Source organism: Nocardia takedensis NBRC 100417, from assembly GCF_000308695.1.
Lineage (GTDB): Bacteria > Actinomycetota > Actinomycetes > Mycobacteriales > Mycobacteriaceae > Nocardia > Nocardia takedensis.
Map to the genome: position 1 here is coordinate 1 of NZ_BAGG01000257.1, position 51,643 is coordinate 51,643.

At 67.7% G+C, this 51,643-nt stretch carries 49 protein-coding genes; 19 read left to right on the forward strand and 30 right to left on the reverse strand.

Annotated elements, in window-relative coordinates; translation table 11 throughout:
* The 3 genes from ON30_RS31550 to ON30_RS31560 form a co-directional block, all read right to left on the reverse strand.
* Nucleotides 1-1,809, reverse strand: a 1,809-nt coding sequence (locus ON30_RS31550) for a P-loop domain-containing protein (RefSeq protein ID WP_040713533.1), incomplete at its 3' end; no start/stop codon positions are given.
* A complete protein-coding gene (locus ON30_RS31555; protein ID WP_157184000.1) occupies nucleotides 1,806-2,201 on the reverse strand; it encodes a hypothetical protein in 396 nt (131 codons plus the stop codon). The genes ON30_RS31550 and ON30_RS31555, both read right to left, overlap by 4 nt.
* Before the next feature lie 103 nt (nucleotides 2,202-2,304).
* Nucleotides 2,305-4,470 carry a KAP family P-loop NTPase fold protein gene (locus tag ON30_RS31560; RefSeq protein ID WP_083911840.1) on the reverse strand — a complete coding sequence of 722 codons (2,166 nt, stop codon included), beginning with the start codon at nucleotides 4,468-4,470 and terminating at the stop codon, nucleotides 2,305-2,307.
* Between the two features lie 302 nt (nucleotides 4,471-4,772).
* Here ON30_RS31560 and ON30_RS31565 point away from each other — a divergent pair, with 302 nt between their 5' ends.
* Nucleotides 4,773-5,741, forward strand: coding sequence for a hypothetical protein (locus tag ON30_RS31565; protein WP_157184001.1), 969 nt, complete (start codon nucleotides 4,773-4,775; stop codon nucleotides 5,739-5,741).
* A 192-nt stretch (nucleotides 5,742-5,933) separates the two neighbouring features.
* On the opposite strand, the gene ON30_RS39820 is transcribed toward ON30_RS31565, so the two are convergent.
* From ON30_RS39820 to ON30_RS39830, 4 genes are all read right to left on the reverse strand, one after another.
* Nucleotides 5,934-6,797: a hypothetical protein gene (locus tag ON30_RS39820; RefSeq protein ID WP_157184002.1), complete on the reverse strand. Its 864-nt coding sequence runs from the start codon at nucleotides 6,795-6,797 to the stop codon at nucleotides 5,934-5,936.
* A gap of 138 nt (nucleotides 6,798-6,935) precedes the next feature.
* On the reverse strand, nucleotides 6,936-7,595 hold the full coding sequence (locus ON30_RS39825) for a HEPN domain-containing protein (protein WP_157184003.1): 660 nt from the start codon (nucleotides 7,593-7,595) through the stop codon (nucleotides 6,936-6,938).
* Between the two features lie 301 nt (nucleotides 7,596-7,896).
* Entirely contained in the window at nucleotides 7,897-8,181 is a 285-nt protein-coding gene (locus ON30_RS42450; protein ID WP_373282665.1) for a recombinase family protein, read from the reverse strand.
* Nucleotides 8,178-8,432, reverse strand: coding sequence for a hypothetical protein (locus tag ON30_RS39830; protein ID WP_157184004.1), 255 nt, complete (start codon nucleotides 8,430-8,432; stop codon nucleotides 8,178-8,180). Before ON30_RS39830 ends, ON30_RS42450 begins: the two co-directional genes overlap by 4 nt.
* A gap of 429 nt (nucleotides 8,433-8,861) precedes the next feature.
* On the opposite strand from ON30_RS39830, the gene ON30_RS31580 reads away from it, so the two are divergent.
* Entirely contained in the window at nucleotides 8,862-9,119 is a 258-nt protein-coding gene (locus tag ON30_RS31580; RefSeq protein ID WP_040713545.1) for a hypothetical protein, read from the forward strand.
* Between the two features lie 357 nt (nucleotides 9,120-9,476).
* Here ON30_RS31580 and ON30_RS31585 read toward each other — a convergent pair whose 3' ends face one another.
* The 10 genes from ON30_RS31585 to ON30_RS39835 all read right to left on the reverse strand — a co-directional run bounded on the left by ON30_RS31585 (nucleotide 9,477) and on the right by ON30_RS39835 (nucleotide 14,521).
* Complete coding sequence (locus ON30_RS31585; protein ID WP_040713546.1) at nucleotides 9,477-9,746, reverse strand: hypothetical protein; 270 nt, start codon at nucleotides 9,744-9,746, stop codon at nucleotides 9,477-9,479.
* 55 nt (nucleotides 9,747-9,801) lie between these two features.
* A complete protein-coding gene (locus tag ON30_RS31590; protein ID WP_040713549.1) occupies nucleotides 9,802-10,122 on the reverse strand; it encodes a hypothetical protein in 321 nt (106 codons plus the stop codon).
* Between the two features lie 228 nt (nucleotides 10,123-10,350).
* Nucleotides 10,351-10,596 (reverse strand): hypothetical protein, encoded by a 246-nt coding sequence (locus tag ON30_RS31595; protein WP_040713551.1) that lies wholly within the window; start codon nucleotides 10,594-10,596, stop codon nucleotides 10,351-10,353.
* Nucleotides 10,597-10,750: 154 nt separating this feature from the next.
* Complete coding sequence (locus ON30_RS31600; RefSeq protein ID WP_051030256.1) at nucleotides 10,751-11,299, reverse strand: hypothetical protein; 549 nt, start codon at nucleotides 11,297-11,299, stop codon at nucleotides 10,751-10,753.
* Nucleotides 11,293-12,225 (reverse strand): nucleoside hydrolase, encoded by a 933-nt coding sequence (locus ON30_RS31605; protein ID WP_051030257.1) that lies wholly within the window; start codon nucleotides 12,223-12,225, stop codon nucleotides 11,293-11,295. The genes ON30_RS31600 and ON30_RS31605 overlap by 7 nt, the downstream gene beginning before the upstream one ends.
* Before the next feature lie 60 nt (nucleotides 12,226-12,285).
* Complete coding sequence (locus ON30_RS31610; RefSeq protein WP_040713552.1) at nucleotides 12,286-12,807, reverse strand: hypothetical protein; 522 nt, start codon at nucleotides 12,805-12,807, stop codon at nucleotides 12,286-12,288.
* 181 nt (nucleotides 12,808-12,988) lie between these two features.
* Nucleotides 12,989-13,435: a hypothetical protein gene (locus tag ON30_RS31615; protein WP_040713554.1), complete on the reverse strand. Its 447-nt coding sequence runs from the start codon at nucleotides 13,433-13,435 to the stop codon at nucleotides 12,989-12,991.
* Nucleotides 13,435-13,893, reverse strand: coding sequence for a DUF4254 domain-containing protein (locus tag ON30_RS36715; protein WP_157184005.1), 459 nt, complete (start codon nucleotides 13,891-13,893; stop codon nucleotides 13,435-13,437). Before ON30_RS36715 ends, ON30_RS31615 begins: the two co-directional genes overlap by 1 nt.
* A 2-nt stretch (nucleotides 13,894-13,895) precedes the next feature.
* Nucleotides 13,896-14,372: a hypothetical protein gene (locus ON30_RS31625; protein ID WP_157184006.1), complete on the reverse strand. Its 477-nt coding sequence runs from the start codon at nucleotides 14,370-14,372 to the stop codon at nucleotides 13,896-13,898.
* Nucleotides 14,372-14,521, reverse strand: a complete 150-nt coding sequence (locus ON30_RS39835; RefSeq protein ID WP_157184007.1) for a hypothetical protein — start codon at nucleotides 14,519-14,521, stop codon at nucleotides 14,372-14,374. The genes ON30_RS31625 and ON30_RS39835 overlap by 1 nt, the downstream gene beginning before the upstream one ends.
* A gap of 484 nt (nucleotides 14,522-15,005) precedes the next feature.
* Here ON30_RS39835 and ON30_RS38220 point away from each other — a divergent pair, with 484 nt between their 5' ends.
* The gene (locus ON30_RS38220) at nucleotides 15,006-16,280 is read left to right on the forward strand and encodes a helix-turn-helix domain-containing protein (protein ID WP_083911842.1); all 1,275 of its coding nucleotides are present in this window, start codon (nucleotides 15,006-15,008) and stop codon (nucleotides 16,278-16,280) included.
* An 11-nt stretch (nucleotides 16,281-16,291) separates the two neighbouring features.
* The gene (locus tag ON30_RS31630; protein WP_040713556.1) at nucleotides 16,292-16,762 is read left to right on the forward strand and encodes an SAM-dependent methyltransferase; all 471 of its coding nucleotides are present in this window, start codon (nucleotides 16,292-16,294) and stop codon (nucleotides 16,760-16,762) included.
* A 76-nt stretch (nucleotides 16,763-16,838) separates the two neighbouring features.
* On the opposite strand, the gene ON30_RS31635 is transcribed toward ON30_RS31630, so the two are convergent.
* From ON30_RS31635 to ON30_RS31660, 6 genes are all read right to left on the reverse strand, one after another.
* Nucleotides 16,839-18,398: a class I tRNA ligase family protein gene (locus tag ON30_RS31635; RefSeq protein ID WP_051030259.1), complete on the reverse strand. Its 1,560-nt coding sequence runs from the start codon at nucleotides 18,396-18,398 to the stop codon at nucleotides 16,839-16,841.
* Nucleotides 18,399-18,422: 24 nt separating this feature from the next.
* The gene (glmS, locus tag ON30_RS36720) at nucleotides 18,423-20,255 is read right to left on the reverse strand and encodes a glutamine--fructose-6-phosphate transaminase (isomerizing) (RefSeq protein ID WP_051030260.1); all 1,833 of its coding nucleotides are present in this window, start codon (nucleotides 20,253-20,255) and stop codon (nucleotides 18,423-18,425) included.
* A 23-nt stretch (nucleotides 20,256-20,278) separates the two neighbouring features.
* On the reverse strand, nucleotides 20,279-22,195 hold the full coding sequence (locus ON30_RS31645; protein ID WP_083911843.1) for an aminotransferase class III-fold pyridoxal phosphate-dependent enzyme: 1,917 nt from the start codon (nucleotides 22,193-22,195) through the stop codon (nucleotides 20,279-20,281).
* The gene (locus ON30_RS31650; RefSeq protein ID WP_040713559.1) at nucleotides 22,192-23,352 is read right to left on the reverse strand and encodes an acyl-CoA dehydrogenase family protein; all 1,161 of its coding nucleotides are present in this window, start codon (nucleotides 23,350-23,352) and stop codon (nucleotides 22,192-22,194) included. The genes ON30_RS31645 and ON30_RS31650 overlap by 4 nt, the downstream gene beginning before the upstream one ends.
* Nucleotides 23,353-23,647: 295 nt before the next feature.
* The gene (locus ON30_RS31655) at nucleotides 23,648-24,406 is read right to left on the reverse strand and encodes an MmyB family transcriptional regulator (RefSeq protein ID WP_040713560.1); all 759 of its coding nucleotides are present in this window, start codon (nucleotides 24,404-24,406) and stop codon (nucleotides 23,648-23,650) included.
* A gap of 66 nt (nucleotides 24,407-24,472) precedes the next feature.
* Nucleotides 24,473-25,495 carry an MmyB family transcriptional regulator gene (locus ON30_RS31660; protein ID WP_083911844.1) on the reverse strand — a complete coding sequence of 341 codons (1,023 nt, stop codon included), beginning with the start codon at nucleotides 25,493-25,495 and terminating at the stop codon, nucleotides 24,473-24,475.
* A 728-nt stretch (nucleotides 25,496-26,223) separates the two neighbouring features.
* On the opposite strand from ON30_RS31660, the gene ON30_RS31665 reads away from it, so the two are divergent.
* The 12 genes from ON30_RS31665 to ON30_RS31720 all read left to right on the forward strand — a co-directional run bounded on the left by ON30_RS31665 (nucleotide 26,224) and on the right by ON30_RS31720 (nucleotide 38,426).
* Nucleotides 26,224-27,054: a hypothetical protein gene (locus ON30_RS31665; protein WP_157184009.1), complete on the forward strand. Its 831-nt coding sequence runs from the start codon at nucleotides 26,224-26,226 to the stop codon at nucleotides 27,052-27,054.
* Between the two features lie 101 nt (nucleotides 27,055-27,155).
* Nucleotides 27,156-28,280 carry a cutinase family protein gene (locus ON30_RS31670; RefSeq protein ID WP_245554311.1) on the forward strand — a complete coding sequence of 375 codons (1,125 nt, stop codon included), beginning with the start codon at nucleotides 27,156-27,158 and terminating at the stop codon, nucleotides 28,278-28,280.
* Nucleotides 28,280-29,425 carry a lipase family protein gene (locus ON30_RS31675; protein WP_051030262.1) on the forward strand — a complete coding sequence of 382 codons (1,146 nt, stop codon included), beginning with the start codon at nucleotides 28,280-28,282 and terminating at the stop codon, nucleotides 29,423-29,425. Before ON30_RS31670 ends, ON30_RS31675 begins: the two co-directional genes overlap by 1 nt.
* 144 nt (nucleotides 29,426-29,569) lie before the next feature.
* The gene (locus ON30_RS31680) at nucleotides 29,570-30,337 is read left to right on the forward strand and encodes a DUF8176 domain-containing protein (RefSeq protein ID WP_040713564.1); all 768 of its coding nucleotides are present in this window, start codon (nucleotides 29,570-29,572) and stop codon (nucleotides 30,335-30,337) included.
* Entirely contained in the window at nucleotides 30,334-31,575 is a 1,242-nt protein-coding gene (locus tag ON30_RS39840; RefSeq protein ID WP_157184010.1) for a P-loop NTPase family protein, read from the forward strand. Before ON30_RS31680 ends, ON30_RS39840 begins: the two co-directional genes overlap by 4 nt.
* The gene (locus ON30_RS39845; protein ID WP_040713566.1) at nucleotides 31,497-32,207 is read left to right on the forward strand and encodes an AfsR/SARP family transcriptional regulator; all 711 of its coding nucleotides are present in this window, start codon (nucleotides 31,497-31,499) and stop codon (nucleotides 32,205-32,207) included. Before ON30_RS39840 ends, ON30_RS39845 begins: the two co-directional genes overlap by 79 nt.
* A 772-nt stretch (nucleotides 32,208-32,979) precedes the next feature.
* Nucleotides 32,980-34,254, forward strand: coding sequence for an ATP-binding protein (locus ON30_RS31695; protein ID WP_040713567.1), 1,275 nt, complete (start codon nucleotides 32,980-32,982; stop codon nucleotides 34,252-34,254).
* A 78-nt stretch (nucleotides 34,255-34,332) separates the two neighbouring features.
* Complete coding sequence (locus ON30_RS31700; RefSeq protein ID WP_040713570.1) at nucleotides 34,333-35,913, forward strand: VWA domain-containing protein; 1,581 nt, start codon at nucleotides 34,333-34,335, stop codon at nucleotides 35,911-35,913.
* A gap of 94 nt (nucleotides 35,914-36,007) precedes the next feature.
* Nucleotides 36,008-36,268, forward strand: a complete 261-nt coding sequence (locus tag ON30_RS31705; RefSeq protein WP_040713573.1) for a hypothetical protein — start codon at nucleotides 36,008-36,010, stop codon at nucleotides 36,266-36,268.
* A gap of 357 nt (nucleotides 36,269-36,625) precedes the next feature.
* Nucleotides 36,626-37,375 (forward strand): hypothetical protein, encoded by a 750-nt coding sequence (locus ON30_RS40470; RefSeq protein ID WP_040713576.1) that lies wholly within the window; start codon nucleotides 36,626-36,628, stop codon nucleotides 37,373-37,375.
* Between the two features lie 129 nt (nucleotides 37,376-37,504).
* Complete coding sequence (locus tag ON30_RS31715; RefSeq protein ID WP_040713578.1) at nucleotides 37,505-37,948, forward strand: hypothetical protein; 444 nt, start codon at nucleotides 37,505-37,507, stop codon at nucleotides 37,946-37,948.
* A 142-nt stretch (nucleotides 37,949-38,090) separates the two neighbouring features.
* The gene (locus ON30_RS31720; RefSeq protein WP_157184011.1) at nucleotides 38,091-38,426 is read left to right on the forward strand and encodes a hypothetical protein; all 336 of its coding nucleotides are present in this window, start codon (nucleotides 38,091-38,093) and stop codon (nucleotides 38,424-38,426) included.
* Between the two features lie 799 nt (nucleotides 38,427-39,225).
* On the opposite strand, the gene ON30_RS31725 is transcribed toward ON30_RS31720, so the two are convergent.
* On the reverse strand, nucleotides 39,226-39,510 hold the full coding sequence (locus ON30_RS31725) for a hypothetical protein (protein WP_157184012.1): 285 nt from the start codon (nucleotides 39,508-39,510) through the stop codon (nucleotides 39,226-39,228).
* Between the two features lie 745 nt (nucleotides 39,511-40,255).
* Here ON30_RS31725 and ON30_RS31730 point away from each other — a divergent pair.
* Nucleotides 40,256-42,007: an ATP-dependent nuclease gene (locus ON30_RS31730; protein WP_157184013.1), complete on the forward strand. Its 1,752-nt coding sequence runs from the start codon at nucleotides 40,256-40,258 to the stop codon at nucleotides 42,005-42,007.
* A gap of 87 nt (nucleotides 42,008-42,094) precedes the next feature.
* Here the strand turns inward: ON30_RS31730 and ON30_RS31735 are convergent, their stop codons facing one another.
* The 6 genes from ON30_RS31735 to ON30_RS36725 form a co-directional block, all read right to left on the reverse strand.
* Entirely contained in the window at nucleotides 42,095-43,531 is a 1,437-nt protein-coding gene (locus tag ON30_RS31735) for a cutinase family protein (protein ID WP_040713586.1), read from the reverse strand.
* Between the two features lie 47 nt (nucleotides 43,532-43,578).
* Nucleotides 43,579-44,598 (reverse strand): C40 family peptidase, encoded by a 1,020-nt coding sequence (locus ON30_RS31740; RefSeq protein WP_051030265.1) that lies wholly within the window; start codon nucleotides 44,596-44,598, stop codon nucleotides 43,579-43,581.
* Between the two features lie 6 nt (nucleotides 44,599-44,604).
* Nucleotides 44,605-45,609 (reverse strand): replication-relaxation family protein, encoded by a 1,005-nt coding sequence (locus ON30_RS31745; protein ID WP_063719984.1) that lies wholly within the window; start codon nucleotides 45,607-45,609, stop codon nucleotides 44,605-44,607.
* Between the two features lie 43 nt (nucleotides 45,610-45,652).
* The gene (locus ON30_RS31750; RefSeq protein ID WP_040713587.1) at nucleotides 45,653-48,190 is read right to left on the reverse strand and encodes a type IV secretory system conjugative DNA transfer family protein; all 2,538 of its coding nucleotides are present in this window, start codon (nucleotides 48,188-48,190) and stop codon (nucleotides 45,653-45,655) included.
* Complete coding sequence (locus ON30_RS31755; RefSeq protein ID WP_083911850.1) at nucleotides 48,187-49,194, reverse strand: TRM11 family SAM-dependent methyltransferase; 1,008 nt, start codon at nucleotides 49,192-49,194, stop codon at nucleotides 48,187-48,189. The genes ON30_RS31750 and ON30_RS31755 overlap by 4 nt, the downstream gene beginning before the upstream one ends.
* 62 nt (nucleotides 49,195-49,256) lie before the next feature.
* Complete coding sequence (locus ON30_RS36725; protein WP_157184014.1) at nucleotides 49,257-49,922, reverse strand: hypothetical protein; 666 nt, start codon at nucleotides 49,920-49,922, stop codon at nucleotides 49,257-49,259.
* Between the two features lie 698 nt (nucleotides 49,923-50,620).
* Between ON30_RS36725 and ON30_RS31765 the strand changes: the two genes are divergently transcribed.
* Both ON30_RS31765 and ON30_RS31770 read left to right on the forward strand, forming a co-directional pair.
* The gene (locus ON30_RS31765; RefSeq protein ID WP_051030267.1) at nucleotides 50,621-51,310 is read left to right on the forward strand and encodes a hypothetical protein; all 690 of its coding nucleotides are present in this window, start codon (nucleotides 50,621-50,623) and stop codon (nucleotides 51,308-51,310) included.
* The coding region (locus ON30_RS31770; protein WP_063719985.1) for a pilin at nucleotides 51,301-51,643 on the forward strand (343 nt) is incomplete at its 3' end. The genes ON30_RS31765 and ON30_RS31770, both read left to right, overlap by 10 nt.

Here is a 51,643-nt window from a genome sequence, read left to right on the forward strand (position 1 = left end):
GAGGTTGTTGGTGATGGCTTCGGCCTGGTCAGTGAGTTGACCGGCGCGGACGGGGTCGCTGGTTGCGATAGCCCTCGCGATCCAGGCAAAGGCTTGGACTCGCCGCGACAGGTCGGTGATGCTGTGGGCGATGTTTTCGGCGCGGTCGGGGTCGGTGGCTGCGATAGCCCTGGCGATCCGGGCATGGGCCTGGGCTTGTTGCCAACGATCCTCAATGCTCCGGGCGATGTTTTCGCCGCGGTCGGGGTGGGTGGTTGCGATCGCGCCCGCGATCCGGGCGAGGGCCTGGGCTTGTTGCTGAGGTTCGGTGATGCTTCGGGCGATGTTTTCGGCGCGGTCGGGGTGGGTGGTTGCGATCGCGGTCGCGATCCGGGCAAGGGCGTCAGCTCGATGCCAGAAGCTGCTGATGCTGCGGGCGATAGTTGCTGCTCGGTCAGGTTGGCCGAGGCGTGCCCAAGTGGCTGGTAGTGCTGTTGAGATCCCTTCGTAGCGAGAGTGGAGTTCGTCGCGGTGGCGGGCCAGGCGGGCGGCGGTAAGCAAGTCAGGGTCGGATTGATCGCAGATGTGCTGTTGCACGACTCGGATCTCGGCGAGTGCATTCACGTCGCCGCCGGTGTGCGTGCGCATCCTGTCGTGGCGGGCGGCGTCGAGTGCCGCCTCTGTCATCCGTGGATAGTTGTTGTGTTTATCCAGGATCGGGAAGTAGCGCCGTAGCAGGAAGTCGGGAGTATCGTCCGGCCATGCGAGGTCGCGGTAGCGGTCGGCCCAGGCGTGTAACCGTTCGAGGCATCGGTTGATGTAGGTGGTGCCGAGTGCGGTTTCTGCGGTGCGTTGCAGGGTTTCGTGGGCCAGTACGTAGACCGGGTCTCCGGTGCCATCGGGACCGGAGTAGTGCGAGCGGGTGCGCAGGCTTCGTCCCGCGACGGCGTGCAGCAGTCCATCGATCTCGAACGGCGCCATGCCCGTGAGGTCGGTGAGTTCGGAAGCGGTGAGGCCGTTGGCGGTAGTTATCAGCGCGAGCAAGTCACGGTGGTTGTCAGAACCGTGCAAGAGGGCACCGAGTTCGGCGAGAGCCTGTTCACGGACGTCGGCGGCGAAAGGGGAGGAGCGCAGTGGTCGAGTCTCGGCTGTGATGAGGGGGTGCTTGCGGGAGATGGGCAGCGTGGGGCCGTGACGGCTGGCGACCACGATCCGCAGGTTTGGGTCCGGCCGTGTCGGCAACAGGGTCACGATCGGTGGTTTGCCGGTGTCCTCATCCAGTCCGTCCACCACCAACACCAAGCGGCGACCCCTGTCGGCTTCGTGGCGAGCGGCCAGGGTGAGCAGTTCATTGCGGAGTCCGTCGCGGTTGATGGTCGCGGAGGCGATCAATGCTCGTTGGTCCGGTAGCAGGACCGCGAGTTGGTCGAAGATGGCGGCGGTGAAGGCGGTGTGGGTGTTCTGGTCGGCGAGCCGGTCGGTGATGAAGAAGCCGATCACCGTCACCCCCTGTGGCGGGTAGAGGGTGAACCATGACAGCAAAGCGGTTTTCCCCGCCCACGGCTTGGCCTTGATCCACAGGTAGGGGTCCTCACCGCGGCAGAACGCCGCCAACTCCTCGAGTTCGTGGTCGCGGCCTCTCAGTCCGTCGACCGGTGCAAGGAACTCACGCACCTGTGACACATACAGTGACCTGCCGGTAAGCAGCGCCGCGTTCGACACCGCACCGGCCGGGTAGTGGTGCTCGGTGTGATTGATCGTCAGATCACGCCCGGCTTTGACCCGGTCGAGGTCGTAGTGCGGCGCTGACTTACGGGCGTCGTCGGTCACGGGTGCGTCGTGTCGTCGCGGCCGGTGTGGATGTCCTCGAAGGTCATGTCACTGCCAGAGCGCACCTTCCGTGCTCTGACACCGGTACCGGCGGCGCGTATTCCATTGACCCGCAATGCCCTTCCGGCTTTCACGTTGCGGAGATCGACACCGGCGGCGGGCTCCCGAGAGGGTGCCGACTGCCCTCGCTGGACCCACAGGGAGGCCGCGAACACGCCCACGGTCAGCACGCCGACGGCCACCCACATCCAGACCGAATGATCCCCACCGGTCGCATAGTTCACCGCCACCGCCAACCCCGTGGTCATCACCGCAGTAGCTGCTGTCGGCAGCACTATCCGCGACCACGTCTGTCCTGCCACCACGTCATCCTCCCGCCCGAAATCGTTCACAGCCTCACGACCGAAAATCAGCCGACACCACGATGCTGGCACACAAGCAGTGGGCCACCGTGACAGTTTCGACGGTTGCTGTCATAGTCGCGGGTCGGTTGTCTCAGTTCATTTCCGGGCTGCCGTTTCTCGCCGCGCGTGGCGGTGAGACACGGTGTAGCGCCTGAGCTGCGAATGCTCGCCGACCGTCCATCGAGAGGTCGGTGCTGACGATGGTGGTAGGGGCCTCGAACTGACTCAGATCAAGCTCGTCTTCGGGAACGACTTTCAGGAACCACTCCTCGTAGAATTCATTCAAGATCGGTGCGTTCGTGGGGCCTGTTTGTGAGGTGCCGACGAAACGTGCGGCGATGTCCAGTTGAGAGATCCCACTGCCGCGCATTGCTGCTCGGATCTGTTCCCACATGGTGTCATCGAGGGCGTGCACGTAGGACAGGAGTCCATCGCCGATTGCTACGGTTGGCGTCCGCAGGTCGAGCACGCAGGCTTGTACGACCTGTTCACGGATGTCGTGTGAGGCGGCCGACAGTCGGTCACTCCAAATCGGTTCTCGATCACGGTAGTGGATCAGTATGCACATGGCGTGGTGGAGGCCGAACTCTTCGCAGTAGGCGTTGAGGATGCGACGGCCGTCTTCGTCGGAGTCGGCATTAGCCACCGAATGGAAGAGAAGCGCGAAGATGACTGTGCCCCAGTCGGTATGCAGGTCGCCCTTTCGTGGCGCTACTCGATGTGTGAGCCAGCCCGCAGCGGCGGCGCTGGCGGCGGATGTGGCCGGTTCGAGGAGGGTCAGGGCGCGAAACATCTTGTTCAACAAGATGCGTCGTTGCGGTCGGTTGGCGAGGCAATCGCTGATGATCGAAGTGTCATCGAGAGTCCCGCGATCGAGGAGTTCCTGGAACTCTATACGTATCTGCGCGTCGCTCAGATCGCCTTCGGGGATCGCGAACTGGAAATAACGGTCGAAGTAGTCGCGGTCGTTGATTCGGCAGTCCGCCGAGCGTTGTGTCCACATTGCACCCTGCTGGTGCGGCAGGGCGGGGAACAGAGCGACCAGCATCCGGTAGATCGCGACCACAGTGTCGTCGTCTGTGCCATCCGGGGCGGCAGCGCGAATACGCTCAGTCCATTGCTCGGGTGGGGTCGAAGTGTGGTCCCGGGGGGCGAGCAGCGCGCGGCGCCACGTTTGGAGTCGGTCGTAGAGGTCGGGGTAGTTCAGGCGGATGTAGGTGATGACCGCAGCGTCGAACAGGTCGACCTCGCCGGGGCCGACCAGCGAGCACAGCACATCGGTCTGGAGGCACAGTTGTTTGATGCTGCGCAAGGTCAGACTCTCCGGGTTGGGTAGAACCTCAATCAACTCATCGAAGAGGTATCGAGCAGCCGGGTCCTCGATCGAAAGCCCGAGATTGCCGACGACGGTTTCGAGTTCGCGGCGGAGCTCGTTCTCGATGTGAGGTCGCTGGATCGGGGGGATGAGGAACGGATACTGGACGATCTTCTCGAGGTAGCGGTGGGCGCGGTCTCGATTGTCGCGGGCGAGGTCGGAGCCGGTCAACAGGTCGAGTATCGAGGTCTTGTCGTAGGCGAGCAGGTAGTGCACGTTCGGGAAACGCCCGAGCAGTCGGACCGCCTTCATGACGGCGAGAAGTTCGTCGGTGTGCAGACGGTCGAGATCATCCACAACGACGAGCACCCTGGTTCCTGTGTGCTCGATCGCGTTGGCGATCTTGTCGAATCGTTGCTGGAAGGGATCATCGGCAGCGCTCGCCGTGCCGCGTTGTTCGTCCAGCGCGTCGACACCGGCTTGCCATGCTGCGTCGACACCGCCGGGTGCGTATTTTTCGATGACGGCCGTCGCCAGCTTCTTGGCGACGTTGGTTGCTATCGGTGTGGCGGCCTTGAGCAGATCTCGCGCTGCGCGTGCTTGGGTGGGGAGGGCGGATGCGATGGCGGTGTAGAACTCGGTGATGAGGGAATCGATGTCGGATGCGGCCCAAGGGGTGAAATGAGCGATCGACCATAGACCGGTCGCGGAGTCGGGCTGGGCGGAGAAGTCCTCCAGTGCTTCGGTGATCATGTTGAGCATCGAGGTCTTGCCGCTTCCCCAGGGGCCTGCTAGGCCGAACACGACACTGGGGCCGGTGCCTGATCTCGCGATGCGTTGTGCGATCCGAGTCGCGAAGACGGCCCTGGAAAGGTTGTCCTGGCTCTGGGTTGTGATCGCCGCGTCGCTGCCGTTCTCAAGCGAAACTCGCTCGTTGCTCATAGGTCGAAGAGCCTACTCGTGCATGTGGTCCGGTCCCGGGATGATCGTGCACAGAGTCGATGGGGGATCGCTGGGGCCAGCATGTCCGCGACCAAGCACCCGAGGCGGGTTCATGTGTTCAACCCCTCTCGCGGCGAACGGTGAACGTCGCCAATGCAGAGCCCGGATTCGGTTTCCGCTAACACTTTTCAGTTCAATGCCTGGTGCCGGTTCGTTTCGGTCCTACTCTGGAGTGAGCAGGCACGAACCGGGGCGGGTGGGCTGTGATGGTAGAGGAACAGAAGCATCCATCGAAGGTCGCGATGTCACGCGCTCGCCACCCGGAAACAGGCGCGATTCTCCCAGCCTCCCAGATCGCCGAACACGGGCAGTCGTGGCCGAAGCCGTTGGCCTGCTACACCATCGGCTGCGGGGCGCGGGTGCACCCGGTGGCCGAGATCGCGCGGACAGAGAAAACCCACGGGCGCGCAGCACATTTCGCCCGCAACCCTTCCAGTGGCGGCCGTCCCAACGATCACAGCACCCACTGTGTCTACAACCTCGCCCAGATCATCACCGTCCTCACCGCGGAAAGCGACGGCCAGTTACGCCGCGACCGGCCCGTCACCCACCCCGAGACCGGGGCGCTGGTACCGCTGTATCGGCTCCCGTGGCCCCAGACCTTCTCCCCGACCGTGCGCACAGCTGTCGCCGAACCGACGAACCCCGAGGGCGCGGTGTTCGCCGAGCAAGGAATGAAACTGCTCAACACCGCCGCCAAGATCGCCGAACTGCTTAGCAGGTATCAGGTGATGAACGAGCACCCCGAGGTCGAGTTCCGGGCCACCTGCCACGGCCACGACGTCGAGTGGATGAACTTCCTCTACACCCCGCAACGCACACACACGCTGGTGCGACATCTGCGCCGGACGGTGCCGGTCCACCCGGTGGTGGTGATCTTCCGGCCCCGCACCTACGGTGTGGTCGCGCGACGCGACTGGGCATGGGTACGCGCCGATGTCGCCACCCCGGACGGCGAGGATCAGCATGAAGTGTTGTTCGTCTGCGGGGCCAGGGACTTGGTCGACAAGGCGTTCGGCCGAGGTGCTCGCGCGCTCAGTGCGCGCATGTACATCGGGTTCGGCATGTGGAGCATGGCGACCCGCGACTCGCGTCAGCCCCCGCGATTGACTCTGGACCTCATCGACGGATCCTTGCTGGCCGAGTTGCCTCCTGGCATCGACCGCGAGGTGCTGCACCGGTGGAGCGTCTTCCGCGCCGACCCGGATTGAAAATTCAGAACGTCGAAGCAGGATCGCCGGTTCCCGGCGAGGGTCTACCGCAGCGGATGACAGTCACCCGTATACAGAGAGTCCGGGGCCATTCATGGTCTCGCTATCGGGGACCGGCCAGGTGCAGGAGCTCGCTCCGAGCCATCGGTTAGCGGTGGTGGTAGTTCCCGTGCAGGTCACGGGTGCGAAAACCTACAGGAGGCCGCGACGACCGTTGAGCAAGACGACGAACAGTGGCACCGTCAGATGGCGGGGCCAGTCGATTTCGGTCATCTCTGGATCGGCGGTGAGCAGCAAAATCGAGTCGAGTTCGCCGGTTTCCGCGTATCGGACGAGCTGATCTTGGACGATATCGTAGGTCCACTGGCTGACGGCCTTGATCTCCACCCCTACTCGGTGTCCGTCGTCGTAGTAGGCACGGAAGTCGATGCGGCTGCCACGTGCACTTGAGCCGCCTGTTGAGAGCTCGTCCTCGTGCTCGAGGGTGACGTCGTTGTCGACACCGGCGTCCGACCATACCTTCCAGATCAGCTCGTGGAATTCCTCTTCGTTGGCGTACCGGTACGCACTGTCGTCATCGACGAACGGTTCCACCAGAGGCCGGATGTAGGCATTCCACACCGGCGAATCGTTGGAATCGCCTGGGCGTAGGCACACATGATGAACGAAGAAGCCGTCATCCGTGCGCTCAGACCTGCGTGATTCCCGTTGCATGAAGACCCCCTGAATTCGAAGACGTTGAGGACCAGCATGGCTCAGGGCACTGACATGTTTTCGTGCGCACGGCTGGCCTGTCTCGTAGCTGCCGACGGTGCGACGCTGGTTGGTCGCTACTCGGGAGTGGACCGTGTGGCTATGAGCGCGGAAACTGACACCACTTCGGCGCGAATTTCGCCACCACTTCGGGCGCGGCACCGGCAAGTTCTGAGCGCGAATTTCGACACCGCTCCGGTTGGTCCGGTGGGCCGTCTCGACGTAGACCGCGCGGGCGGCGCGACGGGTCGACAGGGAGCCAAGGCCCAGATCAGCGCCGATCCGCTGCCCGCCGAACCGCATCGCCGAGACGAGACCGATTCCTGGTCGGCCGGAGTGGTGTCGAGATTCGCGGTTACGAGCATCGGAGGCCGCGGTGGTGGTGTCGAGATTCGCGCTCGGGTGGTGTCGAATTTCGCGCTCAAAACCAACCGTGTGTCGTCAGTGCACGGAGTCCAGGTGTTTGAGGACCTTCGAATCGAGCTGTGACACGAGACGATCGAAGAACTTGATCCAACCTTCGACTTCACCCTTGTGGAGGCGTCCGGGAGTTGTGCCCTTGTGAACGATCTCCCCTCGCAGCTTGGTAACGAATTCGTCCAGGCTGGCTCGCACCTTCTGGTTGCTTGTGCCTTGCCACGAAACAGTGTGGAGAGCAGTCGGGAGGCCGATCGCCAGGTTGAGCAGGTTCTCTGTCTTCTCGACGGTCGGAGTGTTGAGTTGATCTGCCTCACGAGCAACTGCGTTCTTGGCTGCGGCTTTCCATCCATCGCCCGCGAGCGCCCACGGGTTTTTCGTTTTGCCGAGTTCGGACCGCAGCTCACGTGGCAGCTTGGTGTGGTCAGAACCGATTCTCCTCAATAGATCATCGAGTCCTTGGATCGCGGTCTGCTCGACATAGTTCTCCCAGGCTGTGTGCATCAGCACGATCGCGGACCGGAGCAGAGGACCCGTGTCACCTGCCGGCCGACCGGGTGATCCGCTCTGAGAAGGGTGTGCGACAAGCAAGTTCTGGACGTCCTGCCTCAGCGTCAAGTACGTCATAACGTATGCGTTCGAGAAGAATTCGATCGACGTCAGATCCGGTTCATTGTCCACCACGGCTCTATCCTGCCTCGGCCGCATACTGGGGTAGCGGTGGCGATCTACCTTCCTTCCGTCGGGCCTGGAGAGGCGTGCCGAACCTGGGAATGAGAACGACTCGGGTTTCCGTGCGGACATGGTCAACCGATCGATCGACCGTAGGGCGGGGATATCACGGCCGATACGACAGGGCCGCCGGGTGCCCCGGCGGCCCTGTCGTATCGGTAGCAGTCAACAGATCCGGGACCTCTACCTCACGAACCCAGCGGTGAAGGCTGCCGACATGTCCCGAACCGTCCAGCGGTGCACCACGACGGTCTTACAGTGCGGTCCGCCGCTTGCGTTGCGCCCCGGCGCTCATCCCCGTCGTGGCGGCTGGTTCGGGGGGTGGTCCGAAGCGGTCGGCGACGTTGCGGGTGTACAGCAGCCGGGAGATGTGAGACGGGTACCAGTGTCGGCTACCTGCGGGGGTGGGCACTCCTTCCTGATTCAAGACCGCACAGATTCCCCGGTATCCGACGCCGTCGTGCCTCATCGTCATGATGCGGTGGACTACCGAGTCGTGGACACTGGGCGGCCTTCCTCGGCCGCGTCTGGTGCTCACTTGCGCCGCCTGCGAGGACGACGGTGATCACGAGGGAGACGAGTTACGCGGAGAAGGGCGGCTAGCAGCGACAGCAGTGCGTCGAGGGTCGCGTCGAACAGGCAGTGTGCGCGTTCGTTGTAAGGCGGTTGGCCGAAGAGAGCGACGAGTGCCGTCAGCAGCGTCAGCACGGTCAGCACTACCAAGGGCAGCGAGAGGAGATAGGCGATGGTCGGTGCGGTTTCTAACGACAGATCGGGCAGATTCGACAAAGTGCACTCCAGTGGTGAGCACGGGGAGTGCGCTGTATGTCAATGTTCGTTGCGCAAACCCCACAGAGGATTTTGGATTTCGGAACCAGCTGGAGTGCTGTTCGGGCCACGGCACACACTCGCCGACGAGGTCACCGCATGCCCAGGAGGGGCGATGCGAACGTACCCGTGCACTATGCACCCGCGGAGAGGGTCGCAATCGGCCCCGGTGGTGGTGTGCCGTCGGTGGTGAGGTGAATGTCGGAGAGCTCTGGATAGGCCGATGACTTCGCGGGCGGTGTGGGTGAGGCGCCAGAGGCGATCGTAGGTAGAAACGACTGCGTGGTGCAGGGTACTGGTGACACTGTTCAACAGTGCGGCGAGTTTCGTGCCCGCTACCGCACTTGATGAAGGCCCCGACTCGGCAGGCCAGCGAGTCCCGGACTCCCCGTGCAGGCGCGGACCAGCTTCCGCGATGTCGCGCCAGAGCGACGCGACGACTTCTGCTACAGGGGGGCGATCGAAGTCATAGAAACTTTTGACCTGCGTCACAAAGCCTCTGGTGAAAAAGACGTCGCGGGTGTTGCCAGCGGCTTCCTTCGGCTTGCCGAATACCCGCTGCTCGATGTCGGCACTGCCGAGTCTAAGTTCAGTAACGGGAAGCGATTTGAGACCGGCAGGCCGGTGTGGCTGCTGCGCCCCGTGTAAGAGGTATACCGCTGGCAGGCGAGACCGGTCCTGGCCGGACCGGGGCTGGATGAGTTCTGCCCACAGCATTTCGAGACTCGTGCGCAGGGAACTATTGTCTCGAACGACGTAGTCCTTGGCAGTAGACAAGAACGCACTGGTATCGATCGAGTTCGCTCGGCGGCTGCGCAAGTTCGAGCAGTCGATTGTGACCGGAGCTAACTTTGTCCACACGATGTCGACGTCGAGGACGTCTGACGATGCGTATGGTGTCGGGCTCATACCAGCAGAGTAACCGTGGGCGCGAGGTGTTCCGCTAATTCGATCCTGAGACGCCTATCCAGTGCTCTCGGGTCCGCCGTACGTGCCACCTCATAGTCAGCCAGTCGGATCGGGCAGTGGTGTATCGGGGTCGGGGTTGTCGGTGTGTTGGGTTCTGTCGCGGAGTCGTCTCGCCGCGGTGAGTAGGCGTTGTCGTTCGTGGTCGAGTCGGCGTTCGATTTCGTCGGGGTCGAGCGTGCGGTGGAGGGCGTCGGTGAGAAGCTCTCGGGTCAGTTCGGGCACTGCCTGGTTGCGGATCGCGGCCTGCGTGGTGAGCAGGTCGTAGTCGCGTGGGCTGAGGGGTATCTCGAAGGTGGTTCGGCGCATTCGTTCGGCTCCTGTGCTCTGGGGCGACGGTCGGGTCGGGGTAGGTCCGGGCGGTTCACCGAAGGTGCTGGGTGTGGTAGGCGAGGGCGTCGGGTCCGGGGATGAGTCCGGTGGGCAGTCTGACGGGGCAGGCGCGGGGGACGGCTTTGTAAGCGGTGCCGAAGTGGTCGAGGTTGGCGGCGAGGATGACCACGGCTTCGGCTTGAGCGGCGGTGGCGATGATGTAGGCGGCCGGCATGAACGTGTCGAAGTCGAGCCATGCGTAGTCGCGGATCGTGTAGTCGTAGCGTTGCGCGAGGTCTTCGATAGTGGTCTGCGCGGCGAGTAGCTGGTCGGGGTAGCCGAGGTGCAGTAGTCCGATCGCGTTGCGGGGCAATGGTTCACTCCTCGGGTCGGGGGTGGCCCCCGCGCCCTCCCCGGGGGAGTCCGGGACGCGCGGCGAGGTCGCGGGGGCCGATTTCCCCACACTTGCGACGTAGGGCGTCGGGCTCAGGGCCTGGCGGTGTGGGGAGGCATTTGTGGTGCCCGCCCGATTCGGTGCGGGACGGGGTCTGATGAGGTCCGGGGCGTGGGCGCTGACGCGCGCCTCACCCGCGAGCCAGCGTCAGGCTCGAGCGGTGATCACGGGGGCGAGGACGCGATGATCCGTGATGTGGGTCTCGCTGGTGAGGACGGCTTGGCCGGTGGCCGTGGTGCAGTCGTCCGTCGAGATATTGGCCCAGAGCAATATCGCCACCATTTCGATGATCAGCGCCATTACGAGGGCGTAGACGATGACGAGCAGCACGGCGATGGTGCGGTTGGGGAACAGGTGGGCGGGGAACAGGCGGGAGAACAGGCGCAAGAACATCGAGTCGTTTCCTTCGATCGCAAGGGCAGGCCACGGGACTGGACGAGAGGTGACTGCGGCGGAAGCCGGCGCGCGGGGTGGTTCCCGGGCACGCGTCGCCGCCCCTGCGGGCCGGGCCGGTGTCGGTGGTGGGCATGGTGTGGCGGAATACGTTTCAGGCGGGCGTGGCGTCGGCGAGGGTGGGCAGCCGGGGCAGCACTGCGGTCGTCTCGACCATGCGCATGGTGTGCAGAACGCGGCGCAGGGACTCGATTACCGTTGTGCCCGAGGGCCGGTGGGGGGTGTGAGTGGCGGTGATCCAGGTGCGGTTGAACACCCCGCAGTCGGTGGGCGAGGGCAGTGAGATCTGTTCGCCCTGGGTGAGTAGTCGAATCCGGTCCCCCCACAGCTGGTGGTCGCGTTCGAGGAGTCGGGTGGGGATGTCGGAGTCGATCAGGAATGTCCAGCGCGCGTTGCGGGGGTGGCTGATGATCGGTCCGCCGCCGAGGCGGCGGCGGTCGAGGTCGATCTTGACCGTTTGGGCGATCTGGGAGGGCATCTCGAGCGCCCACACCGGCCCGGCCCGGAAGGTGATGAGACCGCTCTTCGGGTCGACCTCCGCCGGAAGACCGCAGACGGTGCGGTAGTAATGGCAACGCCAGAATGGAGTGTCGCTACCGGTCGAGGCGCCCTCGCCGCGGTGAACCGCGCGGGGGCTCACCACGAGATCACCTCGTGCAGCCATTCCGCGAACGCCGGGTAGCGGACGGTTTCCGAGACCCGCATGGTTCGGCCGTAGGGGTCGCGGTAGAGGCGGGCGTCGTCCTCGATCCGCACCCGGGTCTCGGTGAAGTCGATGAAGGGGTAGGCGAGGGCGGCGGTGAAGGTGAGGGGGTCGTGCATCCAGGAGCCGTCGTAGCCGAGTGCGAGCCAGCGGTGGAAGTGGGTGCCGATCAGGCGTGCCCATTCGGGGGCGTGGTCGGAGTCCAGGGCGCGGATGAGGTCCCAGTCGGGTGTGACGCGGATGGCGGGGTTGTTGGTGTGATCGGCCAGGACCAGCCGCGGTGAGGGCAGCATCCGCAGGGCCACGCCCGCGGCGAGGGAGTTGGTGCGCAGGTTGTGCTCGGCGCGGTCGGGGCTGCGGTAGTCGTCCAGCCAACCCCCCATCTGGGTGACGAGTATCTGTTCGGCCGCGTCGGGAGCCGAGGCGAGCAGATGGGCCAGCTCGGTCATCGGGCCGCAGCCGACCCAGTGCACGGGGTGGTGCGTGCTGTCGAAGACGAGGTCGACCAGTCGACTGATCGAGGCCCCGCCGGCTTCGAGTTGTTCCTCGGGGGTCGGGCGGATGTAGTCGGGGATGTCCTGGCCGGGGTCGGGCAGGAAACGGCGCTTCCCGCCGAGGTCCACGCCTCGGAGCACCTCGACGTCCTCGCGCCCGAGCAGGTCGAGCATCCGCCGGGCCAGCTCGGCGCGCAGGCCGCCGACCTCGTCGCTGGTGACCACGACGAGGTTGTCGACGGTACGGGCGGCGGCGGTGAGGGCGAACAGGTCGTCGGGGTCGTATCCGATGTCGGTGGACAGGATCACGAGCCCGGTGGCGGGGGCAGGTTGAACGGTCCACAGGTCCGAGGACAGGGGTTGATCGGGCATGACGCGGTCTCCTTTTCGGGGGCTATCTGGTGATGTGAGGGGGAGTCGAGGCGGTTGTGGTCACGGTTGGCCGGGAGTTGGGTCGCGGACCAGGTCGATGCGGCCCGGGGCCTGGATCGGGGGTGCGCCGTGGGAACGTCGGCGGGGTTGTCGACTCTTGCCGTTGATCAGGTCGTTGATGGTCGCGTCGTATTGACGGCCCAGTGTCAGCAACCGGGTTGCGAGCGGGTTGTTGTCGACGCGGCCGACGACCTCGACCAACTTCTCGTGCAGGATCGTGAACATCGCAATCCCGACCACCAGATCGCCGACAGTGGAGGTGTCGGAGTCGTCGGCGATGAGGGTGACTCGTTCGGGGCGGTTGCCCAGACGCCAGGTCACCTCGTCATCGATGGCACGTGCGAGGGCGTCGGTGCTCACCTTCACTGCCTCGAGGCGACCAGGGAAGGACCAATCGTTCACGGCGCGCACGTCGAGGTCGGCGAACTGCAATAGCCACAGGGTCAAGCACGCATGGGTGGCGTGTTCGAGGTTGTTCGCCGAGGGGGTCAGACCGGCCCACACGGCTTGCAGCCGGGACATGCTGGGCAACACCCCGGGGCGCACGACCGGCCGGTGTGTCCTGGTCTGGCGGGGTGTGCGGGATGGCTTGCGGCTTCTGGAAATGATGTGCTCCTCTCATCGGATGGTGTGACTGGGGCAGCGCGCGGCGACCCGGCGCGGGTTCCGCGCGGGGGAACGGTTCTGGACCGGGGGATGGCGGTTAGGGCGCGGTGAGGATCAGGGGTAATCGGCGCGTGCCAGCGAGTAGTTCGGCGACGAGGTCGGTGTAGGCCTCGGCGTGGTCGTCGACGATGTCGGCCGCTGCCCAGAACATCTCGTCCGAGCCCTGGGCGAGGGCGGTGTAGGTGTGGGCGGTGAGCCGGGCGAGGTTGTCGATGACCTGGCCGATGGTGTGGGTGTGCACCCGCGCGTCGGGCTCGGGTTCGGGCAGCACCAGCAGCGCCCAGTTGTCGACGGCGCGGATGCACCGCTCGCGGTACCCGTCCATCGTCGCGAGCGCGGAATGCGGCATCTGCTCGCGAGTTTGGTGCAACACCGCCAACTCGGCCGCCGCCGTCAGGACCGGGTCGTCGCGCAGGTCGGGGAACCCGCGACAGGCCGCGAGGAGTTCGTCCTTGTCCGGCAGGACCGGGCGCGATACGGCCATCACAGGCCATCCCCGAGCGCGGGCAACCGCACCGCCCGCTGAACGAGGGCGTCGGCGAGATCGTTGTAGCCGTCGACCAATTCAGCCGCCCGGTACCAGGCCACGAGCACCCGCGGATCTCGCGGAGGAAGAGTCATCAACAGCCGGAACGCCTCGACCTGGGACCGTGCCATCCGATCGAGCACCGACCCCAACGACTCGGTGTGAAGCCGCGCGCCCGCGCGTGGTTGCGGCAGCCACATCGTCGCCCACAGGTCGACCGCGAGTATCAGCTCGGTCCTGCCACAACCACACTCGTCGTCGGTGTGCGGACAGGTGCGAGCCCGCCGGTGCAGCACCCCGAGCCGTGCGGCGAGGCGGGTCAACGCGTGCACGCCGATATGCCGACCGTGGATCGCGGCACTCAGCTCACCGGCAGGTGGCAGTAGCTCGGCAGTGGTGTATCGCGCAGCGGCCATCGTCATACGTCCGCCCACTCGACCCGGGGCCGTTCGAGATGGTCATGGGCAGCGGAGATCACGGTGGTTCGCAAGGGCAGCGGTACGCCTTTGACTGGGGGCGTGAGCCAATGCCAACCCATGCTGTTGTCGTTCATCGGCAACCAGATCCGTTGTCCCGCGTCCACCAACCGCACACCGTTCTCGGCCAACCGGACCAACGTCCGGCGCGCGCATCGGCCGCCCCAGGCCGGACCGACCAGGAACACCCAGTTCCTGTCGTGGCGAGACCCGTGGGTCAGGATCGGCACCGAGTCACGCCCTTTGGAGGCCAGTACCCGGTGTTTCACGGCCTCGGCGAACGCCTGCGGGACGACCACCGCGCCCACACGCGGGGACGCCACCAGCGAGACCCGGCCGTACGCACACGAAACCTTCTCGAACCCGAGCCGCCGGTACAGATAGGCCACCTCGGCCGGGCCGTGACAACCGCTCAACATCACGACACCCCCGCCCGCGCATCCCGCATCATCCGCGCGAACTCGGCCCCGAGTTCCGCCCGCACGAACACCGCGTCTCGACGCCCCCGCGCGGCCCCCGCGCTGAACGCCGCCACCGCCGCCGCGACTACGACTCCCGGGACGCTCACTGTCGCTGCTCGTTCGGCCCTGGGACGTCGGAGGTTCTGCCGAGCGGCCACAACCGCTGTGGCGAACCGTCGTCCATTAGGACAAGCCCCACGAGTTGGGGGACTGTCAAACCCAATAGCGCCGCATCGTCCTCAAGACCGTTCAGCTTTTCGGCCGCGCGGATAGCGGCAAGCGCCTGGTCGTCGGTTAGGGTTCTGCCGGGTAGGTAGCTCGCTACCCACCTGCCCTGTCCAACGCTGCGGACGCTGGGCACGGGTCCTGCGCTGGACGGTGGCGAAGATGCGTGTTTTCGCATTTTGGCTCCCCAGGTCGGTTCGGGTGCGCCGGACCTCTCGAACGCTGATGATTGAGACAGGGCTTGGCACTGCGACACCCGACGCGACTTCAGAAAACCATCGGGAAGCGCGAGCGACCTACAACTTTGTATCCACAGCACGTCCACAAACCGGACCGTGCACTTCACACAACCGATAAGTTGGGGGAATGGACAGTCACGCGGCGATCGTTGGTGCGCAGCTCCGCTCGGCGCGGGAAGCTGCTGGGATGTCCCTAGCGGCCTTGGCTGCCCAGATCCACTATGGGAAATCTGTTCTCGCCTACTACGAGACCGGACAACGAACTCCGACCGCAGAAGTTATTGCGCAGTACGAAAAGTGTTTCGGCCGCATACAACATCCGGTGGCGGATTTGCTCAACCTTGGAAAGGCTGATGTGGAACGGCGTGCCTTCCTGCGCGTGGGATATTCGGCGGCTCTTAGTGCTTCCGCTTTGCGGTGGGATAGTCCTCACCAACTTGCAGGAGACCCACCAAACGAAAACATAGTTCGCCAAGTGGGTACAGCGGACGTAGCCGCTGTGCGAGACGTCAGTCTGGTCTTTTCTCAGATCGACCAACGACTGGGTGGGGGGCACGGCCGAACAGCGGTCGTTCAGTATCTGACGAACGAGGTAGTCGCCTATCTGTCGGGACACTTCGCTGACGATGGTGTCCGACGCCAGATGTTCTCGGCAGCTGCCGAAATGACATATCTGGCTGGATGGATGGCTTTCGACAACGACGAGCACGCTGTCGCGCAGCGCTATTTCGCTGCCGCAATGCAGTTGGCGACGGAAGCAGAGGACGCGCCGCTTGCCGGTCATGTATTGCGTGCGATGGCTCACCAAGCCATCGATCTCGGCCACCACGAACAGGGGCTACAGCTGGCCGAAGCATCAGTCAGCGGCGAGCGGTACCGTGCTGCGTGCCCGCGCGAACGAGCGCTTCTGAAGGTAGTGCACGCGAAGGCGCTTAGTGCTGCTGGGCGAGCATCAGAGTCAGCAAAGGCGCTGGTTGTCGCTGAGCAGGATCTCGCGGCGGTCGATCGTGAGGATGCCGAACCTGCCAGGGTCTTCTTCTTTTCTGAGGCCAGTCTCGCCCATGAGACCGCCTGTGCGTTGAGAGATGTCGGAGACCTCGCGGGGGCTGCGGAGCAGTTTCAGCTCAGCGTTCGTAAACGCAAGGCTGGTGCGTTCACGAGAACCCATGCCGTGACCCTAGGCTACCTGGGCTCTGTGCAGGCGCGTCAGGGCGAACTCGAACAGGCTTGCGCTACCTGGCATGACGCGCTCGATGCGATGGGTGGTGTGCGCTCGGGGCGTACTCGAAGCATTGCGAGAGACATAAGATTGCATCTGGCACCGCAACTTCATCGAGCTGTGTCCGGTGCTCGGGAAGCTGATGAACAGGCAGCTCGGTATCTGGCTGCAACAGCGAGTTAGGGCAAAACGGAATGAATGACGGGATGTTTCAGGTTACGCCGGTCGCGCACGTAGTTGGCGGCCGGGTCGAGCCGACGGACGATCACTGGGGCGGCACGGATGCGATCATTCGCGTTGACGATCCTCGGTTCACTATTGAATCGGTCCAAGGTTTGGAGGAGTTCAGCCACCTTGAGATCATCTTTCGATTTCACCTGACCGATCCCACGGACTTGCACTTCGGCGCACGTAGTGCTCGCGACAATCCCGAGTGGCCGGCAGTGGGCATTTTCGGCCACAGGAACATGAGACGAGTGAACTGGATCGGCGTTTCACGGTGTCGACTGACGCGGGTCGACGGCCTGGATCTACATGTGGCCGAACTCGATGCTGTCGATGGCACCCCCGTTCTGGACATCAAGCCGTGGTTCGCGGAGTTCGGCCCCCGTGGGCAGGTCCGGCAAGCATCGTGGTCCACTGAAATGCTGAAGGACTACTACTGACATCGGCTACCCTGCTCGACCTGCGTGACTCGCTGGATCGGTCCACTCGCCCGATCCGGCGAGGTAGCTGCGGTGCTCAATCGGACGGCCTACGCGCGTGCGACTCGATTTCGGATTCGGCAATCGGCCGGTTAGGTGTGCTGATTTGATGCGGAGTCGGATGAAGGGGTCTGCGCTGATTGCCGAGTTCGGCGAGACAAATCGGTTGCTGACTGAGATGTAGTGCCGTCCAAAGAAAGTTGGCAAGCTGTGGGAGCACAGGCACCGCGAGTAGGGCTGTGCCGGTGAGCCATGCGACGGCTTGGTGGGTGTCGGTGCGGTCGAGCGTCTTGTCGAACATCCAGTCGCGGATGACGGTGGTTGCCGCGGCGAGGTCTGTGTGTGGTGGTGTGAGGTGGCGGCGTTGCCGGTCGAGTTGGCTGGCGATGAGTTCGAGATCGGCTGTATCGAGGATGGTTTCGCGGCCTGTGTGCAATGCGGGCGCGAGGTGGTGCGTGTGCCAAGTGCGTAGTTCGTTGATTCGGTGGGTGAGTGTCGCGGTGTCGATTTCGCCGATGTGGTGGTCGATGGGGAGTTGGGCGAGGGCGTAGCGGAGTTCGTCGGAGGTGACGTTGGTGTTGTCGATGAGGTCGCTGATCCAGATGCCGTGCTGTTTGCTTGTGGAGCACTTGTGGCCCTCGAAGTGGACCATGTGGTTGATGACGGTGTGGTCGAAGGGTTTGAAGCTGGCGGGGGCGGCGAGGACGTGGGGCGCCACGAGTCCGGCGATCGAGTTGTCGGTGCCGAACAGGCCGACGACAGTGGTCTGTGAGTCCGGGGCGAAGGCGTTGCCGTCTGTGCGGTTGTGGAGTTGGCCGCAGTAGAGGGCGTAGGCGTAGTAGGTGTTGGACAGGACGGTGCCCGCGGTGAGGGCGTCGCTGGTGATGCCCCAGGTGCCGGGTTGCGTGAGCCGAGTTCTCGCGGTCGGCCGTCGAAGGTAGGTGCGGGGGGCGGTGAGGAACTGTTCGGGCAGGCCGGTGGCGCGGAGTCGGTCGAGGATAGCGGCGGGATCGTCGGGGTAGGCGAACCAACTCGGGTGGTCCTGCCAGCGAATCGGCTCGTCGGTGAGGCGGCTGTGGGCCTCGCGTAGTTCGTCGGGGTGGAAGTGGTCGCTACAGGCTGTGCAGGTGTTGCCCCCGGCCGGGGCGTCGCAGGTGGGGCAGCGTCCAGCGATCCAGACCCCGAGTAACGGCTGTCCGCTGTGTTCGCCGACGGGGATGCGTTCGACGCCGAGGCGGGCGACGCCGCGAGCGCGCAACGTGTCGAACATGCGCTCGTGTAGTTCGCGGTAGGCGGTGCGGTGCTCTGGCGCGAGGGGGTCTATCCACTGATCCAGCTCGACCCCGAGCGCGCGCAGGTCGTGCTCGATGCCGGCGTGGTAGTGAGCACAGGTTTGTTCCGGGGTGCGATCCGGTCCGGCCGCGGCGAGGACCCAGTTCTCGTGGGCGTCGGTGCCGGTGATGACGGCGGCGGTGTGCCCGTCGCGGCGTAGTGCGCGTGCGATGGCGTCGGCGCGCAGGTAAGGGCCTGCGCCGTGGCCGATGTGGAGCCGCCCGTTCGGCGTCGGGCACATCGGTATCAGCAGCCAATCGGCCACGGCACTCCCCCCAAGTGTTGCGTGTCAGCGCACGGTGACCGACTTGGCCAGCGAGCGCGGTTGGTCGATCTCTCGCCCCAGGTCGAGGGCGCAGTAGTAGGCCAGGAGCTGCCCCGCGACGAGCTGGATGACCAAGTCGGCGATCTCGTCGCCGTGGTAGGGCAGGGGCAGGTACTCGGCGAAATTGTCGAGGTCGTCTTCGGGCACGCCGGCGGGGCCGATCCCGATCACGGGGCCTTTGCGTGCGGCGATCTCGCTGACCGCCGCCAGCGTTGCCGCGTAGCGGTCGGGGTCGCCGGTATGGGACGGCAACAGGGCCACGGTGTAGAAGTTCTCATCGATCAGCGAGATCGTGCCGTGCTTGAAGAACCCCGAGGCCATGCCTTCCGCGTGGTGGTAATTGACTTCTTTGAACTTCAGAGCGCTCTCGCAGGCGGCCGGGTACAGGATGCCGCGTCCGAGGAAGAACCAGTCGCTGACCTGGCTGTACTTGGACGCCAGCGCTTGCACCGACGTCGAGGTTGTGGTGATGAACTCGGTGAGGGTGTCTGACAGACGCGCCAGCGACGCCTCGTTCGATGCGTACTGGTCCGCGGTGAGGGTGCCGTTGGCGCGGCCGGTCTCGAGGGCCAGGCGGGCCAGGAGCACGACCTGGCTGACGATGCTCTTGGTGGAGAGCACGCAGATTTCGGGGCCGGACCCCTGTTGCAGTCGGTGGGTGGCGAGGCGTTCCTGGGTGGAACTGGGCACGTTGCAGATACTGGTGAGGACCGCGCCCGCCTCGACCGCACTGCGGCAGATTTCGAGAGTGTCGAACGTCTCGCCCGATTGCGAGACCGCGATCAGCGGGTCGCCGGGACCGAGGACGGCCAGGTACTCGGCCTCATCCGAGGGCAGGGCGGTGGCGCGAATCCCGGCGAGGCTCTTGAGCAGGTATTGGCCCATCGAGGCGACGTAGAACGCGCTGCCCGCGCCGATAAGGGTCACAGGGCGGTCCGGGGGCAGCACCGAGGCGAACTGCTCGGCGGACAGGCTCAGGGCGGCGGTCACCGCCGTGGGGGTCTCGTGGATCTCTTTGATCATCCAATGGGGGTATTGGCCTTTGTCGGCGCGTTCCTGCCGACTGGTCAGCCGGGTGAATGCCCGTGTCACCGGTTCCACGGCCCCGTTGCCGGCTGTGTAGACCTGCGCGGCGTCGGCGTGAACCGAGACGATGTCGCCGTCCTCGAGGAACAGGACGTCGTCGCTGACGTTGTCGAGTGCCATCTGGTCGGAGGCCAGGACGCCGCGCCGGCCGTCGAAGGCGACAACGAGGGGGCTCTTGTGCTTGGCACCCCAGACGGTGTCGGGGTCGGTGACGCTGATCACCGCGAGCGCGTACTCGCCCGACAGGGCCGCCGTGGTGGCGGCGATTGCGTCGCGCATCGTCGCACCGTTTTCGAGGTGGCGCGCGATGAGGTGCGCGGCGACCTCGGAGTCGGTGTCGCTGGCGAAGCTCACGCCGTCGGCTTCCAGCTCGCGGCGCAGTTGCAGATGGTTCTCGATGACGCCGTTGTGCACGACTGCGACCGCCCGGTCGTAGGACAGGTGTGGATGGGCGTTGGCGGCGGTGACACCACCGTGGGTGGCCCACCGGGTGTGGCCCAGCGCCAGCGAGGCGTCCGGCAGGCCGCTCAACTGGCCTTCGCGGATCGCTTTGCCGATCGAGCCCGTGTCCTTGACCACGGCTAAGGTGGCGTCGGTGAGGCAAGCCAGGCCCCAGGAGTCATAGCCGCGATATTCCAGCATCGCCAGTTGGTCGGCGGTCTGCGCGGTCACGTTGTTCTCGGGTGAGGTGATCCCCACGATGCCACACATATCGGGTGTGTTCCTCCGTCGGTTTACAAGCTGGAATCGGTCTGCGGAGTCAGCCGCGACAATGCGGCCCACACTAACCCCGCGTAGGCGTGGGCGGAATCTGAGCCGCCGTGGACCGGGCGTGCCGGGTCCCGATAGAACTCACCCAACCGCGCCCAGACCTGCGCGCACCGGCTGATACCGTGCCGGTCCACCATCGAGTCGACCAGACGCAACAGCAGGTTTTCCCGTACCGGGTTCACAGCCGGTAGGGCGACCAGTGTCTGCAAAATCATGAACGCTTCCTCGAACGAGGCTGCCTCATGATGCTGACCGCTGTAGCCGAGTTCGAAATCGATGAGCACTATCTGCGACCGGTCGGTGACCACGGCGTTACCCGCCCACCGGTCTCCGATCACGATACCGTGGTCGTGGGCTCGGATCACGAGTTCGTAGTGCCGTAGTACCAGCCCGTTGACCAGGCCCGGGTCCGTGTCGGGATCGGCGAGGACGTCGTAGAGATTTCGGCCGGGCACCCAACCGTGATCAACGGCCTCCGCGCCGTCGACGGGGTAACAGATCGTTGTCGGTACGCCGATGCCGTCCAGGCGGATACTCAGCTCGTGCTGTTGGTGAGCCCCCCGGGCTAGCGCTTGCACACCGGGAGCCGCCGTGCGCAACAGGGCGTCGACGTAGCCCACATGCGGGTTGGGTCGGATGCCCCGGCGCACGACGCACCGCTGCCCGTTCTGGGAGTGCGTATGTGGTGAGGTGCACACACTGCCCAGGTCGAGGGCGGTGGCCGTGCTGATCGCGGCGACCTCCGAGAGCGCTTTGCCCAGGTGCGCCGATTCCAGGACCAGGGGCGGCTTGATCAGCAACCGCCGTCCCCGATCGGTCAGACGAACGAACACCCCTGCCTGCGCGGCGCGCGCCACCACCTGCGCGGCCCATGTCTCGGCCAACCGTGGCGACCGCAGCGCGACCGACCCGATCGATCCGGCCTGCCGAACCTCGAAATCGTCCGCCGGGAAGTGCTCGGTCAGCAGTCGGGCGAACTCGTCGACTCGATCGGACAGTTCGGTTCGGTGCGAGGTCAGATAGTCCAGGCCCGCCAGCGCTGCGGCGCACGAGATCGCGTGTCCGCCGCCGGTGAATTCGGCGTCGTTGTATTGCAGCACTGCTATCAGATCGCGGCGGGCCAGGACGGCGGCGAGCGGGTAGCCCGCGCCCAATGCTTTACCGAGACAGACGATGTCGGGTATCACGCCGGTCAGCTCGTGGCTGAACAGGTGCTCGCCCAGCCATCCGAACGCCTGCACCTCGTCGGTCACCAGCAGGGTCGAGGATCGGTCGCAGGCTGCGCGCAAACGCCGCATGTCGGCGCTGAGGTCTCCGACGGGCAGCCCTTGAGCCACCATGACCGGGTCCAGGACGACCGCGGCGAGGTCGCCTCGCGCCGCGACCAGCCGGGTCAACGCCGCGATGCTGGGCTCTTCGGCGGCCACCGCCAGCGTAGAGTCGCTCAACGCTCGACCTCGATGGGTGGTCGCCAGTCCGAGGGTCATGAACGTTTCCCCGTGCCATGCGTCGGGAAGACACCCGATCCTGCGACGCCGTGTGTGCTGTAGGGCCAGCTTGAGGGCGGTTTCCACGGCGTCGCTGCCGTTGGTCAGCTTCGCGGCCACCGCGTCGAACCCTGGGGGAGCCAAGCTCGCCAGCCGATCGCACAAGTCCAGGAAGGGCACACTCGCGAACCGCGAGGACGCGAATTCCATCGTCTCGACCTGTTCGGCGACGGCCGCACGTACCGACGAAAGACCATGTCCCAGAGCTAGATTCAGCGTCTGCGCGGAGAGGTCGATGAACTGTCGGCCGTCGGCACATGTGAACAGGCCGCCGCGCGCGGCCACGATCGGCGGGTAGCTCGGCCGAAGTGCGGTGACCACGCTCGAGTTCAACGGAAATCCTCCTCTTTCGCTAGCAGATCACGCCCGAACGCCTCGAGCGCGTGCACACTCATCTCGCCGTGCGCCGAGCCCGCCACGATGTCGCGCAAGGCTCGCTGGCTGTAGTGCTGGCGGGCCAGCAGGTCACTGTCACCGAACCGGGCCACCAACGCACAGATATCGAAGGCCACCTCGGTCGCCCACCGGGCCACCGCACGAACCCGCCGGTACGCCGCCTCATCCACCACGCCCCCGCCCGATGCCTGCCACCACAGGCCCGAGACCGCCTCGAGCCCGAGCGCGCGCGCCGCGTCCAAGTTCAATCGGGATCGAGCCAACTCGGTGACCAATCCATCGGGCATCGGCCGCCGACCCGAGTACCGGTGTCGGACGTGAGAGACGAACGCGCGCAACGCGCCGCGCCCCACCCCGAGGGCGAATCCGAGATGCTTGATCGCGGCTCGCCGGAAACCGAAGTACACCCCACCGCGTTCGGGGCCGTCGACCGGATACGGCCACACCCGCGACCACGGCACCACGAGATCGGTGACCCGGTAGTCGACGGTGCCCGTCGCGGCCAGCCCGGCCCCGTCCCAGCAGTCCACGACCTCGAACTCCCCCGCCCGCACCACCGCCGCGAGCTGGGGCGTCTCGGGCCACGGACAGTATTCCGGTGTCGCGCAGCGCCCGATCGCCAGAACCCAATCGGCATACTGCGCCCCGGTCCCGAACGGCCAACGCCCCTGCACGCGCAACCCCGATCGGGTCGGAACCAGTCTGTTGCCGAAGGCGCGCTCCTGGAACGCGATGAGCGGAAAGTCGCGACCAACGCCGAAGACCGCGCGCACCGCGCTGGGCGGCATCATCGACGCCGCCCGCGCTGTACTGCCCGCCAGCGCCCAGTACAGCCACCCCGTCGACCCGTCCACGGCGCTGACCGCCTCGATGATCTCGAGTTCGGTCACCGGATCGACTTGCAAGCCCCCGACCTCCGTCGGTGCCAGAGCCGCCAACAATCCCGAGTCGCGCAAAGCGGACATGGCCTCTGCGGTCGCCAGACGATCGGACTCACCGCGGTCGGCCACCGCCGCCAACACCACCTCGATTTCCGCCACCGCCGCCAGCAGACCCTCGCGAGCGCCGCTGCGTTCACCGCGAACAGTCGTCATGGACCAACCCCCGTCTCGCACATCGACCGCCCATCATGCGCCCAAAAGCGTTGACTGCCAATCTGTCAGCGGCGGATTGGCAGCTGACTATCGGGTAGGTCGACGCCCGCGCCGAGCTGAGGCGGCGGTGGGTGGGGCCGGCCGTTGAGTGCGTGCTGACAAGCAGGTGCTGAGGACGTACAGGTCGTGCGCCCTCGCGGTTTGTCGGGTCAGCAGGCGGCGGCGTGCAATGGCTCGTATGCGCCGCTGTCGCAAATGGCCCAATTGCAGCTTGGGCGGCCCACCTCGGGAGGGGCTATGGCTTGTAGGTGCCGTAGGCGCTGATGGTGTACTCGCACCCGCCGAATTCGGCGATCTCGAGGTCGAGCGAGATGGGTTCGGTGGAGTCGGGCGTGCGTGCGCGGATGGGGTTGCGTATGCCTCGGCCGTAGGCGACCTGCATGGTGGTGGACTCCCAGATGCGGGCGAAGTCGGGGTCGGTCATGAGCTTGCGGAACAGAGCGTGGGCTCGGGGCAGGGCGCGGTGTCGTCCGAGTACGGTGCGCAGGATGGTGACGGCGAGGCGGGCCTCGTCTTCCCAGTCGGCGACGAGCCGGCGGGCTTCGGCGCTGAACAGCCACAGAAAGTAGTTGCCGTCCGCGTCGGCGAGGCCGGGGACCGCCCGGTGGAATATCCGGTTGCCCAGGAGGACGGTTCGCAATGGGTCGAGGTAGACCAGAAGGGTGTCGCGGGCGTCGGCTTCATCGAGGTTGGCTTGGACGTTCAGGTCGATGAGGCAGCTGCGTATCGCGTCGGCCGGTGGGAGATGCTGGGAGGGCTCCGACAACTCGCGTATGTGGGTTTGTTCGTCGTCGCTGAGGTTGAAGACGCAGGCGAGGGCTTCCAAGACCTCGACGCTGGCTGCTCTGGTGCCGTAGGCGACCTGGTTGAGCAGTGAGGTGCTCTTGTCGATGCGGTGCGCGAGGGCCTCGCGGGACAGGCCGTGTTGGTTGCGCAGGTACTCCAGTGAGTCGCGAAGGATGGGAATCCCTCGGGGTACGCGGGTAACCGCCATGTCATCTGTCTCGTCTCGGCGTGGATAAGCGGTAGGTGGAAACGATGTGGGCGGGGGCTGGAATGGTCATCGGTGGCGTTCCTGTCCGGTGGTGCGGGATTGGTTCGGGTCGGCCGCGTTCCCTCCGCGCGGGGATGTCGGGCGTGGAGATGTCGGGCGTGGGGATGTCGGGGGGCTGGGTCGGTGGCCGTCGGAGCGCGGTGGCGGCGGTCCGCTGTGGGGGCCACGGTTGCCGACACAGAACCGCAGGGTGCTGGCGGGGACGAAGCCGAGGTTGACCTTCTCCGAGTAGGGCTCGCCGGTGGCGGGGTCGCGCAGGTGCACGGGCTGGCCGGGGTGCAGGCCGTAGACGAGGGTGAAGTCGTTGTCCCACAGGTCTCGGAACTTGGGTGAGGGCCACAACTCTCGCACCATCGCGAGGCCGTCGGGGGACTCGCGATGGCGCCCGAGGGCAGCGCGCACGGTGGCGACCAGTTGGCGGGCGAAGTTGTCACGGTCCAGGACGATGTACTCCGACGTCGAGGGCGTCGACGGGTCCGGGTGGAAGAACCACCGCAGGAAGTTGTCGCCGAATCGGTCGAGATCGGGCAGGGCGTCGGTGAAGCGCGTGTTGGCGAGGACCACGTTCCACAGCGGATCGATGTAGGCGCAGGCGGATTCGTGGTCGCCGTGCTGTGCGAGCCGGTCCAGGTAGGCGGGTGCGGTGGTCTGGACGCGAAGATCGGCGAGCGGGGGCAGGACGTAGGGTTCCGCGGCGAGGTCGCGGGTGTAGCGGGTCTCGCCGAAATCGAGGCCGTAGCCCCTGATCGCCGAGGTCACGACGTCCTCTCTGGGTGTGCCTATGTCGCCTTCGAGCCTCTTGAGCGTGGCCTCGCTGATGTGGAGTCGGCGGGCGGCGGATTTGCGTGCGAGGTCATGGCGTTCACGCAGTTTGCTGATCCAGGTCCCGAGGCTGGGTAGCTTCGTGGGCGGTTCCGGGGGCTGGGGAGTCGGTCGGTGGGGGCGGCGGCGTCGTGGTCGGGGTGCCGGGTCGGGCGGCAGCGCGGTCAATTGTCTTGCCCTCTTCCTCGCGGTCTTCCGATCGTTCAATCCCGCAGGTACGCTGGAGGGTTAGCGTGCTCGCGGGTCGATTCGTTTCTACCAGAGAAAGATCGGACCCGGCAAACTTTATTCTCTGTGAGCTAACAGACTATTAACCATTCGCCTCATGCCGTTCGCGCATGAGCGTTTGCCGTGCCGGTGCTACGGAAGTAGCCGCATCGGTGCTCGCGGCACGGTAGCGGCCGGCGAAGTTCGTCACCTCACACAACCGTGACCCTTTAAGCGCATTCGCGCTGGCCCGCGCAGTGCGCTGCGGGGTAATGGTTGTGTTAGCACGTTTCTGACCCCTCGAAGTGCTGGTGTCGCAGGGGGGCTCGGGGTTGTGATGGTGGGGCAATCGCAACAACTCAAGTGAGGAACAACGTGGACATCTACAGCATTCTGGCATTGCTCGACACGGGGGCCTCGCTGGTCTCCAATGTGCTCTCGGTCGTCTCGCAGGGACTGGGTCTGGTACTGACGTACCTGTGACCGATCACAGAATTCCTCGCGACTGAGGAATTCGGCGACGGGTTCCGGCCGAGGTCGGGCGGCCGGGGCCTTTCTGTCATTCTCGCGCGCCATTCCGCGCATTTCCCGATCCGATTTTCTTCTATTCCCCAGACAGGAGAGGTGTATTTCCCATGCCCGAAAACGGAAGAACAACCCGCGCCCGGTGGGCGCGGTGGGGAGGGGGTAGCCGCCTGCGGTGGATGCGGTATCGCACCGTGTTCGTCTTGAGGCTGCTGAGGGATGGCCGTCTGGTCGCTGCCGGTGTCGCGGCGGTGCTGCTGATGTCGGCAGGCCCGGAGGCCGGTGCCGCCGACCTCGATCCGATCGCCTCGCAGCCCGGACTCGAGGTCTTGTCCCCGCAGCCCGGGACCAGCACTCCCGCACCGCCGCCCCCGCCGTCTCCGGTGGTGGAGGTGCCGCCCGCGCCGGTGTATCCGGTGCAGCCGCCCGAGGTTCGCAATGGTCCGGCCCCGCGTCCGGCTCCCGCGCCGGGGCCTGCCCCGGTGGTGCAGGTGATCGAGTTGCACTCGCCGGAACCGGTGGCTCCGGTCGCGCCGATCGAGGCACCGCCGGACACGATCCGTATCGGGCAGTGGCAGACGCCGTCGCCGGAGTGGGTGCCCCCGGAGGTCCGTGACGGGATCAACGACACCGCCGCGAATGTCGAGGCTCAGGCCGCGACGTTCCTCGACAGCATCGGGTTGCCGGCGGGGCGTTCGGATCGGGTGGCGGGTGCGACGATCGCGGGCGGTGCCGGTGGTGGTGCGGTGGGTGCGGGGGTGGCGGGTGCGCCCGCCGCTGCGGCCGGTGCGGTCGCGGGCGGGTTGATCGGCGGCACCATCGGCGGGATCGCCGGGGCGGCGCTGGGGACCGTGGTGCCGGTTCCGGTGGTCGGGACGGTCACCTCCGGGGTTGCTGGTACCGCGTTGGGTGCGGCGGCCGGTGCGTTGGCCGGTGCGGTGGTGGCCGGTGTCCCGGTGGGTGCGGTGGGCGCGGTGGTCGCCGGCGCGGTGGGCGCGGCGCTCGGTGCGGGTGCGGGGGTGGGGCAGCCGTGAGCCGGTCTCGTGTCCTCGCCGCGGTCGCGTTGGCGGGCGCCATGAGCACAGTTCTCGTTCCGGGGGTGGGCTCGGCCGAGCCTGCCCCCGGGGGGTGCCCGGTGTTGTGGGTCCTGGGGGTGCAGGGCACCGGCCAGTCCTCACCGACCGCCTCGGCGACCGCCGATACCGGGATGCTGGGCCAGTTGCTCGGCCCGGTGAGCGCGGCGCTCCCGCATCTGGTGCGCCACACCTACATCCCCTACGCCGCGAGTTTCGGTGGCGCGTGGGGCACCAACTCGGGGCCGGACCCCTACGCGGAGTCGGTCGGCGACGGCCTGGCCGAACTGAACGCCACCGCCGACCGGATCGGCGTCGACTGCCCGAGCACCGCCCTGGCCGTGGTGGGCTATTCGCAGGGCGCGCACGTGGTCTCGCAGTTCGCACGCGCCGTCGGGGCCGGCGGGGGACCGGTGGCTCCCGATCAGGTCGCGGCCGTGGCCCTGTACTCCGACCCGACCCGCGCGGCGGGCTCGCCGGTGATCCCGGGTCGCCCTGGACAGTCGACGCCCGACCCGGCCCCGGGCACCTCGGGGGCGGCGGTCGCGTCGGTAGCGATCACCACCGCCGCGCCTGCCGGTGGCGGGATCGCCGCCGGCGAGGGGGTCGATTACGGGGCGCTGACGGGGCGGGTGGCCGACATCTGCGTCGACGGGGACCTCTCGTGCGCGGCACCGGACAACGCCGCACTGCTGCGGGTCGCCGCCGGGATCGCCGCCCAGGCCGACCTCCGCGACCCCGTGGCCGCGCTCGGCTCGATCCAAGCCCTGCTCGGCGGTGTCCTCGGCGACGCCTGGACGACCGTGGTCAACGACGATTTCGCCCTCGGGCCCGGTGTCGTCGACTACGCGCCTGCGGCGAGCCTGGCCTCGCGGCTCACCGACGCCGCCGATCCCGCGACCGTGCCGCCGAGTCCTGAGCAGGCTGCGGCCGCGACCTCGCGGTGGGGACAGATCACCGCGACCGTGGCCGCCGACCCGGTCGGGCAGTTGCCGAAACTCGCCGGCCAGCTTTCCGACGCGGTGGGTCGGTTGCTGGCCGAGAACACCGATATGACCAACCCCGCCGTCTGGCTGCGCTACGCGAACCTCGTTGCCGCGCACACCGGTTACGCCGCCGCCGGACAACTCGCCACCGGGGTCGCGTGGTTGACCGCGCTGGCCCACGACCTCGCAGGGAGCCAGTGATGCCCGAAACACTCATGTCCGAGACCGACGACTTCTTCCGCCCACCCACCCTGGGACCGGACGCGCGCCCCGGCTATCTGGTGCGGGTGCGGCCGGTGTTCTGCCCGCAACTCACAGCGGCGGCGGGGGCGTGGCAGTTCGTCTACGTCACCAGCAACGCCCGCGGCGAGGCCGTCCCCGCCTCGGGGATCGTGCTGATCCCCGAGACGATCCCCGAACCGGGACCGGCCGCGATCCTGCTGTACTGCCCGGAATTCCGTGGACTGGGCGGATTGTGCGCGCCGTCGCAGTTGTTGGCGGTCGGGGCCGAGCCCGACCCCGGCGGGATCGAGGCCGCGCTGCGACGTGGCTGGGTGGTCGCGATCCCGGACGGGGAGGGGCTCGGCATGTCCGGGTGCGGCCCGCACACCTTCCTCGCCGCCCGCGCGGGGGCACGGCACATGTTGGATCTGGCGCGGGCGGTGTATTGGGGTTCGGACCTCGACATCCCCGTCGCCCCGGTCGTGGCGTGGGGGTACGGCGACGGCGGGCGGGTGGTCGCCGCCGCCGGGGAACTGCACCCGTGGTACGCGCCCGAGATCGACCTGCGCGGGGTCGCGGCCGGGGCGGTGGTCTCCGACCTCGCCGCCCTGGCACCCTCGATCACCCGCAACGCGGGGTTGGGTCTCGCCGCGGTCGCCGGGTTGGCGGCGGCCTACGACCAGATCCCGTTGCGCCACGTACTCACCGAGGACGGCACCCGCGCCTTGGCCCAGGCCGCGACCCTGACCGGACCCGAACTCGCGCAACGATTCCCCGAACCGCTGGCCCGCTGGTGCCGGCGGGAGGACCCGTGGAACGAGCACTGGTGGCGACGAGTCCTCAGTCTGGAGACCCTGGCCCACACCGCGCCGCCGATGCCGCTGCACCTCTACCACGGAGCGATCGACGGCCTCGTGCCTCCGCATTCGGGGCGGCGCACGCTGATCGCCTACCGCCAGCGGGGGACCGAAGTGAGTTGGCGGGAGTACGACGCCGGACACGCCGACACCGCCGTGGCCGCCACCACGGACGTTCTCGCCCGGCTGGCCGAGAACCTCACCCGCACACCACCGGCCACGACCGCGCCGACCCCGCCCAGGGTCCACGGGTCGGCCGGTCTCTGAACCCCCGTCCGGGGGAATCCTGCCCGCATCCCGGCAAACCTCGTCCCGGACAACGGGATGCGGGCAGACCTCGGGGGACATCCGATGACCCGGCTTGCGTGCCGAGTCACCGGTACCGGCAACCGATTCGAGGAGGCGAGATGAATGCGCGACCGCGATACCCCCGATGAGCCGATCGATGACGCGCACGGCAAGGGATGGCTCGAGGACTTCGAGGCCGCCCACACTCTGCGCCTGGTGCCACCCGACCCGGACCCCGACCCTGACCTCGACACCGTCGAGACCGGGGGCGAGCCCTTCGCCGAGTTCGACTTCGACTCCGACCCTGACCCGGCGGGGCGGTGGCTGACCCCGGTCCCCGACCTACCCGACGACCCGGTGGTGGGGGAGCGGACGGGGTTGTCGTGGCGGGGGTGGGGCGCGCTGGTGTCCGTGGTCGCGATCATGGCCGGGGTGGTGGGCGCGTGGGCGAGCGACTCGCGTCGGGGCGAGACTCTCGGCGCCACGGCCGAGTCGAGCGTGCAGAGCACGCCGACCATGACCGGGCACGGGGGCGCTTGCGAGGGGCTCGAGGGCACGGTGGTCACCAACGGGCCGGGTGACCCGGCCACGGTGGTCGGGGTGTTCGCGAACTTCCAGGCCGCCTACTACGCCCGCGATGTCGACGCCGCGCTGCGGGTGCTCGACCCCGCGATGGGGATCACCCACGACAGCCTCGCCGCGGGCATCGCGAAAATCCCCGTGGGCACGATCTATTGCGCGGCGGTGACACCGCTACCCGACGGCACGGCCAACACCCATGTCGCGCACCTGACCCCGGACGGGGTACGGGAGGACTTCCTCGGGATCGTCAATTCCCGCCCCGGCGAGACCGGTCCGCTGATCACCCGCTTCCAAGACCGGGGAAAATGACCCACCCCGACACCCCGGGTTCCGCGAGCGCGCCGCTGGTGATCGCGGTGGCCGGAGTCGGCCCTCGTACCGGAGTCACCACGACGGCCCTGGCGCTCGCGCAGTGCCGGCCCGTCGCGGGCACGGCGTCGTTGCTCGTCGAAGCCGACGAGCGAGGCGGTCAGCTCGCCGCCCTCATCGGCGCGGACCCCTACCTCGGGCTGTCGAGTCTGGCCCGCAGCCTCGACCCGGACACCACCCCGGTGCGGCCCGAACGGCTCGTCGGGCACGTGCAATACCTACCCGGCGGGGTCGCGCTGCTCGCGGCACCACCGGGCCGCGACCCCGCCCGCGCCGCCGTGGCCGCCGCCCTGTTGGCCGGCCCCGGCCCCGGGGTGCGGGTGCTGGGCGCGACGATCGTCGCCGATTGCGGTTCCCCCGAACCGGATACCCGGCTCGCGCCGGTCCTGGCCGCCGCCGACGCCTGCCTGGTCGTGGTCCGCGCCGACCGCGTCGACCCCGACCACGCCGCTCGCCGGATTCACCGGCTCACCGCCCACAGTCCTCACCGCGGGGTGATCCTGCTCGGCGCGGACCCACGCGTCGACTACGCCCGCGTCCTGGCCGTGCCCGTCGTGGGCACCCTGCCCCTGGCTCCCGCCGCCGCCGATGCCCTGCCGTACGGCACCCGAGCACCACGAGGTCGCGCCCTGCTCCCGGCCGCCCGCAACCTCGCCGCCGGTCTGTACGAGCAACTACGCCCCCCAACCCGGCCCCGGCCCCCGTCGCGGTCGAGCGTCACCGTGTCCGGCCACCGACCCGCCGCCCCGCCGCCGGCCGGAATCCGACCGTGCCGCGCGTATATCGGATCGACCCGACCGGCCCCGACCTCCGACCCCGCCCCACACCCTCTCGCGTACCCGCCGCACGCCCCGCCCCGCCCCGATCCACCCCGCCCCCCGCCCCCGACCACGACAACGCCATCACGGGCCACCAGGGCCACGACAACGCCGCCGAACGTCGCGTTCCGGCATCCGATCCGCCCCCTATCCCGACCCCGCCACCGCCGACCCCGCCCGCCCCCGCGCCCGATGCGCCGCCGGATACCATCGAGCCGGTCCTGGCGATCACGGTGTTCGGACCGTTGCGGGTCACGTGGCGGGCACCGGGAGCCGTCCGAGTGGACGACGTCACCGGTCGCCTACAGCCCCGCAGTCGAGCGCTGCTCTCGGTACTGGCCCTGCATCCGGCCGGTCTGACACGGGAAGGGCTGATCGAGGCCCTGTGGGGGCAGACGCCACCGCAGCGCTCGGCCGCGACGCTGTCCAACGGCCTGAGCCGACTGCGCACCACCCTCGCCGCGGTGACCGAGGGCCGGATCACCGATGTCCTCGCCGCGGACCCCGTGCACTACCGCCTCGCCGAGACCCCGCTGCGGGTGGACTACCGCGACTTCGAGGAGGCGGTGGCCGCACGACGCCACGCCGGCACCGACGCCGCCCGCGCCGCCGCCTGCCACACGATCACCACCCTCGCCGCGACCACCCTGGCCGGCGACCTCGCCCAGGAATGGGTCGAACCGCTACGGGAGGACGCGCGCCGCCACTACCTCAACGCCGTGAGTTGGCTGGCCGCCCACGCCGCCGACCCCTACGCCACCCTCGGACTGTTGGAAGTAGCACTCGAGAACGACGCCTACAACGAATTGCTGTGGCAGGACGTCCTACGTCTGCACGCCCGACTCGGTGAACGCGACGCCCTCAACCGCACCTACACCGCACTCACCACCAAACTCGCCGAGATCGGCGAGGAACCCGACCCCGACACCCGCCGACTCTTCGATCGACTCCGATCCGGCACCGATACGGCGTCACCCCCACCGAATCGCTGAAACGTCGCGACCATTACGAAAGAACAGGCATGTGATACCGGTGGAGAATGGCTTAGAATGGTCGCACCGCGAATATCTCCGAAGGTATTCCACGCGCCGGCGTGGATATGGGATTGGATTATGCGTGCTCGGTGATTCGGTTCGCGATGAACAGGTGATTCCGCGACGGCGAATTCTGTCGACTGAGTATCTCGGGTGGTGTATCGGTCGGCGATCTCGGCGTGGTCGTTCCGTGTGGGGTTCCGTGGTGGTTTTCCGTGGGGGGTTGGGTGTGGTGGTCAAATCGCCACCCCCGCGCGCGGCATATGCGCTGGTAGGGCGTGGTGTATCGGAGGGTTGACGCAACCGGGATTGTCTATACACAAAGCTGTATAGACATGATCTCCGGCGCTGTTCGTCCGGTCAGATCGCTCGCCCCGGGTGGTGATCTCGTATCCGAGTCGAATGTTCCGGCACCCTTGTTCTTCTTTTATTCTCTCAATTCTTTCGTCTGGGGTTTTTGTTTGTTTAGTCTCGGGTGGGCTTGTTCATCGGTTCGGTGTCGCATTTCATTTGTTTCTTGTCTTGTCGATGTGTGTGCTCGCGGAAATAAATTCCGAAAAAAGTCGCGAGACCGGTTGTGGACTCGCTGTGAGGCGAGCTAGTTTCAGTTCGTGCCCCGGAAATGCCCGGGGAATTCCCACGAAAAACCCTTTTGGTGGCCTCGCTACCCGTCTGCCCGCGATCCCGCGTGGCGGTACGTATTCGGGTGACTGTTTCAGGAGAAAACACGATGGTTTCGACCGTGACCCCCGCCCCCACCGCCCCCCGCCTGCCCAACGGGGAATTGCGCCGACTGGTGGCCGGTGTGCTGGCAGATCAGCCGCGCGAAGACCTTTCCCCCCGCGACATCGCGAAGGCCCTTGACCGGTCTTCGGGGGCGGTGGGCAACGCGCTGGAAGTGCTGACAGCGGCGGGACAGGCCAAACGCGTATCGGACGCGCCCCGCCGCTACCGGGCCACCCGCACCACCGCCACCGCCGCCGCCCCGGTGCCCACCGCCGCCCCCGCCCCGGCGAAGTCCGCCCCCGCCAAGAAGTCCGCCGCGCCGGCGAAGTCCGCCGCCAAGAAGTCCGCCGCCCCCGCCAAGAAGTCCGCCCCCGCAAAGAAGTCCGCCCCCGCCAAGAAGTCCGCCCCCGCCAAGAAGTCCGCCCCCGCCAAGAAGTCCGCCGCCCCCGCCGCGTCCGCGCCCGTGCCGGTGCCGACGACGGGGCCGGTGACGCGTCCGAACGGGTTGCCCTATCACCCGCGCGAACTGGCGGGGTCGGCGGATGTGGACGTGTTGCGGACCATGCGCGCAAACGAAGTCCCCGTGCTGCTGTACGGGCCGCCCGGAACCGGCAAGACCAGCCTGATCGAAGCCGCTTTCGGTGACGACCTGTTCACGGTGCAGGGCGATGGGGACACCACGGTCGCTGATCTGGTAGGCGAGTACACCCAAAACCCCGACGGCACATTCGTTTTCGTGCACGGTCCGTTGGTCCGTGCGATGCGGGAAGGCAAGGTGCTGTTCATCGACGACGCGACGTTGGTGTCCCCGACGGTGTTGGCTGCGGTGTATCCGGCGATGGACGGGCGGCGCGAGATCATCGTCAAGGCCAACGGTGGCGAGATCGTCAAGGCCGCGCCGGGGTTCTACCTGGTCGCAGGCCACAACCCCGGGGTGCACGGGGCGATCCTGTCCGATGCGCTGGCGTCGCGGTTCGCCTTCTGGGTGCGGGTGTCCAGTGACTACGACCTTGCCGCCGCTCTGGGGGTGCCGCCCAACGCTGTCAAGGCCGCGCGAGAACTGGCGTGGCGGCACGAAAAGGGCGTGATCGGGTGGGCACCGCAACTGCGGGAACTGTTGGCCTTCAGCAAGATAGCCGCCGCGACAAGTGAACTGACCGCCGCCGCCAATCTGCTTGGGACCGCGCCGCAAGACGATCACCCGATCGTGTCCCAAGTTCTCAAGGGCGTGTTCGGCACCGACCTTGCGCCGTTGGCGCTGGGTGACCGCCGCCGCTGACCCCGCACCGCCCGCCCCCGGCAGGGGGCCGCACGGTCGGCCCCCTGCCCCCTTGTTCGGAAGGAACCTTTCCCCGTCATGACTCATGTGTTGACCGACCCGACCATCGCCCCCGCCCCCGTGCCGGATGCGTGGAAGTCCCTGTCGGCCGTGCTGACCGCGCAGACCCGCCGGATCGCCGGGCGTGCCGATCTGAAGGTCACCATCGCCCCCGGTGCCGGGTTGGGGCATCCGGCGGTGTTCCTGCCCGCGCGCGCCGCTATCGAGATGAACGGTGACCTTCTGCCGGTCGACCCGGCGACCGCCCGCCCGGTCAACGACCGCGACCGTGCCCGTTATCCGGCGGTGTGGGGCGCGTTCATCCACGAATGCGCGCACGCCCGGCATTCGGTGTGGCAACCGCCCTACGTGGCGGACCCGGCGGTGGTCGACGCGGCGATGCTGCTGGAAGAATCACGCATCGAACGCGCGCAGGTCCGCCGCCGCCGACACGACCGGAAATGGTTGCGTGCCAGTGCCACCGAATTCATCATCGGTGACAGCGGCGGGGCGGACGCGATAGCGGCTACACCGATGACGGTCTACGCCGCCGCGCACGCGGCGGGGTTGATCCTGGCCCGGGTGGACGCGCGCGTGCTCGCCGCCGGTGAGGTCGCGCCCGCCGCCGCCGCCATCGAAGCCGTGCTGGGTGAGACCAGACTGGCCGACCTGCGCGCCATCTGGCGCGACGCGCACAAGACCGCCGATGACGACACCGCCGCCATGCTCGAGTTGGGCCGGCGCTGGGTCGACATCGTAGGCCCCGACCCGCAGGCCGACCCCGAACCGGGGTCGGCGCTGGGCGATGCGATCGCAGCGGCGATCGACAAGATCGTGCGCGCGGTCGCCGAAGAATTCGACACCTACGCCCCGCCCGGTCGCAGCACCCGCGAGCCGCGTGACGACGAACGCGCCGCCGCCCGCGTGCTCGCGCGCGGGTTGGACACCGCCGCGCAGCGTGAACGCGTCCAGGTCAAGTCAAGTTCGCTGCTGCCCCCGGGGCGGGTGCGGATGCGCGGGGCGATGGCGCGCGCCGCGCAGCAAGCCGCCGGGGCCATCCCGACCGCTGAAATGTTCACCCGCACCCACCGAAAACCGGTACAGGTGCCGCCGCTGCGCATCGGAATCGCCTGCGACATATCGGGTTCGATGCGCGACTACGTTCGGCCGGCGGCATCGGCGGCATGGATCATCGCCCACGCCGCGCACACCGCGACCATGCCGGCCCAGACCGCGACAGTCACTTTCGGTGAACGGGTGCACCCGATCACCCGCCCCGGCATCGCGCCCGCCCGGGTGACCGACTTCGGTGTCAAGGGCGCGAAGGAAGTCATCGATGAGGCGATCGACGTGCTCGATTCGTCGCTGGGACTGTCGCGCCGCGAGAACACCCGTCTGTTGGTGATCGTGTCCGACGGCCGATTCGATCCCGTCCTGTGGATGGCCGGCCAACAGCGGGTCGACCGGCTACGCGCCGCCGGGTGCGCGGTGCTGTGGCTGGCACCCGACCGCGACAGCGTCACCCCCTTCGCCGGGGTCACCGTGCACACGCTGACCGACCCCGCCACCACCGCCCAAGCCATCGCCCGCGCGGCGGTGGCCGCTGTCCGCGACGCGTGAACCCCCACCGGGGCGGGCGGGACACCCCGGCCCGCCCCGGCCCCCCGAACACCCACACCCACACCCACACGAAAACGACTGGGAGACAACCGACATGACCGACCACGACTACACCCCCGACCCCGACGACCTGTTGGCCCGAATCCGCGCGATCGGCGTCGAAGAGAACATTCGTGAACTGCGCTTGCGCCGGCGGGGCCGGTACTCCGACCGTTATGAGGAGCAAGCCCAGCACCTCGAGCGCCTGGAACAACTGGCGATCCTGATCTTCGCGCTGGACGTGCATCTCGCCCACGGGGGGCCGCTGCCCGAAGCATGGGCCACCCGCACAATTCCCCTGGACGAGATCTTCTAGACCGACTCACCCGTCGACGGCCACCACCGCGAGTCCCCGCGGTGGTGGCCGTCTCACGTTCTCCCGCGAGGCGAGGCGCCCTCGCGCAGGGCCGCCCCGCGAGTCGCAGCGTGCTCGCCGCAAGGCTGACCGCGCGAGCCGAAATGTGCTCGCGCCGCGCGTATTCCGTGCCATCGGTCGGTGTTCGGGGGCGAAAGGTTTTCTGCACGTTCCGCTTGACATCGGCGATGTATCGAGCGGTCATGGAAACCGGGGACACCACCCGCCCGGGGCCACGCGCGCCGTTCGGGACGGTGTTCCGTCCCGGCCGGGACATGACCCGAACACCCGAAAACCACTGGTCAGAAGGGGATAGTCATGTCCACACGCAAGAAGAAGACACCCGCCCAACACCCACCCGCCCCCGCGCCCGAACCGGCCCCCGCGCCCGAACCGGCCCCCGCGCCCGAACCGGCCCCCGCGCCCGAACCGGCACCCGTGCCCGAACCGGCACCCGTGCCCGAACCGGCACCCGTGCCCGAACCGGCACCGGCCCCCGTGCCCGAATTGCGCACCGACACCGAAGCCGCGTTGTGGGTGGTGTTGGACGCCAACCAGTCGGCCACCACGGGCGAACTGGCAGCACTGGCGAACATGTCGACCACCACCGCCCGCCGCATCCTGGTCCGGTGGGAAGACGCCGGATTCGCCGAATCGGCACGCGACACCGACACCCCCAACGCCGCGAAGACCTGGATTCCCAGACTGCCCGGAGAACCCGCACCCGCACCGGCCGAACCGGCACCGGACAGCGTGCACCCGCAACCGGCGGCACCGGCCCCGGCCGGCGACGAAACCACCGCCCCGGATACCGACACCCCCGAACCGGCCCCCGACCCCGCAGCGGGTGACGGTGAGTCGGGTGAACGGCTGCCCAACGGCGCGCTGCGCGGGATGGTCGAAGATTTCCTGCGCGACCACCCCGGCGAAGAATTCAGCCCGACCGCGATCGGCAAGGCCTTGGACCGTTCCGGCGGGGCGGTGAACAACGCCCTGGAAAAGCTGACCCGGGAAGGCACCGCCCGCCAGACCCAACAAGCGCCCAAACGGTTCGCGCTGGCGGACTGACCCCACCCCCGGCCCTGTCCGGTGCGACCCCGCGTCGCGTGGCGTGTGCTGCGCGGCCCCCGGGGGCACCGGACCCGGGGTTCCCGTTCGACTCGTTCGTCATCTCGATTCTGAAAGGTTTCATCCGTCATGCGTGCTTTTCCCGCCGCCTACGTCGCGGCTGCCTTGTACGACACCTTCGCGACCACCCTGGACGCGTTCGACTCGCTGGAAATGTGGCTCGCGATCGCCGAAGAAGCCGGATATCAACTCACGATCGCGCCCGATCTGGTGATCCCGCCGCGCTGGATTCCCGTCTATCTGATCTACTGCGGTGAGGTCACCGACGCCGAATTCCACCCGGCCAGTTCGGTACTGCGGATCGTGTCCGGGCCGCTGACCGGCACCACCTACCCCTACAGCGCCGACAACGACACCGCCGCCCGCGCGGTCGCCGCCGCCCACCCCGACCCCAACGACACGGTCTTCGTCGTACCCACGTGGCGGCTACGCGCGGAACAGACCCCCGCCCCGATCCCGCGCGTCCCCGATCCTGTGACACCCGACGACGCCCGGGAACTGATGACCCGCTAACCCCGCACCCGCGAGACGACCGGTGGGGCCGCGCAGACCGCGCGGCCCCACCGGCCGTCTCGCGGCTGCGGCGGGCGTGTTTCCGGGGTCGTTGCGCGTCGACCGACCGGTCGCGTCGGTCCCGGGGGGAACAATGGCGTTCATGGGATATGAAGCGGTGCGGGCACATTCGCGTAAGGGTAAGATCGGCGGAAGCTACGTGCGCGGGTCCATGCGCTTGCAGGACCGGCCCGCGTCCCGGCGGGGCCGCTACCGCTCGGCCTACGTCCACGGCTACCGCAGCGCGTCACCGATGCCGATCCTGTGGGTTCTGGGCGCGTTGTTCGGCGGGGTGGTGCTGCTGCTGTTGGTGCTGACCGTGACTCACATGGGCACAGCCGACGAGTCGACTGATGGCGCTGTGGTGCCCGCGACCGTGGCCCCCGCACCACTCGCCCCGCCGCCACAGCCCTGTTACCCGCTGCAAGCGGCGTGCTGAACCCGCGCGCCGCCGGGCGTGTCTTAGGCCGTGGACGCCGCTACGTCTGCGGGTTCCCCGGCGAGGCTGATGCTGCCGGGGAGGCAGGAACGCCGAGATTGCCGGTGCGGATCGAGGCAGCGGTGCCCTGTACGGCCACGGAGCGCTCGCCCGAAGCGGTGACCGTCGAAGGCGGGGTGCCGGTTTGGCGTCGGTGTAGCCACAGCGAGGCCGCGATGCCAGCGGCCATCAATACCGCGACCACCGCCCACAGCCACCACGGCCCTCCGCCGGTCGCGAGATTCACCACGACCGCCGAGGCCGTACTGATGACCCCGGCCGCTGTGACAGGTGCCCACACCGGAACCAACGAACTCGTCCCCACCATCCGCTTGCCCTCTTTCGTGTCCGCGCCGAATCCCCGGCGACGCCATCGAATTCACACCACGAGCAACGCAATCCGACCTCAACGTACACAGGGTGTCAACAGGTTCCGTTGAGTCAGCGCCAGTTGCGAACGCTGCGGTGTGGCCGGCTGCTCCGAACGCGACCGATTCGCTGGTGATCGCCGCGAATCAGGCTGACAGTTACTCCGGGGAAGGGGTGCTCGGGGCGCGGACGCCGCCTACGTCTCCTCGCCGTTTGGTTCAGTTGGGTCTGCCCGATGTTCAGCGATCCAACTGCGCCAGACTGCCGCTTTGCGCTCGTCTGGTCGAGGCTCTGCGATGATCGGGGGTTCGGCGTATGGAATCGGGCTCAGTTCAGGCATGCCAACTTGGACGTGCTATCTGGTCCGATGGTTCCATCCACGCTGGTACGACTAGGTCTCAGCCTGTTCGATGAGTCCGCGTCGGACGGTGGCCGCGGTGAGGAATCCAGCAATCGACAGCACCAACAGCACGCCTCCCACGATAAGGGGAGCTTGCGTGCTGTCATGGCGATCAAGGCAGTCCCCGCCGTAGGACCACTGCCTGCATTCGACGTCTCCTTGCGAGGCGATGAAGATTGAAACGACAGCGAAGATCAGCAGTACCGCTGACACTGCTTTCCCGATGGTGAGGGCGGCTTGCTGATTCGGCGAAAGCGATCTAGGCGCATGAGTCACGCGGCTCAGTCTCGCACTGTTATCCAGAGCAAGCACGTTGTGCCTGAGGCATTTACGGTCATTTTGGTGCCGGCCCTCACTTCCGACACCGTACGGCCTACCTCGGCTCCTCGATAACTCGTTTCGACCACGACGAGCGTCGGCAGCCCACCGACCGGGAGCGGCGGGTGCCTATCGGTTGTTGTTGATCGCCTCTACCGTCCATTCGATCAGCGCCGGGGCGATGGTGCCGTATCCCCCCCAACCACCCCGGATTCGGCGAATCGGGCCATATCTTCGCGCCGGCCCGCCAGTTCTGCCAGGGCGGTAGCGGTGGTGGGCCGGTGGCGGTGGTGTAGGCGCGGGCGTACCCGGACAGCGCCCCACCGGTGAACGCGGCGGCGGTGGAGGTGGCGAGATCGGCGGCGACCGGCGCGATCCCCGCCAGCGCGAGTATCGCTTTCAAACGATCGCCCGCGGCGAGGGCTTCGGTGGCGGCCCAGGCGATTTCCTGGGCTCATCCAATATTGAAGGCGATGCGGGCGATGTCGAGTCCTGCGAGGACCCCGACGATCTGTGCGGCCACCGCGACCCACCCGAGCCGTCAGTGACGCGACGAGTGCCGGCGCGCTCGCTATTAGAGGCATGTCTAGGTCGTAATCATGCCGACCAGCAGTGTGAACCGGTTGTGCAGATCGCCCGAGACCCGGCGCAGGCCGGGGTTCTGAACTGGTCTACCAGCGGGCATATGCGAGAGTTGTCACCTATGTCTGGTGACCACCAAATGCCATTGGCCGGTTTGGGGATTCGTGGCTTTCGCAGCTTTCATGGAGAACTCCAGCTCCTCACCCCGCTGGACAAGGTCAACCTCATCGTTGGACAGAACAACAGCGGTAAATCCAACGTCCTGCGGTTCGCAAATCAACTCGCGAAGCTCACCCGGACCCTACCGGAAGGTCTGGATCGTCCATTGCGCGGTGACGTGACCTTCGAGCTTGCGCTTCCGATCACTGAGGCGACCATAGAGAAGATGATGATCGCGTATCTGGAAGGAGACGCCACTCAGGAACGAGCGGTCAAAACCCTGCGAACTGTGTTCGAGTGCGCCCCCACACAAATCGCCGGGTCGGGCGGTGGCAGTTGGCTGCGTCTGAGTGCAGGGAGTCGCGAAGCGGTCGACATCGACAAGCAGGCCGACGCTATCGTTGCCGCTGCCCCACCCGCAGTGCGGTTCTTACACAGCCGTATGCGCAGCAACCACGAGTCGGGACCGATCAAACGGCTGCTGCACGCGGTGCGGGCTGAATTGCAGCTTCCGAAAGTGCGATTCGTAGATGCGTCGCGGCGGATCACCAGCTCCGGCGAGCCCGTGCCCGACGATGCAGCGATGACGGGGGAGGGTCTGATCGAGCGGCTTTTCCGGCTCCAGGTCCCCTCACGCGCGATGGACGAAGACCGCGAAAAGTTCGAGCAGATCAACGTCTTCCTGCGTAACGTCCTGGACGAGGACGACGTCCGGCTGGAAATCTCTCATGACCTCGAACTGAATGTGCGTCGTCGGAGTATGTTGCTGCCCCTCGACCATCTCGGTTCCGGCATCGCCCAAGTGGTGGTCCTCGCCGCGGCGGCGACTCTGGAAGAGCACACTCTTGTTTGCATGGAGGAACCTGAGGTCCATCTGCACCCGCTCCTGCAACGCAAGCTGCTGGCCTACCTCTATGAGAAGACGAGCAACCAGTACCTGATCGCGACCCATTCAGCTCATATGCTCGATGCTTCGTTCGCGAGAGTGTTCCACGCGACCTACACGACGCAGGGAACCGAAATCACTCCGGCGGGTCATCCTTATGAATTGGCGAGGATCTGTGCCGACCTCGGCTACCGGCCGAGCGATCTGTTGCAGTCCAACGCCGTTGTCTGGGTCGAGGGCCCCTCGGACCGGGTGTACCTGCAACACTGGCTGCGCCTCATGGACCCGGACCTGCGTGAGCATATCGACTACACGATCATGTTCTACGGCGGCCGTTTGCTCAGCCATCTGAGCACCGAGGAACCCAACTCGGTTGATCAGTTCATCAGTCTCCGCAGGCTAAACCGACACCTCGCAATGATGATCGACAGCGACAGGACGAACCCTCAAGCCCGCATCAACGCCACCAAAGCCCGGGTCGTCGGCGAACTCGCTGGCGACGAACCCGGAATCTGCTGGGTCACCGAGGGACGTACCGTCGAGAACTACGTCCCGCCGACTTTGCTCGCCGAAGTCCTCGATGCCCTCTACCCGCGCCGAACGTTCACCCCGAACAACGGTAAGTACAGCGATGTTCTGCGCCCGACCGACCCGAAGGCCGGGCCGGACAAGGTACGAGTTGCACGAGCGGTCATTGAGCGTTGGAGCGCAGGACTCGACTACCTCGACCTCCACAAAAAGATCAGAGCACTTGTTCAGATGATCAGGGAAGCCAATGGTCGTGCTCCCCTGGACAAAGCCACCAAGGAGAAGCCGACAATCAGATAGGGGCCAAGGCTGCTCGGCACGCCAGAGTCCGCGTACTTCGTTGGACCGACCAGTCGCGGCTACACGCCGGTGTGTGCGGGCGGTGACCTATCGGCTCTTGCCAATCGTCCGTAGCGCCCATTCGATCAGCGTCGGGGCGGCGGTGTCGTATCCGTCCGCGTGTACCCCGGACCGGGCGACCAGCGCGGCGTCGCTGCCCTGGCGGGCCAGACCGGCCAGCGCGGCCGTGGTGGTGGGGCCGGTGGCGGTGGTGTAAGCGCGTGAGTAGCCCGACAACGCCCCGCCCGTGAACGCGGCAGCGGTGGCGGCAGCGAGGTCGGCGGCGACCGGGGCGAGCCCGGTGACCGCGAGGACCGCTTTCAGCGGGTCGCCTGCGGCGAGGGCTTCGGTAGCGGCCCAGACGATTTCCTGGGTTCGTCCGATGTCGAGGGCGATACGGGCGATGTCCAGGCCCGCGAGCACGTTCACGACTTGCGCGGCTACCGCGACCCATCCCGACGAGTCCAGCGGCGCGGCCAACGCCAACGCCCGCGCGACCAGGCGCAGGTCCAGGCCCGCGACCATGTCGACCAGCGGTGAGAACCGGTTGTTCAGGTCGCCTGCGACCCGGTGTAGTCCGGGAATGTTCGAGGTGGCGAGTAGGCCGGGGAGTTGGGCGAGGTCATCGACGATCGCGGGGACGTTCGCCACGAACCCCGACAGTCCGGCGAGCACGGTCACGACCTGGGCGAGGACCTGTGTCGGATCGAGTGCCTCGATCGGCGCCGAGCCCGGGGTGCCGGGGGCCGGGGCGGTGCTGGGAAGCGGGCCCGTCGCGCTGTTGGTCGGTGCTGGTGTGGTGGGTGTCGGGGGTGTGGCGGTGACGGCGCGGCCTACCGCGGTGAGGACAGGTGCGGTCTCGGGCGTGCTTGAGCAGTAGAGGTCGCCTTCGGCGCAGACGGTGACGACCCGATCGGCCAGCTCGCCGAACTCACCGGGGCGGGGGCCGAGAACCCCCTGCCCCGAAACAAGTTGGCCGAGTTGGGGTGTGGTGGGGTCGCGGCGTGGGTCCGAGACCAGTCCGACCGCGACGATCCGCGAGGCCGGGACAGGTCCTCGTCCCGCGCCGATGGCGGCGGCGAGGTCTCCGGTGAGGTGCGCGCCCTGGGAGTAGCCGAGCAACACGACCCGGGTGGTCGAGCACAGGCCGGCCAACACCGCCGTGAGCGCCTCCACGCCGGCGGTTTCCGAGCCGCCGTCCGGGGCGGTGTGGGTGCGCACGGCGATGTCGCTGCCGTAGCGGTCGGTGAGCGCCGCACCGACCGGAGCGAGAACCCCGGCCGCGCGGGACGGGTCGCCGCCGGTCGTGGTCTCGCTGGTGCCGGGGGCGAGTACCGCTGTCCAGCGCGGGCAGTCCGTCCCAGCGGGTGTGGGGGTCGGTACGGCCGCGGCGAGGCCGGTCCCTGCGGTGAGGGCGGCGGCGAGTCCGCCGCTGAGCAGCGCGCGGGCGAGACGGCGGTGGGTGGTGTGGTGGCGGGTGGGCATGGTTGGTCTCCTGTCTGGTGACGGGTGCGGCGGGTATCCGGGGCTCGTTAGGGGCGTGGGGGTGACTCGACCTGTGCCGCTGGTGCGGTGGCGGTGGGTCGGGTGGCGGTGTAGTAGTCGGCGCCGGGCCATCGGTAGCCGCTGACCTGGACGGGTTGGTTGAAGGTGGGGGCGTGGACCATGCGCCCGTTGCCGAGGTAGATGCCGACGTGGTGCACGTCGGCGTCGTCGCCGTAGAACACGAGATCGCCGGGGGCGAGCTGGTTTTCGGGGATGCGGGGGCCGATGTGGACCTGGTCGTAGGTGGTGCGCGGGAGGCTGAGTCCGGCGGCCCCGTAGGCGGCTCGGGTGAGCCCGGAGCAGTCCCACCCGCCGTTGATGTCGGGTCCGTTGCCGCCCCACACGTACTCGATCCCCAACTGGGCGCAGGCGAACGAGATCACCTGCGCGACTGTCGGGCTCGCCGCGGTGAGTTCGGCGTCGGCACGGCATTCGCCGGTCGCCGAGGGCGCGGTGGCGCGGTAGCGTTCGGCTTGGTCGAGGACTTGGGTGACGTACCAGTCGGCGTGGTTGTAGGCCCAGATGGCGGCGTACATGTCCCCGGGTGCACCGGAGTCGCACAGGTAGAACGCGGCGGCGTGGATCGCGTCGCTCGGGTTGTACCGCGAGGGCGGGCTCGCCCCGCCCGCTGGCAGCGAATGCCGCGCCACCACGCCCTCGAAGGTCGGGGCGAGGAACTGCATGGGACCGCCCGCCCCAGAAGCGTTCTCACCCGAATGAACCCCGGGCAGGGGTGAGCGCCCGTGGTCGGTCTCGATTTCGCCGATGGCGGCGAGGATCGACCAGTCCAGGCCGGGACAGTCACTCGCGGCGCCCTGGTAGAGCACGAGCATCTCGGGCGGGATGTCGGCGAGGGCTTCGGGACTGGGGTTGGTGCCCGCGCCTGCGGAGGGGGCGGGCGCGGGGCGAGCCTGATCGTAGAACACGACGGTGGTGACCACGGCCGAAATCACCACGACCACGAATACGAACGCGGCACCGCCCGCGGTGAGGACTTTGAACAGCACTGGGGTTCACCGGTACCGCAGGTTCGGGGGCCGGTGGGGTGGGGGCGGGTCGAGGACGAACTGCCCGGCGAGGCGGGTCGTGTCCTGGCCGGTGTGGAGGTCGACAGCCGGCGGGGTCCGTCGCGGCCACGCCCGGGTCAGGTCGTGCAGGTGCCTTCGCCCCGCCCCGGGGGCGTCCAGTGCCAGCCATACCCGTTCGGCCGGACTGGGGTGGGGTGAGGGGGTGAGGAGTTCGGCGGCGGCGGTGGCGACCGGGACCGCGTCGGGGTCGGGTAGTCGCCGCCAGGTCGCGAGCAGCGCTTGACGGGCGTTGGTCTCGCGGGTGGTGGTGGGCACCCACACCAGCACCGGGGTCACGACTCCGGTGGTGCGGGCGAGTTCGCTGTAGCCGTGCAGTTTCGCGGCCACGCGGGGCAGGGAGGTGGAGCCGAGGTCGTATTCGAGGAAGAAGTCCAGGACCGCGCCGTGGTGGGTGTAGCGGCCGAAGGCGTCGGGGCGGGCGAGGTCGCCCCACAGGCGTTGGCATCGGGTCTGGGACCACCACGCCGCCACACGCCCCCGGCCGGGGTGGTGGCGGTGGTCGGTGGTGAGAGTGGTGAACCATTCGGCGACGCCGAGGGTGTGGGTCAGGTGCAGGCTGTGGGCGATGGCGAGGGCGCGTTGGGGGTTGTAGCCCAGCTCGCGGACCCCGACCCCGGCTTCGGCGGCCAGCACGGCGGCCCCGGCCGGGGCGAGCACCCAGTGCGAGGGCGCGCTGCCCCGGGGACGTAAGGGGCGGAATCGTTCCAGGACGCGATGCTCGCGCAGGATGCTCAGTCGGCGCAGCGCGACCTTGGGGGTCGGAAAGGTGAGTGCGGCGAGCTGGTTGGTGGTGAGCACGCGGTGCTCGTGCAGCATCCGCAGTATCCAGCGGTCTCGTTCGGTCAATCGGGCCACCAGCGCGTCGGCGCTCGGTGGGCGGGCGGGGCGTGGGGCGCGTAGATCGGCTTGCCGATCGGGACGGGCGATCATGGCTTGCGGGACAACCTTTCTCGGGCAGCGCGACAGCGGCGGGCTAGGACGAGCGCGGGTCGGGTCGGGGCGGCGTCGCGAACGACTTACCGGTGGATGTGTCAACCGGTGTCGGGTCGGTGGTGGTGAGGCGGGTGCGGGCGGCGGCGGCGATCTCGGCCGCCCGCCCCGGGATCGGGGGATCGAGGGGGCGGGTCGTAAGCGTGAAGGGGCGCGCGTTCTGTCCGCCGACGAGTAGGCGGGCGGCGGCGTGGTAGGCGTCGAGGTGGGCCAGGTCGTGCTCGGTGAGCCACGGGTCGGTGTGGCGGGCCAGGTCGCGGGCGTCCTCGGGGGAGGAGGCGAACAGGATCTTGTTGCGGGCGTTTGCCGAGATGCCCTCGCGTAGTTCGCGTCCGAGCTGGCCGAGGTTCTGGTGCGCCAACGACAGGGATAGGCGTAGTCCGCGTGCTTCGGCGAGCATGTCCTCGACCGGCGTCGAGAGATTCAAGAAGTTCTGGGCCTCGTCCAGGATCAGGCTCGCGTCGGCGCGGTCGGCGGCGGGTGTGCCGGCGCGGGCGGTGACGGCTTGCCAGGTCCGTGCCACCAGCAGCGACCCGACGAGTCGGCTCGTCTCTTCCCCGAGTGAGCCTTTGGGGATGCGGACCAGGCAGATGCCGCCGTGGTCGAGGACATCGGCGAAGTCGACGGTGGAGGGTCCGCCGGCGATGGCGGCGCGCACGAACGGGCGTAGCAGGAACGCACGTAGTTTGTTCAGCAACGGTCCGGTGAGTTGAGCGCGCCCGGATTCGCTCAGTTGCTCGTAGGCGTCCCAGAACCCGCGCAGGACGGGGTCGGGGGTGGTGCGGGTGACCCGTTGGCGGAAGGCGGGCTCGGTGAGCAGGCGGGGCAGGTCGGCGAGGGTGGGGGTGCCGGGTTGGGCGCACAGGGTGAGCAGGCTCGAGCGCATGATGTCGTCGGTGCGTGGTCCCCACCATGCCTTGTAGATGCGGTGGAAAACGGTGACGAGGTTGTCGACCGCGAGATCGCGTTTGTCCGCCCCGATCCGCCCGAGGTCCAGGGGATTCACACACGGCGGCGCGCTGCGCGAGTCGGCGTCGAACAACACCACCCGATCGGCGAACCGGGACGGCAGGCGGGACAGGACGTCGGTGACCAGGTCGCCTTTCGGGTCGACCACGATGACCCCGCGTCCGGCGTCGGCGTCGGCGAGGATCATCCGGGCGAGGAGGGTGGACTTGCCGACTCCGGTGGGGCCGAGGATGTGCAGGTGGTGGCGGGCGTCGGAGACCTTGACCGCCACCGGGCGACGCGCCGCGCTGTCGGCCATCCCGAGGGGTTTGGTGTGGGGGCCGCCGACCGGGATCTGCGGTGCCGGGGCCAGCGCACGGGCACCCGCGCGTTGCAGCCCGGGGAGCCCGGTGTCGGTGGGCAGGTGCGCGATCGAGGCCAGTTCCGGCACCGACAGCACGTCCCCGCGCCCGAGGTAGCGGCGCTCGAGCAGCGACCCGAGCCGGATACGGAATCGCCGCCGGTAGTAGTTGTGCTCGGTCGCGGAACCGAACACCGTGGCGAGCGCGTCGGCTCGTCCTCGCGCGATCTTCCGCGCACCCCGCCTCCCGCCGGCGGGGTTGTCGGTGATCGGGATCGAGACGGCGTAGCGGACAACGGTTTCCCAGTGCGGGCCTCGTGTCTTGCCCGCCGCCGCGCGGGCAGCGGCGGTGAATTCCATCCTCGCTTGACGGTCCCCGCCCGCACCGCCACCGGCCCGACCCAGGGTCGGGGTCGGGGTCGGCCGTGCGGGGGACAGCGGGCCGGGGGTGAGCAGGTCCAACAGGTCACGGGCCAGACCACGCGCTAACCCCAGCGGCACACCCGCCGCGCCGTAGGTCCCGGCGGTGCGGGTGGCGCGCGCGCCGCGTCGGCCGGTGACCGGGCGGGCGAGGATCTGGACGTGGGCGGCTTGGCCCGCGGCGAGGTCGTCGGCGGAGACGATGAGGTCGCGCACCAACTCACCGCTGTAATCGGTGCGCAGCGGCAACCCTTCGCGCCGACCGAGCCGAAGCTCACCCCCGACGAGTACCCGGCGGGTGTCGGGGGTCGATCGGGGTAGCGCCGGTCGGGCGTGGCGGGTGGTCTCGGTGTGCGCGCCGGGCCACGCCGAGGCCACGGCCCGCTCGATCAGTCCCGGCGGGACCAATCCGGGGACCCAGAGCCGGATCGCGGCCCCTTCCTCGGGGGTCACCGAGTACTCGAATCCGAGGTGCGGTTGCCCGAACAGCACCCGCGCCCAGGCGGGGCGTAGTTGGCCGATCAGGTGGGCCCAGAACGCGAGCGCGCCTTTCGCGTCGACCTCGGGCGGGGTGAGCACGGTGATGTGACGGGCATCGGCGCCGAGCCTGCCTCGCCGCCACACCACCAGCGCCCTGCCCGCGGTGAGCACGATGAGAACACCGAGCGCGACAGCGAACCCGGCCGGCGAGAGCACGCTGTCGCGGATGGTCGCGACGAGGTCGGCCATGGTCGGGCCGGGCGCGCGCAGCACCCGACCCAACCAACCGTTCTCGGGAGTCGTGGTGTTCATGCCGCGAGCCCGTCCGGGCCGGCGACGGTGGTGCCCCAGAACGGCGCGGCACCGAACTGGGGAGCCGAGACCGCACGGGGACCGGCGGTGTCGGGCTTGCGCAGGATGATCACGTCCTCGTGTGCGATGAGGTGCATCGGCAGCCCCGCTGCGCGCTGTTTGAGGATGAAGTCGCGCTGGAAGAAACTCGACCGGGCTTTGAGGTCGACGTCGGTGAGCCGCCCTAACAACGCCACGCACCGCTCGACCGGCACCAGCCCCGCCAAGGTGCCGCAGGTGACCAGATGCGCGGGCAGGTTCACCAGCTCGGCGTGCTGTCGCCACGGGCGGGCGGTGATCACCACATGCCCACCGGGGGCGAGGTATTCGGCGGCCCCGACCAAGATCCGCGTGAACCCCGACAGCAGGCGGCCGACGCCGACGTTGGCGAGGTTGCCGCGATCGAGGACCGCGCCGTAGCGGTGGTTGAACTTCTTGATCGGGCGGGTGTTGTTGTTCGCGTTGGCGGTGACTCGGCCGTGGACCGAGTCGCCGTAGGGCGGGGAGGTGAGCACCAGATCGACCCGCCCCTGCAAACTCTCGGGCAACAGGCTCGGGAGCTTGCGGGCATCGCCCTGGAAGACCTGCGCGTCGAGGTCGAGCCCCGCCTCGCGGGTGAGTTCCACGTTGGTGCGCGCCAGGTCGGCCCATCGGGTCTCGTACTCGACACCCACCGCGCGCCGACCCAGATGCAGGGCCTCGACCAGGGTGGTGCCGATCCCACACATCGGGTCCAGCACGAGGTCCCCGGGCCGGGTGTACGCCTCGACCGCGTGGCGCACGATCTCGGGGAACATCTTCGCCGGATGCGCGCCGCTGTCGGGGTGGTAGCGGCCCCGACGTTGGAAGGTGGGCGTGGTCTGCGCGGTCACCCACACCGACGTCGGCACGGTCGCGGCGGCCGGCGTGGTGGCGGTGGGGGAGTCGTCGGTGGCGGCGGTCGGAGCGGTGGGGTCGACGGTCATCTGGTGTCCTTCGCGAGGGCGGTCGGGCATGGGGTGCGCGGTGGTGGTGTGTGGCGGGTGGGTCACGCGGCGGCCTGTCCGGTGATCGGGAGCAGGAACGCGAACACGTCGATGTGGGCGACCGTGTGCCGCCCCTGCCCGGTCCCGGTGGCGGGGTGCGGGGCCGGGATGGTTTCGCCGGCGACGGGCGCGGCGATGAGGTGTTGCAGGAACAGCAGATCGGCGGACTGTGCGGCGGCCACGACCGGACCGGCCGGGTCGAGCAGCACCCCGTCGCGGCTGTGGCGGCAGCGTCCGAGCACCACCAGCAGCGCGCCCGCCGCCATCCGATCCGCCGCCGAGGCGATGACGTTCTCGGCGACGGTGACCGGGTCCAGGTGATCGGCGAGCAGGCTCACCACGACCAGATCGACCGACTCGTCGCCGCCCGAACGCGGGTCACGGCCCAACGATTCGACCGTGGCGCGCGCGGTCTCGGTGTCGGCCTCGAGCAGGTGGAGTCGCCCGCGCGAGACCGGGGCGGGCCACGCGGTCAACAGCACCCGCGCACCGGGGGAACTGAACTCACCGATCGCGCGGGTCAGGATCGGGGCCGGCCAACGGTCGGCCGGGTCGAGCGGTTCGATTCCGGTGGCCCACAGGGTCGAGGGCGGCACCGGAACCGGGGTCGAGGACTGCCGGTCGCGGCGAGCGGCCCGGGGCGGGCGGGGACAGGAAACAGAGGTCATGCGGGGCACTCCTGACGGTGAAAGAAAAAGCCTTCACCCAATAAAGGTCACCAATCCCTCAATTCTTGACATCACCGATCAATAACAATTCGATACGGATCGCGCAGCCTCCGATTTCACGCCAGTGCACCCCCGACGGGGCCCGGGCGGACACGCGAGTCAAAGAATTATTTTTGTGTGTTTCCAGAAATGTTGCCGTGCCCGTTTCCGGCCTCTCCGAGTCATCCCCAAACCGTCCCCAACTCATCCCCAAACCGTCCCCATTTGTATGTAAGCCCAGCTCATCGCGCGCCTAATGTGATGCTGACCGGCGGGAATGCTCATTTGCGGAATGGTCGCCGGATCGGCGCGGGGACATCTGTGGGGATGAGTTGGGGACGATCCGGGGATGGATTGGAGACATTCCGGGGATGAGTTGGGGACGTTTCGGGGAGAGGTGTGAGGTGTCCTGTTCTGGTCGAAAGAGAACAGTTTCCACGAACAGGAGTCGGATAGTGCACGAATCGACGCGCCGAAATGTCGAGCCGGATGTGAGGGCGGTGTTATCGCCTTTACGAATCGCGGCCGGTGAATACGAAAGGATCGCCACACGAGGGTTACCCGCAGTTCCCATACCGGGTGCTCGAGCGCTGGGCGAGCGGGCCGGGTCATGGGACGGGCTCCGGGCGGCGCTGCACGATCCGCAGCTTCCCGCCCCCGTGGTGGACGAGATCTGGGTGTGGCTGATCGGACGATCCCGAACCCACGGCCACGACGCGACCTTGATGTGCGTGGCCTTGGCGGTGCCGATGCTGGCGAGGGTGGCCGGGCGCTTCACCGCACCCGCCGACCCCTACCGCGCCGACATCGAGTCCGAGGTGTTGACCGCGTTCCTCACCGCGGTCGCCGGCGTCGAGGTGGACCGGCCGGGGGTGTGGCATCGGCTCCGGTGGGCGGCACGCAACGCCGCGAGGAACGCGGCCCGTCAACACGACGCGATCACCGCCGCGCTCACGACCGGCGACCACGACAGCGACCAGGTCACCGACAGCCCCCCCGCGTGGTCCGCCGTGCCCGGCCACCCCGAGACCGTCCTGGCCCGCGCTGTCGCCGCCGGAGTCCTCACCGAGGCAGCGGCCGAGCTGATCCTGCTCACCCGCTGGGAACACCGCCGGATCACCGACCTCGCAGCCGAGCAGGGCGTCTCGCACACGGCGCTACTGCAACGCCGCTGGCGCGCCGAGACCCGACTCGTCGCCTGGCTGGTCGAGCGCACCCACACCGCCGCCACCACCAGCCCCACCGAAGTCGACGCACTCGACACCACGACCGGACACCGACACCCCGTCGCCACCGTCACCCACATCCACCCGGCCACCGACGAACCCGAGGAACGCGCATGTGCCTGAACCGAATTCCCCAGACCCCCCTCGCTCGCCCGCCCCGCGCCCGGTCGTGGCCGGCGATCCTGGCCGTCGCGCTCGCTCTGGCCGTGGTCCTGGTGGTCGTCGCGGGGGCGGCCTCGGCCGCGCCCGCGCCGGGTACGGTGCTCGCCGTCGCGGGCACCCTCGACCAGGTTCTCGACAACTTGCGGAACTGGTTGATCGGCATCCTCGCGGCGTTGGCGACGGTGTGTCTGACCGTGGCCGGTGCCCGCTACCTCATCGGCGCGGGCGACCCGGCCGAGATGGAGAAAGCCAAGAGCGCGCTACGCGCGGCGTGCCTTGGCTACGCGCTGGCAA

Coding starts and splice junctions, on each gene's coding strand:
- ON30_RS31625 (WP_157184006.1), bottom strand. CDS start 14,372: ATGTTGAGCGGTTGTCACGGCCCGGCCGAGGTGGCCTATCTGTACCGG.
- ON30_RS31585 (WP_040713546.1), bottom strand. CDS start 9,746: ATGCGCCGAACCACCTTCGAGATACCCCTCAGCCCACGCGACTACGAC.
- ON30_RS31675 (WP_051030262.1), top strand. CDS start 28,280: ATGCCCGAAACACTCATGTCCGAGACCGACGACTTCTTCCGCCCACCC.
- ON30_RS40470 (WP_040713576.1), top strand. CDS start 36,626: ATGTCCACACGCAAGAAGAAGACACCCGCCCAACACCCACCCGCCCCC.
- ON30_RS31615 (WP_040713554.1), bottom strand. CDS start 13,435: ATGGCCGTATCGCGCCCGGTCCTGCCGGACAAGGACGAACTCCTCGCG.
- ON30_RS31595 (WP_040713551.1), bottom strand. CDS start 10,596: ATGTTCTTGCGCCTGTTCTCCCGCCTGTTCCCCGCCCACCTGTTCCCC.
- ON30_RS31720 (WP_157184011.1), top strand. CDS start 38,091: ATGGGATATGAAGCGGTGCGGGCACATTCGCGTAAGGGTAAGATCGGC.
- ON30_RS31605 (WP_051030257.1), bottom strand. CDS start 12,225: ATGCCCGATCAACCCCTGTCCTCGGACCTGTGGACCGTTCAACCTGCC.
- ON30_RS31730 (WP_157184013.1), top strand. CDS start 40,256: ATGTCTGGTGACCACCAAATGCCATTGGCCGGTTTGGGGATTCGTGGC.
- ON30_RS38220 (WP_083911842.1), top strand. CDS start 15,006: ATGGACAGTCACGCGGCGATCGTTGGTGCGCAGCTCCGCTCGGCGCGG.
- ON30_RS31745 (WP_063719984.1), bottom strand. CDS start 45,609: ATGATCGCCCGTCCCGATCGGCAAGCCGATCTACGCGCCCCACGCCCC.
- ON30_RS31650 (WP_040713559.1), bottom strand. CDS start 23,352: ATGACGACTGTTCGCGGTGAACGCAGCGGCGCTCGCGAGGGTCTGCTG.
- ON30_RS31695 (WP_040713567.1), top strand. CDS start 32,980: ATGGTTTCGACCGTGACCCCCGCCCCCACCGCCCCCCGCCTGCCCAAC.
- ON30_RS39820 (WP_157184002.1), bottom strand. CDS start 6,797: ATGCGGTTCGGCGGGCAGCGGATCGGCGCTGATCTGGGCCTTGGCTCC.
- ON30_RS31560 (WP_083911840.1), bottom strand. CDS start 4,470: ATGAGCAACGAGCGAGTTTCGCTTGAGAACGGCAGCGACGCGGCGATC.
- ON30_RS31630 (WP_040713556.1), top strand. CDS start 16,292: ATGAATGACGGGATGTTTCAGGTTACGCCGGTCGCGCACGTAGTTGGC.
- ON30_RS31700 (WP_040713570.1), top strand. CDS start 34,333: ATGACTCATGTGTTGACCGACCCGACCATCGCCCCCGCCCCCGTGCCG.
- ON30_RS31750 (WP_040713587.1), bottom strand. CDS start 48,190: ATGAACACCACGACTCCCGAGAACGGTTGGTTGGGTCGGGTGCTGCGC.
- ON30_RS39840 (WP_157184010.1), top strand. CDS start 30,334: ATGACCCACCCCGACACCCCGGGTTCCGCGAGCGCGCCGCTGGTGATC.
- ON30_RS36725 (WP_157184014.1), bottom strand. CDS start 49,922: ATGACCTCTGTTTCCTGTCCCCGCCCGCCCCGGGCCGCTCGCCGCGAC.
- ON30_RS31735 (WP_040713586.1), bottom strand. CDS start 43,531: ATGCCCACCCGCCACCACACCACCCACCGCCGTCTCGCCCGCGCGCTG.
- ON30_RS31755 (WP_083911850.1), bottom strand. CDS start 49,194: ATGACCGTCGACCCCACCGCTCCGACCGCCGCCACCGACGACTCCCCC.
- glmS (WP_051030260.1), bottom strand. CDS start 20,255: ATGTGTGGCATCGTGGGGATCACCTCACCCGAGAACAACGTGACCGCG.
- ON30_RS31655 (WP_040713560.1), bottom strand. CDS start 24,406: ATGGCGGTTACCCGCGTACCCCGAGGGATTCCCATCCTTCGCGACTCA.
- ON30_RS36715 (WP_157184005.1), bottom strand. CDS start 13,893: ATGGCCGCTGCGCGATACACCACTGCCGAGCTACTGCCACCTGCCGGT.
- ON30_RS31715 (WP_040713578.1), top strand. CDS start 37,505: ATGCGTGCTTTTCCCGCCGCCTACGTCGCGGCTGCCTTGTACGACACC.
- ON30_RS31565 (WP_157184001.1), top strand. CDS start 4,773: ATGTCACGCGCTCGCCACCCGGAAACAGGCGCGATTCTCCCAGCCTCC.
- ON30_RS31680 (WP_040713564.1), top strand. CDS start 29,570: ATGCGCGACCGCGATACCCCCGATGAGCCGATCGATGACGCGCACGGC.
- ON30_RS31705 (WP_040713573.1), top strand. CDS start 36,008: ATGACCGACCACGACTACACCCCCGACCCCGACGACCTGTTGGCCCGA.
- ON30_RS31610 (WP_040713552.1), bottom strand. CDS start 12,807: ATGTCCCGGCTGCAAGCCGTGTGGGCCGGTCTGACCCCCTCGGCGAAC.